Origin of the sequence: Streptomyces sp. NPDC001663 (assembly GCF_042893105.1) — a bacterium.
Classification (GTDB): Bacteria; Actinomycetota; Actinomycetes; order Streptomycetales; family Streptomycetaceae; genus Streptomyces.
This window is the reverse complement of the sequence record NZ_JBIAUR010000001.1, coordinates 1202955-1260625: the sequence shown is the minus strand read 5'-3', so window position 1 is coordinate 1260625 and position 57671 is coordinate 1202955. Positions and strand designations below refer to the sequence as shown.

Annotated in this window: 38 protein-coding genes and 7 pseudogenes (2 of these 45 cut by a window edge); 30 read left to right on the top strand and 15 right to left on the bottom strand. The window is 69.6% G+C overall.

Annotated elements, in window-relative coordinates:
- Window positions 1–391 carry the 3' portion of a response regulator gene (locus ACFY1L_RS05960; RefSeq protein ID WP_388818692.1) on the top strand. 290 nt of this gene lie to the left of the window's left edge, so only the last 391 of its 681 coding nucleotides appear in the window; the start codon falls outside the window, past its left edge; the stop codon is at window positions 389–391.
- A gap of 70 nt (window positions 392–461) precedes the next feature.
- Window positions 462–1646: a cytochrome P450 gene (locus ACFY1L_RS05955; RefSeq protein ID WP_388818690.1), complete on the top strand. Its 1185-nt coding sequence runs from the start codon at window positions 462–464 to the stop codon at window positions 1644–1646.
- A gap of 34 nt (window positions 1647–1680) precedes the next feature.
- Here the strand turns inward: ACFY1L_RS05955 and ACFY1L_RS05950 are convergent, their stop codons facing one another.
- Window positions 1681–2703, bottom strand: coding sequence for a Gfo/Idh/MocA family oxidoreductase (locus ACFY1L_RS05950; RefSeq protein ID WP_388818687.1), 1023 nt, complete (start codon window positions 2701–2703; stop codon window positions 1681–1683).
- A gap of 129 nt (window positions 2704–2832) precedes the next feature.
- On the opposite strand from ACFY1L_RS05950, the gene ACFY1L_RS05945 reads away from it, so the two are divergent.
- The 6 genes from ACFY1L_RS05945 to ACFY1L_RS05920 all read left to right on the top strand — a co-directional run bounded on the left by ACFY1L_RS05945 (window position 2833) and on the right by ACFY1L_RS05920 (window position 12845).
- Window positions 2833–3570: a GntR family transcriptional regulator gene (locus ACFY1L_RS05945; protein WP_388819003.1), complete on the top strand. Its 738-nt coding sequence runs from the start codon at window positions 2833–2835 to the stop codon at window positions 3568–3570.
- Window positions 3571–3809: 239 nt separating this feature from the next.
- Window positions 3810–4958 carry an ROK family glucokinase gene (locus tag ACFY1L_RS05940; RefSeq protein ID WP_388818684.1) on the top strand — a complete coding sequence of 383 codons (1149 nt, stop codon included), beginning with the start codon at window positions 3810–3812 and terminating at the stop codon, window positions 4956–4958.
- Complete coding sequence (locus ACFY1L_RS05935) at window positions 4955–5536, top strand: sugar kinase (RefSeq protein WP_361263922.1); 582 nt, start codon at window positions 4955–4957, stop codon at window positions 5534–5536. The genes ACFY1L_RS05940 and ACFY1L_RS05935 overlap by 4 nt, the downstream gene beginning before the upstream one ends.
- 100 nt (window positions 5537–5636) lie before the next feature.
- Window positions 5637–8468: an SNF2-related protein gene (locus tag ACFY1L_RS05930; RefSeq protein ID WP_388818680.1), complete on the top strand. Its 2832-nt coding sequence runs from the start codon at window positions 5637–5639 to the stop codon at window positions 8466–8468.
- A 638-nt stretch (window positions 8469–9106) separates the two neighbouring features.
- Window positions 9107–11107 (top strand): SWIM zinc finger family protein, encoded by a 2001-nt coding sequence (locus ACFY1L_RS05925; RefSeq protein WP_388819000.1) that lies wholly within the window; start codon window positions 9107–9109, stop codon window positions 11105–11107.
- Between the two features lie 457 nt (window positions 11108–11564).
- A complete protein-coding gene (locus ACFY1L_RS05920) occupies window positions 11565–12845 on the top strand; it encodes a sulfite oxidase (RefSeq protein ID WP_388818677.1) in 1281 nt (426 codons plus the stop codon).
- A 359-nt stretch (window positions 12846–13204) separates the two neighbouring features.
- On the opposite strand, the pseudogene ACFY1L_RS05915 reads toward ACFY1L_RS05920, so the two are convergent.
- The 6 genes and pseudogenes from ACFY1L_RS05915 to ACFY1L_RS05890 all read right to left on the bottom strand — a co-directional run.
- Window positions 13205–14405 (bottom strand): annotated as a pseudogene (locus ACFY1L_RS05915) (IS110 family transposase).
- Window positions 14406–14801: 396 nt separating this feature from the next.
- Window positions 14802–15101 (bottom strand): hypothetical protein, encoded by a 300-nt coding sequence (locus tag ACFY1L_RS05910; RefSeq protein ID WP_388818674.1) that lies wholly within the window; start codon window positions 15099–15101, stop codon window positions 14802–14804.
- Window positions 15102–15202: 101 nt separating this feature from the next.
- Window positions 15203–17464, bottom strand: coding sequence for a P-loop NTPase fold protein (locus ACFY1L_RS05905; RefSeq protein ID WP_388818671.1), 2262 nt, complete (start codon window positions 17462–17464; stop codon window positions 15203–15205).
- Window positions 17465–17654: 190 nt separating this feature from the next.
- Window positions 17655–17948, bottom strand: a pseudogene (locus ACFY1L_RS05900) (integrase core domain-containing protein); the annotation flags it as partial.
- Between the two features lie 373 nt (window positions 17949–18321).
- A pseudogene (locus ACFY1L_RS05895) lies at window positions 18322–18486 on the bottom strand (IS30 family transposase); the annotation flags it as partial.
- Between the two features lie 70 nt (window positions 18487–18556).
- A pseudogene (locus tag ACFY1L_RS05890) lies at window positions 18557–18832 on the bottom strand (DDE-type integrase/transposase/recombinase); the annotation flags it as partial.
- A gap of 1902 nt (window positions 18833–20734) precedes the next feature.
- Between ACFY1L_RS05890 and ACFY1L_RS05885 the strand changes: the two are divergent.
- The 3 genes and pseudogenes from ACFY1L_RS05885 (at window position 20735) to ACFY1L_RS05875 (ending at window position 25265) form a co-directional block, all read left to right on the top strand.
- Complete coding sequence (locus ACFY1L_RS05885; protein WP_388818668.1) at window positions 20735–22435, top strand: tannase/feruloyl esterase family alpha/beta hydrolase; 1701 nt, start codon at window positions 20735–20737, stop codon at window positions 22433–22435.
- 221 nt (window positions 22436–22656) lie between these two features.
- Window positions 22657–23271, top strand: a pseudogene (locus ACFY1L_RS05880) (zinc-binding dehydrogenase); the annotation flags it as partial.
- Between the two features lie 185 nt (window positions 23272–23456).
- Window positions 23457–25265 (top strand): annotated as a pseudogene (locus ACFY1L_RS05875) (bifunctional sugar phosphate isomerase/epimerase/4-hydroxyphenylpyruvate dioxygenase family protein).
- Window positions 25266–25584: 319 nt separating this feature from the next.
- Here the strand turns inward: ACFY1L_RS05875 and ACFY1L_RS05870 are convergent.
- Window positions 25585–25989, bottom strand: a complete 405-nt coding sequence (locus tag ACFY1L_RS05870; protein WP_388818665.1) for a cupin domain-containing protein — start codon at window positions 25987–25989, stop codon at window positions 25585–25587.
- 234 nt (window positions 25990–26223) lie between these two features.
- Here ACFY1L_RS05870 and ACFY1L_RS05865 point away from each other — a divergent pair, with 234 nt between their 5' ends.
- The 12 genes from ACFY1L_RS05865 (at window position 26224) to ACFY1L_RS05810 (ending at window position 37438) form a co-directional block, all read left to right on the top strand.
- A complete protein-coding gene (locus tag ACFY1L_RS05865) occupies window positions 26224–26781 on the top strand; it encodes a carboxymuconolactone decarboxylase family protein (protein ID WP_388818662.1) in 558 nt (185 codons plus the stop codon).
- A gap of 38 nt (window positions 26782–26819) precedes the next feature.
- Window positions 26820–28364, top strand: coding sequence for a sugar ABC transporter ATP-binding protein (locus ACFY1L_RS05860; protein WP_388818659.1), 1545 nt, complete (start codon window positions 26820–26822; stop codon window positions 28362–28364).
- Window positions 28361–29377, top strand: coding sequence for an ABC transporter permease (locus ACFY1L_RS05855; protein WP_388818656.1), 1017 nt, complete (start codon window positions 28361–28363; stop codon window positions 29375–29377). Before ACFY1L_RS05860 ends, ACFY1L_RS05855 begins: the two co-directional genes overlap by 4 nt.
- 88 nt (window positions 29378–29465) lie before the next feature.
- Window positions 29466–30428, top strand: a complete 963-nt coding sequence (locus ACFY1L_RS05850; protein WP_388818653.1) for a sugar ABC transporter substrate-binding protein — start codon at window positions 29466–29468, stop codon at window positions 30426–30428.
- A gap of 105 nt (window positions 30429–30533) precedes the next feature.
- A complete protein-coding gene (locus tag ACFY1L_RS05845; protein ID WP_388818651.1) occupies window positions 30534–31445 on the top strand; it encodes a LysR family transcriptional regulator in 912 nt (303 codons plus the stop codon).
- Window positions 31446–31543: 98 nt separating this feature from the next.
- Window positions 31544–32461, top strand: a complete 918-nt coding sequence (locus ACFY1L_RS05840; RefSeq protein ID WP_388818648.1) for a VOC family protein — start codon at window positions 31544–31546, stop codon at window positions 32459–32461.
- A gap of 80 nt (window positions 32462–32541) precedes the next feature.
- Complete coding sequence (locus ACFY1L_RS05835) at window positions 32542–33990, top strand: NAD-dependent succinate-semialdehyde dehydrogenase (protein WP_388818646.1); 1449 nt, start codon at window positions 32542–32544, stop codon at window positions 33988–33990.
- Window positions 33987–34757: a fumarylacetoacetate hydrolase family protein gene (locus ACFY1L_RS05830; RefSeq protein ID WP_388818643.1), complete on the top strand. Its 771-nt coding sequence runs from the start codon at window positions 33987–33989 to the stop codon at window positions 34755–34757. The genes ACFY1L_RS05835 and ACFY1L_RS05830 overlap by 4 nt, the downstream gene beginning before the upstream one ends.
- Window positions 34754–35125, top strand: a complete 372-nt coding sequence (locus ACFY1L_RS05825; protein ID WP_388818640.1) for a VOC family protein — start codon at window positions 34754–34756, stop codon at window positions 35123–35125. The genes ACFY1L_RS05830 and ACFY1L_RS05825 overlap by 4 nt, the downstream gene beginning before the upstream one ends.
- Window positions 35126–35150: 25 nt before the next feature.
- Window positions 35151–35939 (top strand): alpha/beta fold hydrolase, encoded by a 789-nt coding sequence (locus ACFY1L_RS05820; protein WP_388818637.1) that lies wholly within the window; start codon window positions 35151–35153, stop codon window positions 35937–35939.
- Window positions 35936–36406 (top strand): heme-binding protein, encoded by a 471-nt coding sequence (locus ACFY1L_RS05815; RefSeq protein ID WP_388818634.1) that lies wholly within the window; start codon window positions 35936–35938, stop codon window positions 36404–36406. The genes ACFY1L_RS05820 and ACFY1L_RS05815 overlap by 4 nt, the downstream gene beginning before the upstream one ends.
- A 3-nt stretch (window positions 36407–36409) precedes the next feature.
- Window positions 36410–37438: a methionine synthase II (cobalamin-independent)-like protein gene (locus ACFY1L_RS05810; RefSeq protein ID WP_388818631.1), complete on the top strand. Its 1029-nt coding sequence runs from the start codon at window positions 36410–36412 to the stop codon at window positions 37436–37438.
- A gap of 61 nt (window positions 37439–37499) precedes the next feature.
- Here ACFY1L_RS05810 and ACFY1L_RS05805 read toward each other — a convergent pair whose 3' ends face one another.
- Entirely contained in the window at window positions 37500–37787 is a 288-nt protein-coding gene (locus tag ACFY1L_RS05805; protein ID WP_388818628.1) for a putative quinol monooxygenase, read from the bottom strand.
- A 231-nt stretch (window positions 37788–38018) separates the two neighbouring features.
- On the opposite strand from ACFY1L_RS05805, the gene ACFY1L_RS05800 reads away from it, so the two are divergent.
- The 5 genes from ACFY1L_RS05800 (at window position 38019) to ACFY1L_RS05780 (ending at window position 44539) form a co-directional block, all read left to right on the top strand.
- Complete coding sequence (locus ACFY1L_RS05800; protein ID WP_388818625.1) at window positions 38019–39467, top strand: aldehyde dehydrogenase family protein; 1449 nt, start codon at window positions 38019–38021, stop codon at window positions 39465–39467.
- A 30-nt stretch (window positions 39468–39497) separates the two neighbouring features.
- The gene (gene lhgO / locus ACFY1L_RS05795; protein ID WP_388818622.1) at window positions 39498–40706 is read left to right on the top strand and encodes an L-2-hydroxyglutarate oxidase; all 1209 of its coding nucleotides are present in this window, start codon (window positions 39498–39500) and stop codon (window positions 40704–40706) included.
- Window positions 40707–40838: 132 nt separating this feature from the next.
- Window positions 40839–41699, top strand: coding sequence for an amidohydrolase family protein (locus ACFY1L_RS05790; protein WP_388818619.1), 861 nt, complete (start codon window positions 40839–40841; stop codon window positions 41697–41699).
- 12 nt (window positions 41700–41711) lie between these two features.
- The gene (locus ACFY1L_RS05785; RefSeq protein WP_388818616.1) at window positions 41712–43439 is read left to right on the top strand and encodes a thiamine pyrophosphate-dependent enzyme; all 1728 of its coding nucleotides are present in this window, start codon (window positions 41712–41714) and stop codon (window positions 43437–43439) included.
- A gap of 20 nt (window positions 43440–43459) precedes the next feature.
- Window positions 43460–44539 (top strand): Ldh family oxidoreductase, encoded by a 1080-nt coding sequence (locus ACFY1L_RS05780; RefSeq protein WP_388818614.1) that lies wholly within the window; start codon window positions 43460–43462, stop codon window positions 44537–44539.
- Window positions 44540–45814: 1275 nt separating this feature from the next.
- On the opposite strand, the pseudogene ACFY1L_RS05775 reads toward ACFY1L_RS05780, so the two are convergent.
- The 6 genes and pseudogenes from ACFY1L_RS05775 to ACFY1L_RS05750 form a co-directional block, all read right to left on the bottom strand.
- Window positions 45815–46820 (bottom strand): annotated as a pseudogene (locus ACFY1L_RS05775) (transaldolase).
- 88 nt (window positions 46821–46908) lie between these two features.
- On the bottom strand, window positions 46909–47610 hold the full coding sequence (gene araD / locus ACFY1L_RS05770) for an L-ribulose-5-phosphate 4-epimerase AraD (RefSeq protein WP_388818997.1): 702 nt from the start codon (window positions 47608–47610) through the stop codon (window positions 46909–46911).
- A 55-nt stretch (window positions 47611–47665) separates the two neighbouring features.
- The gene (gene araA, locus ACFY1L_RS05765; protein ID WP_388818611.1) at window positions 47666–49183 is read right to left on the bottom strand and encodes an L-arabinose isomerase; all 1518 of its coding nucleotides are present in this window, start codon (window positions 49181–49183) and stop codon (window positions 47666–47668) included.
- 14 nt (window positions 49184–49197) lie between these two features.
- A complete protein-coding gene (araB, locus tag ACFY1L_RS05760; protein WP_388818608.1) occupies window positions 49198–50886 on the bottom strand; it encodes a ribulokinase in 1689 nt (562 codons plus the stop codon).
- A gap of 96 nt (window positions 50887–50982) precedes the next feature.
- Entirely contained in the window at window positions 50983–51513 is a 531-nt protein-coding gene (locus ACFY1L_RS05755; RefSeq protein ID WP_388818605.1) for an HAD hydrolase-like protein, read from the bottom strand.
- Between the two features lie 331 nt (window positions 51514–51844).
- On the bottom strand, window positions 51845–54424 hold the full coding sequence (locus tag ACFY1L_RS05750) for an RICIN domain-containing protein (RefSeq protein WP_388818602.1): 2580 nt from the start codon (window positions 54422–54424) through the stop codon (window positions 51845–51847).
- Between the two features lie 1348 nt (window positions 54425–55772).
- On the opposite strand from ACFY1L_RS05750, the gene ACFY1L_RS05745 reads away from it, so the two are divergent.
- Window positions 55773–57137, top strand: coding sequence for an ABC transporter substrate-binding protein (locus ACFY1L_RS05745; protein ID WP_388818599.1), 1365 nt, complete (start codon window positions 55773–55775; stop codon window positions 57135–57137).
- Between the two features lie 86 nt (window positions 57138–57223).
- Window positions 57224–57671, top strand: the 5' portion of a protein-coding gene (locus ACFY1L_RS05740; RefSeq protein WP_388818596.1) for a carbohydrate ABC transporter permease. Its footprint extends 410 nt past the window's final position; 448 of the gene's 858 nt are visible here — the first part of the coding sequence; the start codon lies at window positions 57224–57226; the stop codon falls past the right edge of the window.

Genomic DNA, 57671 nt, shown 5'->3' with positions numbered 1-57671 from the left:
GGCGGGCGCCGCCGGGTTCGTCCTGAAGGACACCGCGCCCGCCGAGATCGTCGACGCCGTGCGGCGGGTCGCGGTGGGCGACCCCGTGCTGTCGCCCACCGTCACCCGGCAGTTGATGGAGCACGCCGTGGGCACCGGCGCCGACACGCGCCGCACACGCGCACGCGAGCGCATCGCCGCCCTCAACGACCGCGAACGCGAGGTCGCCGTCGCGGTCGGCCGCGGCCTCGCCAACGCGGAGATCGCCGCCGCCCTGTTCATGAGCGTCGCCACCGTCAAGACCCACGTCTCCCGCATCCTGGCCAAGCTCGACCTCAACAACCGTGTGCAGATCGCGTTGTTGGCCTACGACGCGGGACTTCTGGACGGATCGGAGCCGGACGGGCACTAGCGGTGCTCGCCATGCGTTCTCCGTGCACCGGGAAAGCACCCGGCGGGGGACGGGGGAGGGCAGGCGGAGCATGACGGAACTGATCGACCTGGGGGAGTTCGGCGACGGGTTCCGCACGGACCCGCATCCCGTCTACGCGCAGCTGCGCGAGCGCGGTCCGGTGCACCGGGTGCGGCTGCCCGGGGTCGACGCGCACCACGAGACCTGGCTGGTCGTCGGATACGAGGAGGCGCGCGCCGCGCTCGCCGACCCGCGCCTGGCCAAGGACGGCAGCAAGATCGGCATGCTGTTCCTCGACGAGGAGCTGATCGGCAAGTACCTGCTGGGCACCGACCCGCCCCAGCACACCCGCCTGCGCGCCCTGGTCTCACGGGCCTTCACCATGCGCCGCGTCGAGGAACTGCGGCCCAGGATCCAGGAGATCACCGACGAGCTCCTCGACGCGATGCTGTCACGCGACCGCGCCGACCTCGTGGACTCGTTCGCCTACCCGCTGCCGATCACCGTGATCTGCGAGCTGCTCGGCGTACCCGAGATGGACCGCGCCGAGTTCCGGAACATGTCCACGGAGGCGGTCGCGCCGACCAGTTCGGAGAGCGAGTACGACGCGTTCGCGCGGCTCGCCGAGTACCTGACCGAGCTGATCGAGGACAAGCGGTGTGCAGGCCCGACCGGCGACCTGCTCAGCGACCTGATCCGCACCACCGCCGAGGACGGCGACCGGCTCTCCCCGGGCGAACTGCGCGGCATGGCCTTCGTGTTGCTCATCGCCGGCCACGAGACGACGGTCAACCTGATCAGCAGCACGGTTCACTCCCTGCTCACCCACCCGGACCAACTCGCCGCCCTGCGCGCCGACTTGAGCCTGGTCGACGGCGCTGTGGAGGAGACACTGCGCTACGAGGGCCCGGTGGAGAACGCCACGTTCAGGTTCGCCGCCGAGACTCTGGAGATCGCCGGCACCAAGATCGTGCGGGGCGACGCGGTGATGATCGGCCTCACCGCCGCCGACCGCGACGCTCTGCGCTACCCCGCCCCGGACCGCTACGACATCCGCCGCGACACCCGCGGCCACCTCGCCTTCGGCCACGGCATCCACTACTGCCTGGGCGCCCCACTGGCCCGCCTCGAAGCCCGTACGGCGATACGAACCCTGCTGGAGCGCGCCCCCGACCTCACCCTCGACGGCCCGCCCGGCGAATGGCTGCCGGGGATGCTGATGCGGGGGGTGCGGAGGCTGCCGGTGCGCTGGTAGCGACGGACCGGTGGCCCTGGGCTCCGAGGGGGATTCACCTGAACGCCGACTCGACCCTCCCGGGGATCTCCACCAGGGCCACCGGTCTGCGCTCCCGCCGGGAGATCTCGCACGCCTCGGCGATCCGCAGCGCCTGCAGGGCCTCGCGGCCGTCGCACGGGTTCGCCCGCCGGCCGAGCACGACCTCGACGAAGGCGGCCAGTTCGGCCTCGTAGGCGGGCCCGAAGCGCTCCAGGAAACCGCTCCAGGGCTTGTCGGCGGCCGGCGGCCCGGTCGGCTCGGTGGACGCGATCGGCGTACGGTCGTCCAGCCCGACGACGATCTGGTCGAGCTCCCCGGCCAGCTCCATGCGCACGTCGTACCCGGCGCCGTTCATCCGCGTCGCCGTGGCCGTCGCGAGCGTGCCGTCGTCCAGCGTCAGCAGCGCCGCGCCCGTGTCGACGTCGCCCGCCTCCCGGAACATCGGGGGCCCGGCGTCCGATCCGGCCGCGTACACGTCGACGATCTCGTGCCCGGTCACCCAGCGCAGGACGTCGAAGTCGTGGATCAGCGTGTCCCGGTACAGCCCGCCGGACAACCGCAGCCACGCGGGCAGGGGTGGAGCCTGGTCGCTCGTCAGCGCCCGCACGGTGTGCAGCCGCCCGAGCCGGCCCGAGCGCACCGCCTCCCGGGCGCCCGTGTAACCGGCGTCGAAGCGCCGCTGGAACCCCATCTGCAGAATCGTCCCGGCGGCTTCGACCTCCGCGATGGCGTTGAGCGTGCCGGGCAGGTCGAGAGCGATGGGCTTCTCGCAGAACACCGGCAGCCCCGAGCGCGCTGCCCGACCGATCAGTTCGGCATGGGCGGCCGTCGCGGTCGTGATCACCACGGCGTCGACGCCCCACTTGAAGATCTCGTCCACTCCCGGCGCCGCCGTCTCCCCGAGGCGGTGCGCGAGCTCCTGCGCCCGCGTCGGATCCGCGTCCGTGAGGATCAGCGACCCCACGTCACGGTTGCGGCTGAGCGTGTTCGCATGAATGGTGCCGATCCGCCCCGTACCGATGACCCCGATGCGCATGGAAACAAAGTGGGGGTTCAGTGTGCACGCTGTCAATGCGTATGTCCGGACAATCGAACTACACAACTTCCCGTCAACAACATGTGGAGCTACGCTCGGCCCGTGCCGAAACCAGAAGTGGATCCGACCCTGTCGCTCGAGCTCAGCGTGGACCGCAGCTCTCCCGTGCCGCTGTACTTCCAGCTGTCGCAGCAGCTCGAGGCGGCCATCGAGCACGGCGCGCTCACGCCCGGCAGCCTGCTGGGCAACGAGATCGAGCTCGCCGGACGACTCGGCCTGTCCCGGCCCACCGTCCGCCAGGCCATCCAGTCGCTCGTCGACAAAGGGCTCCTGGTGCGCCGCCGAGGCGTCGGCACGCAGGTCGTGCACAGTCAGGTCAAGCGCCCACTGGAACTCAGCAGCCTCTACGACGACCTCGAGGCGGCCGGGCAGCGCCCCGCGACCAAGGTGCTGGTCAACACGATCGTCTCGGCGACCGCCGAAGTCGCCGCCGCCCTCAACGTGGCCGAGGACAGCGACGTGCACCGGGTGGAGCGCCTGCGGCTGGCCCACGGCGAGCCGATGGCGTACCTGTGCAATTTCATCCCACCGGGCCTGCTCGACCTGGACACGGCCCAGCTGGAGACGACCGGCCTGTACCGCATGATGCGCGCCGTAGGAATCACCCTCCACAGCGCCCGCCAGACGATCGGTGCCCGCGGAGCCACGGCAGCCGAGGCCGAACGCCTCGCCGAGCCGGAGGGCGCCCCGCTGCTCACCATGCAGCGAGTGACTTTCGACGACACGGGCCGCGCGGTCGAATACGGCACCCACACCTACCGCCCGACCCGCTACTCCTTCGAGTTCCAGCTGCTCGTGCGGTCATGAGCGCGAGGTTCTCATGGTCCTGACCGCTTTGCGTGCTCTCGTGTGAGTTAGTCGCAATGACAGGACAATTCGGCCGACGTGAATTGCACCATGCTCAAGGGGCGCGGGCAGTATCGGTCTGCGGCTCCGCCGCGTGGGCGCGACCAGCCACGTACGACCGTTGGACGGCACACATCGTGTTACCCCTCTTTGCTCCCCCGCTCGGCACTCAGCGTGAGCGTGCGGCACAATCGGGCCTGATGAGCACCTACGGCAACTTCACGGCCCCCATAGGCTCCCGCCGCGCCCCCGCACTGCGAACCGTCGGCACCCGGGAGCGCCGGTCACACCTGACCGCCCCCCGTGTCCCCACCGTCGGGATCGACATCGGCGGCACCAAGGTGATGGCGGGCGTCGTCGACGCCGACGGCAACATCCTGGAGAAGGTCCGCACGGAGACGCCGGACAAGTCCAAGAGCCCCAAGGTCGTCGAGGACACCATCGTCGAACTGGTCCTGGACCTGTCCGACCGCCACGACGTGCACGCGGTCGGCATCGGCGCGGCCGGCTGGGTCGACGCCGACCGCAACCGCGTCCTGTTCGCACCCCACCTCTCCTGGCGCAACGAGCCGCTGCGCGACCGCCTCGCCGGCCGCCTCGCCGTGCCGGTCCTGGTCGACAACGACGCCAACTCCGCCGCCTGGGCCGAGTGGCGCTTCGGCGCGGGCCGCGGCGAGGACCACCTGGTCATGATCACGCTCGGCACCGGCATCGGCGGCGCGATCCTGGAGGACGGCCAGGTCAAGCGCGGCAAGTACGGCGTCGCCGGCGAGTTCGGCCATATGCAGGTGGTCCCCGGCGGGCACCGCTGCCCGTGCGGCAACCGCGGCTGCTGGGAGCAGTACAGCTCCGGCAACGCACTGGTGCGCGAGGCCAAGGAGCTGGCCGCCGCGGACTCCCCGGTGGCGTACGGGATCATCGAGCACGTCAAGGGCAACATCGCCGACATCACCGGCCCGATGATCACCGAGCTGGCCCGCGAGGGCGACGCCATGTGCATCGAGCTGCTGCAGGACATCGGCCAGTGGCTCGGCGTCGGCATCGCGAACCTCGCGGCCGCCCTGGACCCGTCCTGCTTCGTGATCGGCGGCGGCGTCAGCGCGGCCGACGACCTGCTGATCGCCCCCGCGCGCGACGCCTTCAAGCGCCAGCTCACCGGCCGCGGCTACCGTCCCGAGGCCCGTATCGTCCGGGCCCAGCTCGGTCCCGAGGCCGGCATGGTGGGCGCCGCCGACCTGGCCCGTCTGGTCGCCCGCCGCTTCCGCCGCGCCAACCGCCGCCGGGTGGAGCGGCACGAGCGCTACGCGCGATACACGGAGGCCCGCCGCTCGACCCGGGACACCGCATGACGGCCTCGCTGCCGCGCCAGGCCGCGCCCCCTGACGAGCCGTCCCCGCCGGCCGAGGACCGCCGCCACAAGATCCGCCGCAGGGCCCTGACCCTGCTGATCATCGTGCTGCTCATCGGCGTCCCGGCCGGCTATCTGGTGATCTCCGCGAACCAGAGCCGCGACAGCGGCAAGGACAAGGAGGCGAAGTACGCGGCGACCGGCCTGGTCAAGGCCTGGCCGTCGAAGGTCCAGCGCCGCCTCTACCAGGTGCCCATGCCGCACCCGTCCGGCAAGGTCGCCTACTACGAGACGAACAACTGGAAGACCAGCCGTCTCTACGTCCAGTTCCAGACCCCGGTCCGCAACCTCGACGTCTTCCTCCACGACATGGGCGTCACCCGCGCCGACCTCAAGCGGGACGCCATCACCATCAGCGCCCGCGACCAGAAGATCACCGGTTGGAAGTTCACGCGATCCGGCCCCTGGTACGGCCTCGTGCACAAGCAGAAGAACCCGAAGCCGACGCAGGACGTGGTCGTGAACCTGTCCGACCCGCACAACCCGTTCTTCTACGTCGTCTCCCGCGCGGTTCCGTGACGCGACGGGCCCCGGAACGGTCGCCGGGGCCGATTGTCAGACCCCGCCCGTAGAGTCGAAGACGTCTGATCCGACACACGGGCGGGAGGTGACAGGTCGTATGGGCGACACGGCTGCGGTGGCCGAGCGGGAGCAGGGTGCGGGGGATTCCGTCCCGGTCCGGCTCGCCGCCGTCTTCCTGCCCGCACCTCTGCCGCGGGACGGCCGGATCGCCTTCTGGGATCCCGAAGGCGGGCCCCTGCCGGCTGAGGACACCGAGCTCACTGTCGTACGACCCCATGGCGCGGGAGTACGGCGCAGAACCGCCCCCGCGCTGTCCCTCACGGTCGGCGAGGCCCTGCCCCTTCTCGTCCGCGCCCGGCGCGACCCGGCCGCCCACCCCGCCACCGCCTGCTGGGGTGCGGCCGCCCTGCACGCGTTGCGGCTCGCCGCACGAGGACGCCTGCTGCCGGGCCTGACGGCCACCGGTCTCGACGCCTGGCGGGCCGGCCCGCTCGACCCGGACGACATCGCGCACCTGAGGGCGGTCGCCGCCGCCCTGCCGTACGAGGGCCATGCGGTCCCGCTGCCCGGCCCGGGCCCGCTCCGGCTGCCCGAGCCGGAAGCGCTGATGCGCTCCTTCCTGGACGCGGTCGCGGACACCCTGCCCCGCACCCCCGCCGCACCGCACGCGTCCGGGAGGCCCTTCGCGGACCGCCGCCCGCAGCGTCTGCCCGACGCCCATGACTGGGCCGCGGAGGTCGCCGCCGGCATGGACGCGGGCGTGCGCGTCTCGCTCCGGCTGGACCTCTCGGCGTACGAGCTGTTCGACGGGGAGGAGGGCGTGCGCACCGTGGGCGCCGCGATCGTCCAGGTGCACAGCCTCGCCGACCCCACGGTGATCGCCGACGCGGCGGCCCTGTGGGCGGGCGAGGCGGACGCGGCTTTCGGCCCACGCGCACGTGTGGACGCGGCCCTCGCCGTGCGGCGCGCGGCCCGGATCTGGCCACCGCTGGACCGCCTGTCCGAGCAGGACGTGCCCGACGTCCTGGCGCTGTACGACGAGGAGTTGGGCGACCTGCTCGGCGTGGCGGCGACGCGACTCGCGGCGGCCGGGGTCGCCGTGCACTGGCCCCGGGACCTGGCCCAGGACCTGAGCGCGGCCGCGGTGGTGCGGCCCGCGCCGGGCTCGGCGACCGACGGCACCGGCTTCTTCGAGAGCGAGGAACTCCTGCAGTTCCGCTGGCAGTTGGCGCTCGGCGGCGACCCGCTCAGCGAGGCCGAGATGGACGCCCTCGCCGAGGCCCACCGCCCGGTGGTGCGCCTGCGGGACCGCTGGGTCCTGGTCGACCCCGCCCTCGTGCGCAAGGCCCGTAAGCGCGAACTGGGCCTGCTCGACCCGGTGGACGCCCTCTCCGTCGCGCTCAGCGGCAGCGCGGAGGTGGACGGTGAGACGGTCGAGGCGGTACCGGTCGGCGCCCTGGCCGCCCTCCGCGACCGCCTGACAGTGGGCGTACGCCCCGCAGAACCCCCACCAGGACTGCGGGCCACCCTCCGCGACTACCAACTCCGAGGCCTGTCCTGGCTGGACCTCATGACCTCCCTCGGCCTGGGCGGCTGCCTCGCCGACGACATGGGGCTCGGCAAGACGATCACGCTCATCGCATTGCACCTGAAGCGCGCCCGCACCGAACCGACCCTGGTGGTCTGCCCGGCCTCCCTGCTGGGCAACTGGCAGCGGGAGATCACCAGGTTCGCGCCCGGCGTCCCCGTCCGCCGCTTCCACGGCCCGGACCGCACCCTGGAGGACCTGGCGGGCGGCTTCGTCCTGACGACGTACGGCACGATGCGGACGACGGCACCGCGGCTGGCCGAGCAGCACTGGGGCATGGTCGTCGCGGACGAGGCCCAGCACGTCAAGAACCCGTACTCGGCGACGGCGAAGGCCCTGCGCACGATCCCGTCCCCCGCGCGCGTGGCCCTCACGGGCACCCCGGTGGAGAACAACCTGTCGGAGCTGTGGGCCCTCCTGGACTGGACGACACCGGGACTCCTGGGCCCCTTGAAGTCCTTCCGCGCCCGGCACGCGCGTGCGGTGGAGAACGGCGAGGACGAGGAAGCGGTGCAGCGACTGGCCCGCCTGGTCCGCCCGTTCCTCCTGCGCCGCAAGAAGTCCGACCCCGGCATCGTCCCCGAGCTGCCGCCCAAGACGGAGACGGACCATCCGGTGCCGCTGACCCGCGAACAGGCCGCGCTGTATGAGGCGGTGGTACGGGAGTCGATGCTGGTCATCGAGACATCGGACGGCATCGCGCGCAGGGGCCTGGTGCTGAAACTGCTGGGCGCGCTGAAGCAGATCTGCAACCACCCGGCGCTGTACCTGAAGGAGGAGACAGCGGCAGGGTCCGACGGCCGCCTGCTGGCCCGCTCCGGCAAACTCGCCCTCCTCGACGAGCTGTTGGACACGCTGCTGGCGGAGGACGGTTCGGCGCTTGTCTTCACGCAGTACGTCGGGATGGCCCGCCTGATCACCGCCCACCTGGCCGCTCGCGCGGTCCCGGTGGACCTGCTGCACGGCGGCACGCCGGTGCCGGAGCGCGAACGCATGGTGGACCGCTTCCAGAGCGGCGCGACGCCGGTCCTGGTGCTGTCACTGAAGGCGGCGGGCACCGGCCTGAACCTCACCCGCGCAGGTCATGTCATCCACTTCGACCGCTGGTGGAACCCGGCTGTCGAGGAACAGGCCACCGACCGCGCCTATCGCATCGGCCAGACCCAGCCGGTCCAGGTCCACCGCCTGATCACCGAGGGCACGGTCGAGGACCGCATCGCCGAAATGCTGGAAGCCAAGCGGGCGTTGGCCGACGCGATCCTCGGCTCCGGCGAGTCGGCCCTCACGGAACTGACTGACCGCGAGCTGTCCGACCTGGTGAGCCTGCGGAGGCCGTCATGACACCGGGGCCGGCCGACGAGGCGCGGCGGGCGTTGCGGGAGGCTCGTGAGCGGCGTGAGCAGGGAGAGCGGCGCGAGGGGGGAGAGCAGGGGGCCGGGGAGCCGGTGGTCGGGGGATCGGTGCGGGGGAGGACTGCGGGGGAGGAGTCGGCGGCTGAGGGGGATGCGGGACAGGAATCGGGGTCGGACAGGGCTGCCGGCGAGGCGGCGGTTACCGGCTTCCGCGTGGGGGAGGTGCCGTCGTCGGGTGATGCTGTTGGGGCGGAGTCGACGTCCGAGAGGTTGGTGGAGCGGGAGTCGGTTGCGGGTGGCCCTCCGGGGGAGATGGCGCGGTCGGGAGAATCCACGGGCGAGGCGTCAGCGCCTGGTGAACTCGCGGGGCGGGAGCCGGTGCGGGACTCGGGCGCGGTGCACGAGGCAGCGCCAGGTTCGGCCGTTGGACAGGAGGGGGACTCGGAGAAGTCCCTTGCGCGGGGCCGGGGTTCGGAGGGGGCCGGCGATGTCAAAGCGCGGCCCGGTGATGCTGCGCGTGCGGCGTTGCGTCGGGCCGTTTCCGCCAGGCGTGGCGAGGGCGTCGGCGGTCTGCATACCGATGCCGAGCTCTCCGGGACTGCCGCGGACGACGGTTCCGACAATGACGTGGTGAACGACGGCTCCGGCAGTGGAGTGTCGGCCGGGGACCGGTCGGGAAGTGCCTCCGGTGCGGCAGGCGGCGCGGACAGCCGCGGTGAGGCATCGCGGGCGGCCCGGCCGTCGGAGGCGAGTGCCGAGGCGGCTCCGGAGGCGGAGGCCCGGAGCACGGAGTCCGGGAGTGCGGAGGCCGGAACTGCGGGACCCCGTCCCGCTGATGTCGCCCGCGAGGCGTTGCGCGCTGCTCGGGCGGAGTCGCGCCAGGCGCGGATGGATGCCGAGCGGGCGGCAGTCGAGGCCGGGCGTCGGCCGCGCCGCCCCGTGCCGCCGAACGACCGGACCCGTGGCGGTGCGCCGCACCAAGCCGCCGGTGTACGGGCCCGTGAACTGCGGGAGTTGCTCGCCGACAGCTTCCGTATGCCCGACTCGGCGGCCGGGTCGGAGGAGGGGCGCGACGACAACGGAACCACGCGGGACCGGAGTTCGGGGTCGCGTACGTCCACGCAGGGCGAAGGCGCGAAGACAGCTGGGCGCACCAAGTCCCGTGCCGAGGCCGACAACTCCTCTGCCGAAGCGCACGGCGCCGACACCCCCCGTACCGACGCACATCAGGCCTACACACCCCGGACCAACACCGCACTCCCCACCCTTCCCCCAGCTCCGGACGACGCCGCCACTCAGTCCACCTTGGCAGCCACCCTCCGCCCGCACTCCATGGCCGCTCCCTCCCGCGACAGCGAGTTGCGCCGCACCTTCCCCGCCTTCCCGGCGCACGCTTCCGCCGCCCCTTCAGCCGGCGCAGACCCGGACTCGGCGACTTCCTTCGCCGAGACCTGGTGGGGAAATGCCTGGGTCACGGCCTTGGAGGAGGGCGCGCTGGACGCCAAGCGGCTTGCGCGTGGGCGGAGTTACGCCGAGCAGGGGCATGTGGACGCCATCACGGTGACACCGGGGCTCGTGCTCGCGTATGTGCAGGGCAGCCGCCCGCGCCCGTACCGCGTACAGGTGCGGCTGCGGACGCTGGACGACGAAGACTGGGCGCGGTTCCTGGACGCCGCCGCCGAGCGGCCGGGGCACATCGCGGCGCTGCTCGACAAGGAGTTGCCGCACTCCCTCGCCGACTGCGGAGTGCCGTTGCTGCCGGGCCCGCGGGACCTCGACCCGCACTGCAGCTGTCCCGACCGCGGCCACCCCTGCAAACACGCGGCCGCCCTCTGCTATCAGACGGCACGCCTGCTCGACGCCGACCCCTTCGTCCTGCTCCTGCTGCGTGGCCGCGGTGAACGCGAGCTGCTGGACGCCCTCTCCCGCCTGAGCGCCGCCCGAGCGGCCCGCGCCGCCCAGGAGAAGGAACCGGCCCCGCTCCCCGGCGTCCGTGCCACCGAGGTCGTCCTCGCGAACCGTCAACTTCCGCCGCTGCCAGCGCCGTTGCCGACACCCCCGCACCCCGAGCAGCCCCCGGTCTATCCGGCGGCCCCCGGCGGCCCCGACCCCTTCGCACTGGACCAGCTGGCGACCGACGCCGCCGCGCGCGCCCACGCCCTGCTCGCCACCGGCCGCGACCCGGTGGCGGAGCTGACGCTGTGGCAGGACGCGGTCCGCCTCGCCGCCGCCCGCCCAGGCTCCGGCCTCACCGCCGGCACCCGCGCGCTGTACGCCGCGCTCGCCTCCGCCGCCGACCGCACCCCGGCGGAGCTGGCGCGCGCGGTCGCCGCCTGGCGGCAGGGCGGGCTCGAAGGGCTGGCCGTCCTCGAGGAACCCTGGGACCCACCGGCCGGCCGCTTCGACCGAGCCCGCCCCCTCCTCCTCGCCGCCGACCTCCCGGCCTTCCGCCCCTGGCGCAACCACCTCACCCACCCCCGCGCTCATGTCCAACTCCGCCTGGGCCGCGACGGCTTGTGGTACGCCTACGAATCGGAACCGGGCCACGACGACTGGTGGCCCCGCGGCACCCCCGACCTGGACCCGGTGGGCGCCCTCACCGGCCTGGGCACACCGAACGACCTCTGAGTCCACGACGGCCTGGCGCTTCGCGTCACCTGACACCGCTTCGCTGGGCACGGTCACAGCCTGAGAGCGCCCAACGACCGCTGAACCCCGGGCAGTTGACGCCCCGCGCCGCCCGACCCCGCCCTGACGGGACCGCCTCACAAGGCTCGCCGTATGCCGAAAGGTCCCTGGCCCGGGACAATCCCGCCCCGGCTCGACTCCGCAGTTTCCCCACCCCCGCCCACCACACCCTCGTACGATGGCGCCCATGATCCTCAGCCGACGTCGCCCCGCCGCTCCGCGGTACCGCGCGCTCGCGTCGTGTCGCTGTTGTTGATCCTTCGCGTGATTCCTGCCGCATAACAGCCGTTCCAGGACGGCCACTTCAGCGTTTCCCACGCTCCCCGCGCGCCCGCGCCTCCGCGTTCTTCGCGCCCCGCCCAGGCCTCGCCCACCTCCTCGTACGGAAGGCAGACCCATGCGCACCCCCCGATCCGCCGTATCCACCGCATCCGTCGAATCCACCTACGACCGCCGCAGACTCCGCCAATGGCTCGCCGGCGAAGCCCGTGCCGACGGTGTCTCCCGGCGGGACATGCTCCGGCTTCTCGCCGCAGCCGGAGCCGCCACAGCCGTGCCCCTCGCCCTCAACACCCCCGCCGCGGCCGCGACTTCGCCCGGGATCGTCAAGCCGTTGCCCGACGACTGGTTCACCGTCCGCGGTACGAACGCCGAGACCAAGTTCGCCTCCCTCGCCGGTACCGGCTACCACACCCCGGTCGACCACTTCTTCGTCCGGAACCACACCTCCACCCCCGTCCTGGACGCCGCCGACTGGACCCTCACCGTCCACGGCGACGGTCTGACCCACGACCGCACCGTCGAGTTCAGCCTCGACGACCTGAAGAAGCTCCCCGCCGTCACCCGCACCGCATTCGTGGAGTGCGCGGGCAACGGGCGCAGCTTCTTCACCGGCCAACAGGGGCAGACCGTCACCGGCACGGCCTGGACGCTCGGTGCGATCGGTACCGCCAGGTGGCGGGGCGTACGGCTCGCCGACGTGCTCCGGCGCGCGGGGCTCGGGCGACACGCCGTCGACGTCATGCCCCGCGGACTCGACCCCGACTACGTGACCGCCGACGGCACCGATCTCGGCCGGGTCCGCCGCCCCCTGCCCGTCTCCAAGGCCCTCGACGACGTGCTGCTGGCGTACGAGATGAACGGCGAGCCGCTGCCGTACGACCACGGTCACCCCGTACGCGTCCTCGTGCCGTCCTGGATCGGGATCTCCTCGATCAAGTGGGTCGGCGACATCGAGGTGTCCGCGCAGCCGCTGTACTCGCCCTGGAACACCGACTTCTACCGGCTGTTCGGGGACTCCTATCCGGAGGGCGGCAGCGCGCCCCTGGCCCGGCAGACGATCAAGAGCGCCTGGGAGCTGGCCTGGGACGCGAACCTCGACGCCGCCACCGAGCATCGGCTCACCGGCCGCTCCTGGTCCGGCCACGGCGGGATCGTCCGCGTCGACGTCAGCACCGATGGCGGTACGAGCTGGCGCCGCGCGCGGCTGCACGACGCCCCGCAGCGGAACGGATGGGTCCGATGGTCCGTCGACTGGCGGGCGCCGGCCCCGGGGGTGTACACGCTCCTCGCCCGCGCCACCGACACGACCGGCCGTACCCAGCCCGACACCACCGTCCTCAACACCCAGGGATACCTCTTCGACGCCGTGGTCCGGCATCCGGTGAAGGCGGTGTGAGGGTTCACCGGCGATACGCGGGAGTCAGGTGTGGGGACTGGGGGCCCAGCGCACGGACGGCAAGAAAGGGCGGTTAGCGTGGAGCGGTGAGTGAGACGAAGACCCCTGCCCTCCAGTACCGCTTCGACGGCCCGGAAGACGCCCCGGTCCTCATCCTCGGTCCCTCGCTCGGCACGACCTGGCACATGTCGTAGAAACCGTCCACGGGCGTCCATTTGGCCCAGGGGGAACACGTAAGTACAGGTCAGAGCCTTGTGGCATGAGTGTGTCCGCGGGGTTGGTGACACGCCTGTGATTGCTCGTGACATGTGAGGGCCCCCGTCGGCTTGCTCCGGCGGGGGGTGCCTCTATGTCTTTGGTCAAGCGAGGCGTGGGGTTCTGGGTTCGTAGAAGGTGCCGTCGCGGAGCATCGCGAAGAGCACGTTGATGCGTTGTCGGGCCAGGCGGAGAAGTGCCTGGGTGTGGGTCTTTCCGCGGGCCCGGCATCGGTCGTAGTAGGTGCGGGAGGCGGGGTCGTGCAGCGCGGCGAACGCGGACAGGAACATCGCGCGTTTCAGGACGCGGTTGCCGCCGCGGGGTGCGTGTTCGCCGTGGATCGAGGTCCCGGACGACTTCGTGGTCGGCGCGAGGCCGGCGTAGGAGGCCAGGTGGGCTGCGGTGGGGAAGCTGGTGCCGTCGCCGACGGTGACCAGCAGGGTGGCGGCGGTCCTGACGCCGACGCCGGGCAGCGACGTCAGGAGCTGGGAAAGGGTGTGCCTCCAGAAGGGCTGTGATCTGGGCTTCTGTGGCCCGGCGTTGTTCGTGGACGGCGCTGAGGGAGCGGGCCAGGGAGGGAATGACGATGTCGAGGGTGCCGGTGCCCGGGACGACGACGGTCTGCTCGTCGAGTGCCTCGAAGACGTCGTCGATCAGCCGCGTGGCCATGCGCGGGGCCTTGGGGCGGATCACCTCGACGAGTTTGCGGCGTCCAGCTTTTCGCAGGGCGGCTGGGGATCCGTAGCGTTCGAGGAGCCAGGTGACGGCCTGGTGGTCGAGCCGGGGGCCGAGGACGCGTTCCAGGGACGGGTGGAACTGGGTGAGCAGGCCGCGGATCCGGTTGCTGGTGCGGGTGGCCTCGGCGGCCAGGTCCTGGTCGAAGCCGACGAGGACCGTGAGTTCAGCGGTGATCTCGTCGGTGAGTTCCAGCGAGCGCAGGGTGTGCGGCATGGTGCGGGCCGCGTCGGCGATGACGGCCGCGTCGCGGGCGTCGGTCTTGGCCTCGCCGGGGTAGAGGTCGGCGATCCGCCGCATCGACAGGCCGGGCAGGTAGGCGACCTTGCAGCCAGCATCCCGGGCCACCGTCAGCGGCAGGGCGCCGATCGAGGCGGGCTGGTCCACGATCACCAGGACGGTGCCGAACTTGGTCTTCAGCTTCTCGAAGACGTCCCGCAGTTTCGGCTCGGTGTTCGGCAGCTGCTTGTCGAAGACCTTCTTGCCGCCCGGGGTGAGTCCGTGGCCGTGGTGGTGGCTCTTGCCGACGTCCAGGCCCAGGAAGACGCCTATCTCGTCACTGTCGTTCAAGCCGTCCTCCGATGCGGGGTTGTGCGGTGCTGGCCGGGGCGTTGGCGTCGTGCGCGCATCCACGTTATGCAGACCTGCCGCCTACGAAGGCCGGGCGTTGCGCTCGGCCGGGCGGTAGTCGGACCTCTCATCAGCGTCTCCAACGGCGCCTCTCGGGCCCGGTGGCACCACCCCCCAGGTCATGCCCTCGACAGGGGGGAACAGCCATGCCGGGCCCGGAGGCCAGCGGTCCTCTTGCAGGACCGCGGAAAACATAACGGGGGCGACCTCGCCCCCGCCGACTTGCTGCGGCGGGACGTCGTCGTGCAGTTGCTCATGACGGATTGGGGCTTGCACTGGAGGCTCTGCTGGCAGGTGGTAGGTATCCAGCGCGTCGGACCTGCCGGACGGACTGCGTCAGATTGGCTTCGTCATCTCCTCCATGATTTCCGGCAGTCTGCGCAGCCTGGATACCGTCTGGTTAAGGAGCCGCACGGTCCTATCGGCCTGCTGCCGGCCGATGGGTTGGGTGACAGACACCGCCCGGCTCTGGTCCGCGAGGTTGCCGAGGATTTCGCCGATTGATGTGCGGCGCCCTTCTCGCGACCTGGTCTCCTCGTCACCGGCCAAAAGGTTCTCAGAAGAGTCGTTTTGCAAGGTCGGCAACTGCGGGTCCGTCAGCGGTGGCGAGCAGCGCTCGGAGGTCTGCGCAGGCATCCTTATGAGCGGCGGAGCCCATGCCCGTTTTTCGCAGTGCTTTAGCCCAGCTGACATCGTCGCCGGTGTGGGGTGTGAGCATTGCTAGGCCGGGTTCGCCCTCAACTCGGGTGGTGAGGGCACCTTGCAGAGCGGGCCAGCGAGCGGTGACCTCGGCGAGGGTGATGAGGTGCATAGCGTCTTCGACAGAGAGGGCTTGTGTGGTGCCGTCTTTTGTAGGCGAGGACGCGGAGGTAGAACTGCCACACAGTCAGAAGTCTCTTGGCTTCCCGAATGGACAGGTGGCGCTGGGCGCTCAGTCTGTCCTGCAGGCGGTTACGAGTTACTGAGTGTGTTTCCAAGGCGAGCACGTGGGTTTCGAGTTCGGGCTGAGGTGCTGTCATGTCTGCTGACATCAGGTTCACTGCTGGGGGTTCGACTGCTGAGGTTGTAGGTGTAGTTGGGGCGGTGGATGTGGTGTGGAGCTCGGGAGATTCGCCGACCGGGCCCAGCAGGCTGCTCGTGGCGGCGACGAGGCTGTTGGGGGCGATGGGGGGCAGGGTGACGGGGAGTTGGATGAGTTTCCGCAGGAAGGTCCACCCCCAGGATGGGTCTTGGTGGCCTGCCTGTCCTTGCGTTGAGGCGAGATCGGAGTAGGCGCGGTCGAGGTGTGCTGCGACGACTGCGGAGTCCAGTCCGAGAACGAAGCGGCATGGCACCGCGTTCGGCTCGGCGTATCGATGTGGGGAGTGGAGGGCTCCGGACAGGAAGAGGTTGATGGCCTCGAAGACTTCCGCGGTGGCGCGGGCAGAGCAGCGGTCTAGATCGTCGATGAACACGATGAGTTCGCGGCCACTGGACCAGATCGTTTTCAGGAGGTCGCTGATGTCGTGCTGGATGAGATAGAGGTAGCCGGACCGGGCGTTGTAGTAGGGGTCGCGCAGCGCGTTGTCTGATCCGGATGCTGGAGCGGCAAAGGCACCGCTGAGCACGGGGCCATCGAGGATCTCTCCTGGCAGGAAGGAGTGCGCCCGGCCCAGAAGGAATCGAAGGACCGTGTGTACTACCCCTATGGACAGTAGAAGCAGGGGAAGGCCGATGGCCAGGAGTGCGGCGTTCACGTTGTGTCCAGACCACCTGTAGTGGGTATCTTCTTTGGCCAGTTGTGCCACGACTGGGACGACCAAGGCAAAGACGCCCACCCGCAGTAGCGGCGAGAGAAGCCGCCGACTAACGGTGCGGCGCAGGTGATGGCGGTCGAGTCGTTCTGCGTTACGGCGTAGCCAGTACGCTTCGCGGTCGCGGCCAGCGGAGCCTTGCGCCGAGCGTGAGGCTTCCACGATCTCGCGAGAGAGCCCGGCCCAGATCTGGTCGCTGGTTTGATACGCCCAGGGGTTGAAGCGAACCGTTACCACCGTGCGAGAGGTTGGCGGAGGGGAGGGCGTGCCGTGCAGCAGAGGCCACCTGCTGCGCTTGCTATTGGCGTCCGCCCGGCGTTGGCTGAGCAGGAACCTGATAGCCGAGCGCACGGGCAGGTTGCGGCGGCGCAGCCGTGGCAACCAACTGTGTGCCTCATCCTTCCAGTGCTGCCAGCGGCCGACGGAGGCCGGAAGCACGTCGTGCTGGCGGGCAATGACCTCCTTCTCAATGAGTTGCATAAGCGTGGATTTGCCTGACCCCCACGGCCCCTCGATCGCTACGACAGAGGGGCCGGTACCGTCCTCCGTAATCAGTCCATCCGCCGGCGAGGAGCCCTCCTCGGTCGGCGTGAGCAGGTCGGCCACCGCGGACACCAGGGCCATGCGATCTAGCAGGTCGCTGCTGGCCGGCCGGTCGGCGAAGCCTCTGAAGTGCACGGTGCCCTTGTGTAGGTCCGATCCGTCAGACGAGTCCCCCAGGGTGGCCTCCCGCTCCAGTTGCTCGTGTTCGAAGCGGGCCAGGAGATCGGCGGAGGGGTCGAGCAGGGCCGAGCGCAGGACATCGGGGTGTGCGTCAAGCTGCTGATCGAGCCAGTTCGCGCCCAACCAGTCACCGAGGAATGGGAAACTCCCGCGCAGTTCGTGAAACCACTGCAGATCACGTGGCGTGGGGTCCACGGCGCACACCAAGTGCCACTTGTCCGGAGGGTTCCTGGCCGCCACTCTTTCCAGAGTTTGGCGGACCTGGCGACGGCGGCTGGTGGTCATGGCCCCAGCGAAGGCTTTGATCTCGTAGGCCACACGCTCGCCGGTCTCAGTCTCCGCCACCACGTCGACGCCGACTTCGGGTCGTCCGACGCCGTCCGAAGGCACGCGTGCGCGAGGGTCCACTTGCAGCAACAGCTTGGTGACCAAGGCATGAAACTGCTGGTAGTTGGCTGTAAGGCGGTCCCATGGGTAGCTCACCGGTCAACGATACGATCATGGCGAAACCCTCGCGCTGCTTTGCCTCGAATCACCCGTCAGCATCAGCCAGGCGCTGCGCTGCGGCCAAAAAGCTGGCCAGGCCCTACCTACGGGCTGTCATCCAGCCACCCTTCGCCAACTACGTTGCCCATGGTGAGGAGTCTGGTGCAGCTTTGGGTGACAGGTTCGGTCACGCGGCCTGGAGGGCCGGTGTGGTCATGACGCTCTCGAATTCGACGGGGGTCAGCCGGCCGAGCGAAGCTTGTCTGCGGCGTCGGTGGTAGATCCTCTCGATCCATGTCACGATCGCGATCCGCAGTTCTTCGCGGGTGGCCCACGATCGACGGTCGAGGACGTTCTTCTGCAGCAGGCTGAAGAAGGACTCCATGGCCGCATTGTCGCCTGCCGCCCCGACCCTCCCTATTGAGCCGACGATCCGGTGACGATCGAGCGCCCGGACGAACTTCCGTGACCGGAACTGGGCGAGTTCAATTGGTCGTTGCAACACCGGGCTGTTGCAGCGAGCGCAGCTGCTCTTGTCGGGGTACTGGCTCACGTACACAGGTCGGTACAGGCTCAAATGCAAAGATCCAAATGCCTCAACCGAGCCACAAGCAGTGGGTGGTGGGGCCGCCCGATGAGGGAGTCTATGGGCCACTCCGAGTGGTCAAGGGCGCCTACGGCGGCGCTCCGCGCTGGGCTCCGCCCACCCTGGACAACTCGTCCCGGCCCGGAATTCGGCAGCTATCAGCCGGCCCCCAACGAGTGGCACCCGGCCTTTGTACGTGAGCTTGTACCGGCCTCTGCGCATGACCTTGTACGCCGACAGCTCTTCGAAGACCTCGGCCGGCGTCCGCCAACGACGCCTCCACCGTCGTGACCCCCGTGGCGATCAGCCGCCAGAACTGGCGCTGCACGACTCGAGACGGATCAGGCCGCCCCGGCGAACGCATCGCCGGCTGCAACGCACGATCAGCGCGCCACTGCCGACGCCGACCCTCCGGAACATCGCTGGTCTTCAAACTCCAGTCCGCCGTGGCCACGTCGCACACCTCCGAGATCAAAGTGTTGCGACGACCAGTTGAATTCACCCTGCGACCCGCGATCGCTGTGCAGAATGCACCCGTCGACGTGTCCACGCCGGGCGACAGCGTTGTTGAGGGCTGTGACGGCCAGGCGGGACTTCATCCGCGTGTCCATCGAGTAGCCGACGATCCTGTTGCTGAAGACATCCTTGACCGCGCACAGATACAACTTGCCTTCGCTGGTGGCATGTTCGGTGATGTCGGCGAGCCACAGCCGGTTCGGGCCATCCGCGGTGAAGTCACGGCGGACCAGGTCGTCGTGCACCGGCGGGCCGGCCTTCCTGGTTGCCGGGCCACCTCGGCCGCCACGGGCGGCCCACCTCGCGGCAGCCCCAGCACCACCACCTCCTGACTGCGCAGCTCCTGCAGCCCTTCGGCCAACGGCCGCCCGGCAGCCCCGCGGTCGTCGTAGCGCATACACCGGCTCCCGCGCCCATCAGGGCGGGAGCCTGTCCCGTCGGTTGGCTCTACAGGAAGAAGTCGTACCACTCGATGGTGGTGCCGATGAGGCTGGCGGCGACGATGCGGCGGAGGTTCGCGGCTGGTGGGGGAGCGGTGGTTCTGGAGGCCATGTGCGCCACTTCCTCGAGTGCGGTGGGGACGGGTATGTGTTGGCACACCGTAGAAACGTGCAGGTCAGGCGCACATGTGGTGGGGTACCATAGTTCGGGGCGTGGTTATGCGTCGGACCGCCATGCCCGCTCGCGGCGCGGCGGCTGAGAGGCTTGGAGAGCGGGGCGAAATCAGTGCTGTCCGGGAAGCGTAGTTGGGGGTGCTTTGACGGTGGCGTGCTGACTCCCGTGCTTCCCACGTCATCACCCGTGTTCGTCTCTCCCGTGCTGACTTGGTGCTGACTACGCTCCGTAGAACTCGGGCATCGGGGGCGGATCGGGTCCAGAGCTGCGTTGCGGTTCTGCGCCTTGGGGGCTGAGGGGCGAGCGAGGGTCGCTCGCGGTTGAAGCGCCCGAATGGCGGCGTGGCGGTCGCCTCCTTGTCTTCGAGGACGAGTCCGTTGTGCAGCGCTGCCGCATCGTTCTCTTCCAGCCGGACCCCGGCGGTGCCCCCATTCCTTGCCCTTCGCCTGGTGACAAGTCAGGCCGGGGACCAGTTGGTCGTGCATGTTTGTTCGAAGGTTTGACGGGCAGTCTCGGGGACCCCATGCTCCAGCCGGGCTTCTGTATTTCTCCTGTTCAACGGCCTGACTGTGGGGAGCGCAGTGGGGCTCGGCATGGGCGGGATGGTCTGGGGGCTGTCCCATCAACGTGTGCTCACGCCGCATTTGCTGACAGCGTCGGGCACGTGCCTGATGGTGACGCCTCCATCGGGACCGGTTCACCGCGTGGTCGCGGCGTGCAGGCATCGCTCCCTCCGTCACCTGGAACCACGCGGACTAGGACATGCAGCGGCACTACCACCGCCGCCAATGTCGTCCCGGAGTGGGGCGGAGTACGCACCGAGGGTGTCAAACCGCGCATCGACGTTATGCGCGATTACGTGTACGCCGACACGGCGGTCCCCGACTCCCTCATGCAACCATCGGGCCCAACGTGACAAACGGCGAGTGAGCCGCCACAGCCGGCAGTATTCCCAACCTCGGGTCCCGGGTGGCGACCGTGGGGCATTGGCGAGGCAGCCAGTTCTCCCGCGCGTAATCATTTTCATGCGGGAACTGCCCGCCGAGCCGGACGGCGCCGGCGTGCACCCGGGCTGGTTCTGTGGCATCCACGGATCCGCTCTCGGCAAGCGGACGGGAACCTTCACCAGGGCGGGACAGGGGGCTCCCGGATCGCCATCGACGACAGGCTCTATCTGTCCGTGCCTTCGAGCCCCACTGTGGCGAGTCTTCCCCACCTACTGCGACCGGCACCACGGTAGCGGCGGCGATGGCGCCTGCTGAATCCGACACACTTGTGCTCGCCTCCGACGGCGGCACTGGCCGTGTTGCCCTGCATTGTCGGACCCGAGGGCCTGGCCGGAAAGTTACGCCCTCCGCCCTAGAGTGCAGTCAAAATTGTTGACGATATTTTCAACTTCGCCCACGCTACCCGTTTGGTGGCGCCGCAGCTCGGAGCTGCGCGCCTGAGACCGAAAGGGGCAATTCATGCGTAGGTCCTCAGCCCGTGGCCTTCCTGGCTTCCCACGTCGGACGAGATCGACCGCTGTCGCCTGCGTGGCGGTCGCGGCGATGTTCGCTTCGCTCCTGGGTGCGAGTTCCGCGAGCGGCACGACGGCATCCCGCCCCGCGGTCACAGCGGACGGCCTGGCGGACCTGCCCGCCGTAACGCCTGTGATGGAGTGCGCGGATGTGGCGGGCCTCGACCTCGACGGCGTCACCGACGCCTCGGTCACGATCTCTTCAGCGAAGGTCGTGACGACGGACGTGTCCGCCCCGTACTGCGAGGTGCGCGGAGCCATCGCTCCGGCGAACACCATTGTCATTCGCCTGCCGGTCAACGGCTGGACCCAGCGTTACGTCCAGACCGGCTGTGGTGGCCTGTGCGGCAGCGCCAACATCAACTACGGCCAGGCGTCGACCTGTCCGGTTGTCGAGGACGGCACGGTCGCCAGCGCCACGACGGACATGGGCCACCAGGGGCTCAACGACGGCTCGTGGGCCTTGAACAACCCGCAAGCGCAGATCGACTTCGCCTACCGGAGCGTGCACGTCACGTCCCAGGTCGCCAAGGCGGTCATCGGTCGGTTCTATGGCATGCGCCCCGCCTACTCCTACTTCACGGGCTGCTCCGACGGCGGCCGTGAGGCCCTGATGGAGGCGCAGCGCTACCCCGACGACTTCGACGGCATATCGGCCGGTGCGCCCGCAAACAACATGGTCGTTCAGAACACCTTCCACCATGCGTGGAACGTCCTCACGAACAAGGGCGCGGACGGTGACTACATCCTCCTCGCCGACAAGCTACCCGTGATCCACCAGGCTGTGCTGGACGCCTGCGACGCGCTGGACGGCCTGAAGGACGGCTTGCTCGACGACCCGCGCCAGTGCGACTTCGACCCCAAGACGCTGGTGTGCGAGGCCAGCCAGGCCTCGTCGACCTGCCTCACCGAGGCCCAGGCAGGCGTCGTCCAGCGTCTGCATGACGGTGCCACGGACGCGAAGGGCCGCAAGCTGGAGCCGGAGATCGCCCACGAGTGGGGTTCCGAGCTGGAATGGACGCTGTTCGTCCCGGCCCGCCAGGGCCAGACGGTGGCCAGCGAGAACTTCGTGACGTCGTTCACCCGCTACCTCGCCCACACCAACGCCCCCGACCCGGACTTCCGGCTCTCCGACCTGGAGTTCACGGTGGACTCGTTCTGGAGGACGGTCCAGTCCTCCAGCTACCTCGCCGCCCTGGACCCCGACCTCAGCGCCTTCGCCAAGAGCGGCGGCAAGCTGCTCCTCTGGCACGGCTGGAACGACCAGCACATCTCACCGCAGGGGACGCTGGCGTACTACGACGCCCTGCGCGAGGCGGTGGGGGCGAAGAAGGCCGACAGCTTCGCCAAGCTCTACCTCTTCCCGGGAGTGGCGCACTGCGGCGGCGGCGAGGGCCCGAACACGTTCGACGTCCTCACCCCGGTGATGGCGTGGACGGAAACCGCGACCAGGCCGGGGAAGATCATCGCGTCGAAGATCACGAACGACACGGTGACGCGAACGCGGCCGGTTTTCCCGTACCCCCAGGTCGCCCGTTATGACGGCACGGGCAGCGTGGACGACGCGTCGAACTTCGTGGCGCACACGCCCCACACCAAGCCCGACGTGGACGCCTACGCATGGGTGGGCGAGCGGCTGTTCTCCTCCGACTACCAGACCTGGTGCAAGGTTGTGGACGGCAACCTGGTCTGTCGGCCGAAGCGGACGTGGCTGACGCAGCGGGCCGCGTAGAAGGTGCCGGGGCGGCCGACAGGATCGGCCGCCCTCGCTGATTCGCGTCCGCTGTGACGGGCCAGCTCGGAGGCCCAACTCATGCCTTCGCGAGCGCGCTGGCTCTCCAGCGAGGCGCGCCCTGTTGCGGGAACCGGAGGCGCCGGCGCTTCGACGGATACGACGGTGAAACCGGCGACGCCGATCAGGAATTCGTTGCCCATTGGGGGACCCCGTGGGTCATGGGCCATGACGGCTACGGACGGATCACCGCCGTCGGCAGCGACGTACGGGACCGCCAGGTGGGTCAGAGCGTGGTCATCGAACCCAACTACGCCTGCCTGAAGTGCGCGGATTGCCTCACCGGCTTGACCTCGGCCTGCCCGCACTGGGCCATCGTGGGCCTGAACGTCCCGGGTGTCCTCGCCGAACGCGTCGCCCTCCCCGCGCACTTCGCCCACCCCGTCCCCGACGGCCTGACCGGCGCCGACCTGGCCGCCACCGAGCCGTACACCGTGGCCCGGGCCGCCGTACGGCGCAGTGGCGTGACGGCAGCCGACCGCTGCCTGGTCGTCGGCGCCGGGGCACAGGGCCTGCTGACCTGCCTCATCCTCGCCCGCCTCGGCATCGAACCGGTCGTCACCGAACCACACCCGCAACGGCTCGCCCGTGCCGAACGGCTGGGCGCGACACCCGACGACGGCCGCACCGGATTCACATACGTCTTCGAGACGTCCGGCCACGCACCCGCCCTGCGCCCGGCCGTGGACCGCGCCGACCCCGGCGCCACCTTCGTCCTGGTCGGCCTCAACTCCCACCGACTGCCGCTCACCACCGACGACGTGGTCCGCCGCCAGCTGATGCTGCGCGGGTCGATGATCTACGACCACCCCGGCGACTTTGCCGCTGCGACAGCCGAACTTCCAGAGGCCCGGCCCGGAGTCGTCATCGAGGCCCTTCCCGCTCGACCAGGCCCAGCAAGCGTTCGCCGGCGCCGGCGAACGCGCTGGAAAGACCTGGATCAGCATCGGGAGCGACCCGGATGCGTAGGTCCATCGCCGGTCAGCCTCAGCGGCTCCCTCACCGAAAAGCTGACCGCCGCCGCGCGCGCAGGCTTCGACGGGGTCGAGATCTTCGAGAACGACCTCCTCGTCAGCCCCCTGTCCCCGGAGGAGACGCGCGCCCGCGGCGCCGACCTCGGGCTCACCATCGAGCTCTACCAGCCGATGCGAGATGTCGAGGCCATGCTTGAGGAGGCGTTCGCAGGGAATCTGCGCCGGGCGGAGCGCTAGTTCGACGTCATGCGCAGGCTGGGGGCCGACATGCTCCTGGTGTGCTCCAACGTCTCCCCGTACGCGGTGAACGTCGACGCGCTTGCCACCGAACAGCTCGCCCGACTCACCGACCTGGCCCAGGACTTCGGCATCCGCGTCGCCTACGAGGCGCTCGCCTGGGGCGGCACGTCAGCACGTACGACCACGCCTGGCGCATCGTCGAGAAGGCCGACCACCCCGCGCTCGGCGTCTGCCTGGACAGTTTCCACATCCTCTCCCGCGGCAGCGACCCCAAGGACCTCGAAGGCATTGCGGACATCCCCGGCGAGAAGGTCTTCTTCCTGCAGCTCGCCGACGCCCCGCTGATGGCGATGGACGTCCTGCAGTGGAGCCGCCACTACCGCTGCTTCCCCGGCCAGGGCGGCCTCGACGTGACCTCCCTGGTCCGCCACGTCGTCAACGCCGGGTACCGGGGCCCGCTCTCCCTGGAGGTCTTCAACGACGTGTTCCGCCAGGCGGACGCGGGCAGCACCGCCGTCTACGCGCTGCGCTCGCTGATCGCCCTGGAGGAGAGCGCGGGCATCTCCTCGCTCCCAGCCCCGGTCGTTCCGTCCGGAGTCGCCTTCGCCGAACTCGCCACCGCCGACCCTGAGCTCATGACCGGACTGCTGGCCGGACTCGGCTTCCGACGCGCTGGACGGCACACCGCAGAACCCGTGGAGCTGTGGGAACAGGGCGAAGCCCGCATCCTGCTGAACCACGGCACCGGCTCCCGCGACGACGGCACGACCCTGACGGCCATCGGCCTGGAGGCCCCTGATCCCGGCGCCGCCGCCCATCGCGCCGAGTCCCTGCTCGCCCCCGTCCTGCCCCAACGCCGTACCAGCTACGACATTCCGCTGGACGCGATCGCCGCCCCCGACGGCACTGAACTGTTCTTCTGCGCCACGCGACGCCCCGAACACCCCGACTGGACAAGCGACTTCACGGGCAGGACCCGCCCCCGACCGGCCGGCGAGGTGGCCGGGGGTATCACGGGCGTCGACCACGTGGCCCTGACTCAGCCCTGGTACCACTTCGACGAAGCCGTCCTGTTCCACCGCGCCGTCCTGGGCCTGAGCCCGCACGAGAGCGTCGACCGGGCCGACCCCTACGGTCTCTTCCGCAGCCGCGCCCTCTCCGGCGGCACGGACGGCACGTGCGGCCTTCGGCTCGTCCTCAACCTTGCGCCCAGTCCGGCCGGGGAGAGCCGGACCCGGGCTCAGCACATCGCCCTCGCCACCGACGACCTGACCGCGACTGCCCGCCGCATTCGTGCCGCAGGCGTGGAACTGCTGAAGATCCCCGCCAACTACTACGAGGATCTCGATGCCCGCCACGAGCTCGCCCCCGGCGAGCTGGACACCTACCGCGAACTTGGCGTCCTCTACGACCGCGACGAACGCGGAGGCGAGTTCCGCCACTGCTACACGGCCACCGTGGGCCGCGTCTTCTTCGAGATCGTCCAACGCACCGGCGGCTATGCCGGTTATGGCGCCGCCAACGCTCCCGTCCGCCTGGCCGCGCAGCGACGATGAGGGCCCGACGAGGGCCGCTGCCAGGCCGATGCTGAAGGCCACGACCATGGTCAGGCCACGGGCGGTGCGGTGGAGGGCGATGGCCGACCGTGTCTTGCCGACCCATCGCCGCAGACGCGTCGGAGAGCGGACCCCGCGGCACCGGCCGCGCTGCGGAGTCGGGGCTGGCGTGGGAGTCGGGCGGCTGGTGTCGGATCACGTGAGCCGATGCGCGCCGAGACCGGTCAGCCGGGCACTGCCTGCCGTCGCCGAGTCGCCCCCGGTGAGGGACCACCGGCCTGCTCGGCCCCGGCATGCTCGGAACGGGGCCTGAGAGGCCTCAGCCCATTTGGTCTTCGGCCGAGAGGTGTTCGACCGTCTTGCCGGTCTCGGTGAAGGTTCGGGTCACGTAGCCCGAGGAGTACACCCACAGGATGCGCAGCGGGGTGCTTCCGATGTTGCGGAAGAGGTGGGGAACGGGGGACGGAATGTAGGTGGTGTCGAACTGCTCCAGCTTCGTCACCTCGCCGTCGACCCAGACCTCTGCCTCGCCCTCGAGGACGGTCACGTGCTCGTCGCAATTGTGCGAGTGCGACGGTGCACCGGAACCGACCGGGTACACGCTCATCCCGCTGGTGATCCTGTTCTCCCCGCCGGCCGACGATGTGGTGATCAGCGGTGTCGTGACCACCGCTCCGCCACGGTCGAGCAGCGGTACCGACGCGACCTTGATGATCGTGGTCATCCGGGGGTTCCTCTCCATTTCACGGTGATGCGTCGACTGACGTTAGGTCCCGCGCCCGCGCATGGGTGCCCTCCGGCGTGCAGTTTTACCTTGCGTTCCGGGAGGGGTGAGCTTCGCGAACCCGGTTGTACCGTCGGCTCCCACCGCACGGCTTGTGGACCCGCGCCGGAAACGCGCCGGAAAGAAAAGGCAGGTACCGGGCAGATGAGGCTTCCCGTTCTCAGCGAAGAGGAAATGGACCCGAGGCAGCAGGAGTTGGCCGTCCGCATCGCCGGGCGTCGCGGTGCCGTTCGCGGCCCCTTCCGGGTCTGGCTGCACAGCCCGGAGATGTGCGAGCGCGCGGAGTCCCTCGGCGCGTTCGCCCGCTTCGACTGCAGTCTCCCCAAGCACCTGCGCGAGCTGACACTGCTGATAGCCGCCCGCAACTGGGACGCGCAGTACTCCTGGAACGCGCATGTGCACCAGGCGATCGAGGCGGGCATCCCCGAGGCCGCCGTGAAGGCCGTCGCCGAGAAGCGGGCCGCCGTCTTCGACAACGAGGCGGACCAGGCCTTCTATCAGTTCTGCCGGGAGGTGCTGGAAGACCACTTCGTCACCGACGAGACCTTCGCCCGCGCCCTCGGACACTTCGGGGCCAAGGGCCTGGTCGACACCATCGGAGCGCTCGGCAACTTCACCATGCTCGGCATGTGCCTGAACACCTTCCAGGTGGACCTGCAGGCCGACAAGGAGCCCCCGTTCCCCGACATCCGCGGCTACGGGCGAGTGACCCCTGACGGCGACCAGCCGTGAGCCCTCTCATGGACCCGAACACGCAGGAAGGTACCGCTGTGCCCCCCAGGACACCGGCCGGGTCCCTGGCGGACGGCGGCGCCAGTACGGCACCCCGCGGCGCGATACTGCGCGTGCGCGGCGTCACCAAGAGCTTCGGCGGGGCGGCCGCGCTGAAAGACGTCGACCTCGACCTGTACCCGGGCGAGATCCACGCGCTGATGGGCATGAACGGCGCCGGCAAGTCGACCCTGGTACAGATCCTCTCCGGAGTGCACCAGGCAGACGGCGGCACCATCGAGGTCGGCGGGCAGGACCACCCCGGGCTGACCGTCCGCAGGGCCCGCAGGCTCGGCATCGCCTGCGTGCCGCAGCGCCGTGAACTGGCGAGGGGGCTGACCGTCGCCGAGAACGTCATGCTCGGTGACCTGCCCACCCGGTGCGGTGCCGTGCGCTGGCGGGCCGTCAGGGACGAGGCGCGCAAGGCGCTGTCCGGCCTCGGCATCGCCATCGACGTGGAGCGCGTCGCAGGCACCCTCACCGTCGCCGAACAGACCATGGTCGAGGTGGCCCGCGAGGTCCGCCGCGGGGGCCGCATCCTGATCCTCGACGAGCCGACGGCCTGTCTCAGCGCCAAGGACGCCAACCAGATCCGTGCGCTGGTGCGCACCCTCCGGGACGACGGTGTCGCCGTCGTCTACATCTCGCACTACATCGACGAGGTCATGGCCGTCGCCGACCGCCTCACCGTCCTGCGCGACGGGGGAGTGGTGACCACCGCCCCTGCCGCCGAGATGAACCGTGCCTCGCTGGTGCGCAGCATGGTCGGCCGGGATGTCGTCTCGCAGCGGCCCGAGCGGCCCGCCCCGAAGGACGAGAGCGGGCTGTCCGTTCGCGGTCTGAGCCATGGCCGGGCCGTCCAGGACTTCACCGTCGAGGTACGCAAGGGCGAGATCGTCGCCGTCCTCGGCCCCGCGGGCGACGCCCAGTCGCGGCTGTTCGACCTGCTCTCCGGACGGCAGCGCCCCGACGCGGGCGAACTGCTCGTCGACGGCCGTGACGTGCCCTTCGGCCGGGTCCCGGACTCGCTCGCCAGCGGTCTGCGCTGCGTCACCGGCGACCGCCGGACCCTGGGGCTGGTCCAGGGGATGACCCTGGACGAGAACCTGATGCTGGCCGGCGACCGCTTCGCCCGCCGCCGACTGCACCGCCGTACCGAACTCGCCCGCCGCGCCGCCCCGTTGCGCAGCAGCTACGGCGTGGTCGCCCTCACCGGCAATCCGCCCGTGGGCGCGCTGTCCGGCGGCAACCAGCAGAAGGTCCTGTTGGGCAAGTGGCTGGAGACCGAGCCGGTCGCCTGCTTCCTGGAAGACCCCACCAACGGGGTCGACGTCGCGGCCATGGCCGACATCCACACCCTGGTCGACGACCTCGCCTCGCGCGGCGTGGCCGTGCTGCTCGCCTCCTCCTCCGCCGAGGAGGTCATGCGCCTGGCAGACCGGGTCGTCGTCGTCAGCGCCGGGCGCACGGTCGCCGAACACGACGTCACCGCCATCACCCGCGACGAGCTCGTCGCCACCGCACTCGGAGGTCAGCCACAGTGAGCCTCAAGACACCCTCCGCCGCCCCCGACCTCGCGGCCGGTTCACCGGAGCGCCCCGCGTCCCGCCTGTCGCCCCAGGCCGTGCTCCGCGTCCCGCACGGCGGCCTGATCGTGGTCCTCGTGATGGTGGCGCTGTTCACGGCCCTCCAGGCGGACTCCTTCACCAGTTCGCAGAACCTGCTCAACGTTCTCAGGCAGATCAGCGTGACCGCTGTGATCGCGGCCGGGCTGACCCTGCTGATGACCGCGGGCGGCATGGACTTCTCCATGGGCAGCAACGCGGCCGTCACCGTCTCGGTGGGCGCGACCCTGCTGCACGACGGCCGGCCCACCGCCGTCACCGTGGCCGTCACCCTCCTGTTGGCCACCCTGATAGGCCTGGCCAACGGTCTGGTGGTGACGTTCACCCGGGTCGCCCCCTTCGTCGCCACCCTGGCCTCCGCGATGCTGCTCGACGGCGTAGCGCTGCTGGTCCTCAACGGAGAGTCCATCACCATCGGGCAGCGCATGTGGGCCCTCGGCAACGACAAGGTGCTCGGCGTTCCCTACCTGTGCGTCGTCGCGATCCTCGTGCTCGCCGCGATCGGGCTGGCCATGCGGTTCACCACCTTCGGCCGGGACGCCTTCGCCATGGGCGGCAATGAGCACGTGGCCCGCCTCAGCGGCATCAACGTCTCCGGACGCAAACTGGCCCTGTACGCCCTCGCCGGCGCCCTCGCCGGTCTGGCAGGACTGATGCTGCTGTCCCGGCTCGGCGCCGCCGCCCCCAACACTGGCGGTCTCCAGCTCCAGTTGACCGCCGTAGCCGCGGTGGTCATCGGCGGCACCTCGCTCGCCGGCGGCCACGGCACCGTCGTGGGAACCGTCCTCGGTGTGGTGCTGCTCGGCGTCGTCGCCAACGCGCTGAACCTGCTCCAGGTCAACAGCTACTACCAGCTCGTCGTGACCGGCGGGGTGCTGCTCGTCGCGGCGATCATCAACGAGTTCCAGCGCAAGTCCACACCAGGCCATTAGCGCAGTACCCCCGCTTGTCCCGGTCCTCCGCAGCCCCCAGTGCGCCCACAACGCAACTTCTCTTCAATGACGCAGGAAAGGCCGCCCCATGAAGCCCACCACCCGCTCCCGCCGCACCACCGCGGCTTCACTCATCGGCACCGCCGCTCTGGTGCTCTCCGGCTGCGGCACGGCGAACGAAGGCTCGGGCGCCGCCGGTGACTCGGTCACCCTGGGGTTCGTCAACGGCGCCAACACCCACTTCCACCAGTGTCTGCTCAAGTCCGTCGAGCAGACGGCCAAGGCGGAGAAGGCAACCCTCTACTCCGCCAACTCCAAGCAGGACGCAGGCACCGAGCTGTCCAACATCGAGGACATGATCGCCCGAAACGTGGACGCCCTGATCGTCCAGACCGTCAACGTCGACGCCCTTGAGGGCGACGTAGCCAAGGCCAAGAGCGCCGGCATCCCGATCTTCCTCACCTCCGTCGCCACCTCGGACATGTCGGACGTCCTGGGCGTCGCCAAGGTCGACCTGAAGAAGGTCGGCGCGCTGGATGCCGGCTGGATCGAGAAGGACGCCGCCGGCGAGGACGTGAAGGTCGGCATCGTCGCCGGCGCCCCCGGTGCCGCCTCCGACCTGCTGGTGGGCGGCTTCAAGGACGCCCTGCCGGCGAACGCCGAGGTCGTCGCCAACCAGCCCGGCATGTTCAACCCGGCCAAGGCGCAGGACGTCGCGGAGAACATGATCCAGGCCCAACCCGCCTTGGATTACGCCTTCGTCGCCAACGAGGAGATGGCCTTCGCCGTCCGGAAGGCCTTCGACGCCGCCGGCGCCAAGGACGTCAAGATCGTCACCGTCAACGGCACCGAGGACGGCATCGCCGCGGTCAAGAGTGGTCAACTGTCCGCGACCGTCGCCAATTCGGCCATGACGATCGGTCAGACGGCGGTGAAGAACACCATCGGCCTCCTGGATGACAATCAAGATGTTGACAAGATTGCCAACATTCCTCTTGTCTTGGTCACCAAGGACAACGTGAGCGACGCACCCCCGTACTGCCCGAAGTAAGGGACCGTCACCGGGAAACGGTGCGTACTCCACAGTCTCCGAGCCGCATTTGCGCTCCGCCCACTCCCGGCATCCCCCGTGAGCGGGGGAGCCCCCGGAGGGAACATGGATCGCTTGCTCCTCATGCACAGCTTCGTCACCGTCGCGCAGGTCGGCAGCTTCAGTGGGGCCGCGAAGAAGCTGGGCTCTTCCGGCTCGCTGGTGTCACGGCACGTCGCCGAACTGGAACGACAGGTAGGCGTCCGCCTGGTCAATCGCACGGCCCGGTCCGTCAGCCTCACCGAACCGGGACAGCGGTACGCCGAATTCGCCGCGCGCATTCTGGACGAAATCGAGGCTGAGGACGCCGGCATAGCCCAGCTCCACGACCGTGCCGAAGGAACGCTGAGCATCATCTGCCCCAAATGGATAGGCAGTCTGGATCTCGGGGACGCCATTGCCGCGTTTTCCGCCGCTCATCCCAAAATTCAGGTCCGTTTCGAACTCGGCGGCATGTCCGACCGGACGTACGACTTCCTGGACAGCGGGTTCGACGTCGCCTTCCACACCCGGGACCTGAGGGACTCCAGCGTCCGGCTCAAGAAGATCTCCTCGCTGCCCTTTGTGCTCTGCGCGTCGGAGGAGTACATCAAACGGCACGGCTCCCTCGCCCATCCCAACGACATCGCCACCCACGACTGCCTGGTCCACGTCAACGACCCTGTGTGGCGCATCGGCCACGGCCATGCCAGCACCCTGCACAAGATCCGCAACATCGCCTTTTCGTCCAACTCCTACATCGCCTTGCAGAAAGCGGCCGTCCACGGCAGGGGAATCGCGCTGCTCCCACAGCGTCCGGCCTACGACGACCTGGTCTCCGGCGCTCTCCAGGTGCTGCTGCCCGACCTGGCCGTACCCGACCGTCCCCTGTACGCGATCTACGGCCCCGGACAGGACACCCCGCGCAAGGTCAGCGTGTTCCTCGACTTCCTCGCCGAGTGGTTCTCACAGAATCCGATGCCGACGATCCGGCCGTAATCGCAAGAAACGATTGCGCACCTTGTAGAGCTCGGGACATTGAGGCCGCCGTACCCCGAAACCTACGCTCACGAGGCGACCCGGAAACGAGGAAACCCATGGGAATCCAGAGAATCGAATCGGCCACCTACAGCGTCGACGACCTCGACGAATGCGTCCGGTTCTTCGACGACTTCGGTCTCCTCCCGGTGGAAAGGACCGATGACCACGCGGTGTTCGAGACACTGACCGGTCAGACGCTCCACCTCGACGCCTACCCGAGCCCGCGGCTGCCGCCTCCGGTGGAGCCCGGGCCCACACTGCGCGAGGTCGTGTGGGGCGTCGACACCCGGGAGGAGCTGGAGCGCCTCGTGGCCGCGGCCGCCAAGGGCCGCGCGGTCCGCGAGAGCGCCGACGGCGTCCACCACACCGTGGACGAGACCGGCTTCGGCGTCGGACTGACCCTGGCCCGGCCGAAGCAAGTGCCCGTCACTCCGCGGCCGGCCAACGCGCTCGGCAACGTCAACCGCTGGAACACCGGCCTGGAGCCGATCGACCGGGTCCGTCCGCTGCGGATGTGCCATGTGGCCCTCAACATCCCCAAGCCGGGCAAGGAGGAGGCGGTCGCCTTCTACACCGAGCACCTCGGCTTCCGGCCAACGGACGTGGTGGAGCCCATGGGCGTGTTCATGCAGGCACCGGGCGACGGCGACCAGCACACCATGCTGCTGTGCCATCGCCCCGACCGGGCCGGCGTCAACCACATCGCCTATGAGGTCCCCGGTTTCGACGACGTCGTCGAGGGCGGCAACTACATGATCCAGCGTGGTTGGCAGGAGGCACGCCGGCTCGGTCGTCACACCATCGGTTCCAACGTCTTCCGCTTCCTGCATGCCCCGTGCGGCGGCCGCGTGGAGTACGCCGCCGACATGGACCGCGTCGACGACAGCTACGAGACCCGCGTCCACGAGACGACTCCGCCCCATCACATCTGGGCTCTGCGCACCAATCGGGACCAGGACGCCCCTGCCTCCTGAGCACCCTTCCCCCAGCCTCCGGCCGGGGAACCTTTGTCTTGCTCCACTCGCCCTAGAGCCAGCCTGAGAGGCGCCCACCCATGACCACCGACCACGGCTACCCCGCCGTCCGCATGTACATCGCGGGCGAGTGGTGCCAGGGCGGCACCGGCAAAACCGCCCCGATCGTGAACCCGGCCACCGAAGAGGTGATCGGAACGGTACCGCTGGCGACAACCGCAGAACTGGACCGCGCGCTCGACGCCGCTGCCGAGGGTTTCCGCGTCTGGCGGGAGACGCCCGTCGCCCAGCGCACCGCGATCCTGCACGCCGCCGCCGACCTGATCCGCGAGCGTGCCGCCGACATCGGCCGCGTCATGACCCTGGAGCAGGGCAAACCGCTGAAGGAGAGCACCGGCGAGGCCCTCCGCACCGCCGACACCCTGCGCTGGCACGCCGACGACGCCCGCCGCGCGTACGGCCGCATCATCCCCTCCGCGCCAGGTACGGTCCTGACAGTCCGTCGGGAGCCCATCGGCCCCGTAGCTGCCTTCGTCCCCTGGAACTTCCCGGTGGGCGGTCCCAACCGGAAAATCTCCTCGGCGCTTTCGGCCGGCTGCTCGATCGTCATCAAGGGCTCGGAGGAGACCCCCGCCGCCGCGGCCGCCCTCGTCCGCTGCTACGCCGACGCCGGGCTTCCCGCCGGAGTCCTCAACCTTGTCTTCGGTGAGCCCACAGAGGTCTCCGCCCACCTCATCGCGTCCCCGATCACTCGCATCGTCGCCTTCACCGGCTCGGTCCCGGTCGGCATGCTGCTCGCCGCCGAGGCCGGCAAAGTCATGAAGCCCTCACTGATGGAGCTGGGCGGCCACGCCCCGGTGATCATCTGTGCCGACGCCGACCCCGTACAAGCGGCCCGCAAGGCCGCGCAAGCCAAGTTCGCCAACGCCGGGCAGGTGTGCACCTCACCGAGCCGCTTCCTGGTGCACGAGAGCCTGGTCGAGGACTTCACCGCCGAGTTCGTGAAGGCCACCGAGGCGGTCGTCGTCGGGGACGGGCTGGCCGAGGGCACCAGCATGGGACCCCTCGCCAACGAGCGCCGCCTGAAGGCGATGGAGCGCCTGACCGCCGACGCCGTCGCCCGCGGCGCCAAGGCCCTCACCGGCGGCGAACGGCTGGAGCGCGCCGGGTACTTCTTCGCCCCAACCGTCCTGACCGACGTACCGGCGGACGCGGAGCTGATGCGCGAGGAACCCTTCGGACCGCTCGCCCCGATCGTCCCCTTCGCCGACCTCGACGAGGCGCTCGCGACCGCGAACGGACTGCCGTACGGCCTGGCCGCCTATGGCTTCACGCAGTCCGCAGCCACTGCCGAGCGCCTCTCCGCCGGGCTGGAGGCCGGGATCCTGTCGATCAACCACTGCGGCGGCTCGGTCCACGAGGCACCCTCCGGCGGGGTGAAGGACAGCGGTTACGGCCGGGAGGGCGGACCCGAAGCCCTGGACGCCTACCTGATCACCAAGCGCGTCTCCCACCTGCTGGCGCCATGAGGTACACGCGAGTCTCGGTGGGCGGCCGGGCGGAGTGGGGCCGGGTGGGGGAGTCGCGGATCGAGCTGCTGGGCGGCTCACCGATCGAAGGCACTACGGAGGTCGTCGGCACGGTTCCCCGCTCGACCGCCGTATGGCTACCCCCTGTTGTGCCGCCCGTCTTCTACGCGGTCGGCTACAACTACCCGCGGCACGTCGCGCACGCCGGAGCCGCGACCCCGGAGCGTCCCGAGGTGGGCTACCGGGCCAACAACGCGCTCACCGGGCACGGTTCGCCCATCGTCAAGCCGGTCGAGGTCGAGGGACGGTTCGAGGCCGAGCCCGAACTCGTCGCCGTCATCGGCCGTACGGTTCGGCACGCCACCCACGAGGAGGCGCGTGAGTCCGTCTTCGGCTGGACCATCGGCAACGACATCAGCGCCCGCATCTGGCAGCACCAGGACCGCACGTTCTGGCGCAGCAAGAACAGCGACACCTTCAAGCCGATGGGGCCGTGGATCGAGACGGACGTCGACGCGCTGGCCCAGACGACCACGCTGCGGGTCAACGGCGAGGTCCATTCCCGGTTCCCCACAGGCGACATGGTCTTCGACCCCTTCGACCACATCGTCGAGATCACCCGGTACATCACCCTGCACCCCGGCGACGTGCTGTGGATGGGCGCCGAGTCCACCTGCCAGCTGGAACCGGGGGACACCGTCGAGGTCGAGATCAGCGGCATCGGTGTGCTGTCCAACCCCGTAAGACTCGAAGGGAATCGAGCATGAGCAAGGAACCGCGCTACATCCACCACGTCAACTTCCCCACCACCGACCCCGAACGGACCGCCGAGTGGTACACGAAGGTCTTCGGGATGAAGCGGATCATGCCCAAGTCCAACACCCGCGTGGTGCTGATGACCCGGGGCAACTTCGACCTCCACTTCACGCCGGTCGAGGAGATGGAGCGCATGGCGCCCTACCACTTCGCCGTCGAGGTCGACGACTGGGACGACTTCCTGGAGCACCTGGGGGAGCTGGGGATCCGGCACACCCGCCCGATCCAACGCCCCGAGAACCAGTCCAAGTTCTGCTACATCCACGACCCCGACCACACCATGATCGAACTGGTCTGGCACGGCAAGCGCCCCAACTGACCTGCTCGTACAGGAGTTCATCCTCATGCCCATTGCCGACTCCGACGGCACCTCCATCTACTACGAGCGCCACGGCAGCGGCTCGGCGATCCTGTTCGTGCACGGCAGCGGCGGCCACCACGCCGCCTGGTGGCAGCAAGTCGCCGCGCTGCGGGACGAGTTCACCGTCGTCACCGTGGACCTGCGCGGCTTCGGCAAGTCCGACTCGTCCATGACCGAGTTCGACGGCCAGGACTTCCCCGGCGACGTGGTCGCCGTACTCGACCAGGAGGACCTGGCCGACGTCATGCTCGTCGGCCAGTCCATCGGCTCCGTCGCCGCGCTGCGCGCCGGGCTGCTCCGGCCCGACCGGGTCTCCTCCGTCGTACTGGGCCACTCCCTCGGCGGTATCAGCCACCCCGAGCTGAAGGAGCTGGCCGCCGCCGACCGCGCCGAGGCCGTCAAGCTGCCCGTCATCGACCGGCTGCTGACCAAGCCGTTCCAGCGGGAGCGCGCCGACCTGACCTTCCTGTTCCAGCAGATGGGCACCTTCAACGTCGCCAAGATGCAGGACTTGCGCAACCTCGACACCAACGGGCCATCCCTGGAGGACATCCAGAGCTCGGGCGTCAAGGTCGCCTTCCTCGCGGGCGAGCGGGACGCCGTGCTCAGCGTGAAGACCGTCACCCGCGCCCACGAACTGCTACCCGGCTCGCACCTGGAGATCCTTCCGGGTGCCCCGCACTCCATGTACTGGGAGACGCCGGGCCCCTACAACGCGGCCGTCGCCCGCCTGCGCCGCACCCTCACCGAACCGAAGGACACCGCAGCATGAGCAGCCTGACTCTCGACGCCGCAGAGGAGATCGTCGCCGCAGCCCACAAGCGCGCCCAGGCGGTCGGCAAGGCGGTGAGCGTGGCCGTGGTGGACGCCGGCGGCTTCCCCGTCGCGATCCGCCGGGCCGACGGGGCGCGCCCACTGACCCCGGACATCGCACGTGCCAAGGCGTACACCGCGGCCGTGATGCAGCGGCCCGGCAAGATGCTGAAGAAGTGGCAGGAGAGCCAGCCCGTCTTCTTCGCCCAGCTCTCTCAACTCCCCGGTGCCGCCCTGCCGATCATGGCTACGGAGGGCAGCGTCACGATCAAGAAGGACGGCGAGATCATCGGCGGCCTCGGCATCGCCGGCGGCACCGCCGACGAGGACCAGCAGATCGCCGACGAGGTCCTCCAATCCCTCGGCTACGAGCTGGAGTTCGCTGCCTGGGGCGTCGTCGGCAAGCCCGCCGGAAAGGACGTGTGAGCCATGGCGGACACGTTCAACTACCGCATCGACCACCACGGCAGCCTGGTCCGGCCCGCCGAACTCCGCGCCGCCCGCGCGGCCGGCGATCCGGAGGCCCTGCGCGAGGCCGAGGTCACGGCGGTCACGGAGGCGGTGGCCTACCAGCGCAAGTTGCGCTCCACCGTCGTCACCGACGGCGACTTCCCTCGTGAGGACTTCCGCGGCGCGGTCTTCGACGCCGTGTCGGGGTTCCGCCGTACGGACGAGACCGACGCCGACGGTCTCACCCGCTGGGTGGCGGAGTCCCTTCCCAAGGCCAACAGGCCGCTGCTCGCCGATTGGGCCGCACAGCTCGCCGGCCTCACGGGGATCGCCCCGAAGGCTTCGCTGCCGTCCCCCGCGTACCTGGCCGCCACCACGTTCCAGCCCGGCCTCGGCATCTCGTCCGCGCGTGAACTGGGCGAGGCCCTCGCGGAGATCGTCCAGGCGGAGATCGCACTGCTGGTCTCCAAGGGCGTACGCCTGATCCAGCTCAACAACCCAGTCCTGCTGGGCCAGTTGGCCGCCGATCCGGCCGACCCGGGCGCGCTGTCCTTCGCGGACGCTCTCGCCGTCGAGGCGTTGGCGGTACGACTCGACGAGCGCCCCGAGAGTGTCCGCATCGGCCTCTGCCCGGGCTGGACGGCCCCCGCCGCGGTGGAGAGGGCGCGGGCCGAGCGCCTGTACGGCGAAGTCCCCGTGGACCGCTGGGTTCTGCCCTTCGACCAGGGCATGGAGGCCGAGCTCGATCTGGTCCGGGCGCTGCCGGAGGACCGGGATGTGTGCCTGGGCGTGGTGGACGCGACCGTGCCCGAGCTGGAGGACATCGACACGGTGATGGCCCGCATCGACGCCGTCGACGCGTTCAAGGACATCGAGGACGCGGCGCTGTCACCGTCGCGTGGCTTCGCCGATGTGGCGTGCCGACCACTGCTGAGCGCCGAGGAACAGCGCAAGAAGATCGTTCTGGTGGAGACGCTCGCACGGTACGTCTGGGGCAACGAGTTCTGACCCGACGACGAAGGGGGGCCGGGCAGCGACTGCCCGGCCCCTGGTCTCACAACACCCGGTCTCACAACACCTCGGCGAACGTCACCGACCGGGCGGTCAGCAGTGGCCACACCGTCTCCACGATCAGCTCCCTGAAGTGGTCCGCCGCCTTGTGCGCCTCGAAGCCGGCTTGATCGGCGTACTGCTCGTACAGCACGAAGACGCCCGGCTTGTCGGCCTCCGAGTGCACCTCGTACGCCAGGTTCGCGGGCTCGGCACGCGTGTGCTCTCGCACCTTCAGCAACGCGGCACGCACGGTGGCCTCGTCGGCGGGGTCGCAGTGGTAGCGGGCGATGACGGCGTAGGCCATGTCTGTCTCTCCTCAGCGGGTGTTCCGACTCCCGGCGGCATGTCGCACATGCCCTCCGGCCTGCAGATTCCAGCACGGATCAACCGCCCACCGACCTGCGCACGGTGCAAGCAATGCCTGCCCTCACGGGCCTGGTGGCCTGTCCCGACATGGTGTGTTGTCGCATCCGGCCCGCACGGCCGCTCTGAAGTGCAGCCCGCGTCACCGCGGCGGACGAAGGAAGTGATCTGCATGCGTACTGTGGAAGCCCTTTCCGGCGGGGAGTGGGTGGCGACCGGCGAGTGGATCGACGTGCAGAACCCGGCCGACGTCCGCGCCCCGATCGCCCGCGTCCCCGCCCTCGCCGCCAAGGACGTCACCCGCGCCTACGACCACGCCGAGCAGGCCTTCACCGTCTGGAAGCGCACCAGTCCCTTCGAGCGGGCGCGGATCCTCTCCGACGCGGCCCGGCTGATCCGCGAGCGGGTCGACGAGATCGCCGGCAACGTCACGGCCGAGAACGGCAAGACCCTCGCGGAGGCGACCGGCGAGACCCTCAAGGCCGCCGACTTCCTGGAGTACTACGCCGGTCTCGCCCGCCAGGGATACGGCACCCTCCTGCACGACGTACGGCCCAACCACCGTACCCACACCCAGCGCGAGCCCATCGGCGTGATTCTCGTGATCAGCCCGTGGAACGACCCGCTGATCACCCCGGCCCGCAAGCTCGCCCCACTGCTCGCCGCCGGCAACGTGGCCGTGTTCAAGCCGGCCACCGAGACACCGCTGGCGGGCCTGCACTTCGCCCGCGCCCTGCATGACGCCGGGCTGCCGGCTGGCGTCCTTAACGTGGTGACGGGCCGTACCGCGGAGATCGAGGAAGCCCTCCTCGACGACCCTCGGATCGTCGGTATCACCTTCACCGGCTCCAACGCCGTCGGCGCCCGTATCCGCCGCCGGCTCGCCGACCGCAACGTCCGCTTCCAGGGCGAACTCGGCGGCAAGAATGCCTCCGTCATCCTCAAGGACGCCGACCTGCCGGCCGCCGCGAAGGCCGTCGTCGCCGCCTCCTTCGGCCAGGCCGGACAGCGCTGCACCGCCACCAGCCGGGTGATCGTCGAGCAGCCGGTGTACGAGGAGTTCGCCCGGTTGCTGGTCGCCGAGGTCGAGGCGCTGAGGATCGGCCCGGGCAGTGACCCGGCGACCACCCTGTGCCCGCTGTCGAGCCCGAAGCAGCGCGACAGCGTCCTCGCCGACCTGAGCAGGGCCATCGAGCAGGGCGCCGCCGTCCTCACCGGCGGCAACGCGGATACCGAAGGCGACCGCGCGCATGGCTGCTATGTGCAGCCGACCGTCCTCGCCGACGTCACCTCCGAGACGGCGATCTGGCGGGATGAGGTCTTCGGCCCGGTCCTCGCCCTTCGCGCGGTCGACGACTTCGCCGCGGCCGTCGACGCGGTCAACGACTCCGACTTCGGACTCGCCGCGGCCGTCTTCACCCGCGACCTGGGCAACGCCCACCGCTTCGCCGACGAGGCCGAGTGCGGACAGGTCGCCGTCAACACCACGACCACCGGCTGGGACGTCCACCTGCCCTTCGGCGGGTTCCGCGACTCCGGTACGGCCTACAAGGAGCAGGGCGACGAGGTCCTCCGCTTCTCCACCCGGGTCAAGACCGTCGCTGTCAACTTCGGCGCGTGAGGCAGGGAGCAACGAGAGAGGAGGATGCCGATGGCCGACGAGACGATCGGCATCGTCGGGGCCGGCATCGTCGGCCTGGCCACGGGCCGCGAGATCACCCTCAGCCGCCCCGGCACCCGGGTCGTGGTCTTCGAGAAGGAGCAGGAGGTCTCGCTCCACCAGACCGGTCACAACTCGGGCGTCGTGCACGCCGGCATCTACTACACACCCGGCAGCCTGAAGGCCGACCTGACGGTCCGTGGCGTGTCCCTGCTGCGTGAGTACTGCCAGGACCGCGAGTTGCCGTACCGGGAGATCGGCAAACTGGTCGTGGCGGTCCGCGAGGACGAGCTGGGCCGGATGAACAACCTCTACGAGCGGGCCGGGAACAACCACGTGCCCGACCTGAGGAAGATCTCCAAGCAGGAGATCCAGGAACTCGAGCCGAACGTCGCCGGCGTGGCGGCGCTGCACTCCCCCCGCACCGCCATCACCGACTACCCGGCGATCGCCCGCTCCTTCGCCAAGGACGTCATCGATGCCGGTGGCGAGGTCAGGGTCGGCTTCCCCGTCACGAATATCACCGACGTGCCGGGTGGCATCGCTGTGGCCTCCGGGCAGGAACGTGTTCGCGTGGACCGGCTCATTCTGTGCGCGGGCCTCCAGTCCGACGCCGTGGCCAAGCTGGCCCAGGACAGGCAGGAGCCGAAGATCGTCCCGTTCCGGGGCGAGTACATGCTGCTCAAGCCGGAGAAGTCCGATCTGGTGTGCGGCCTGATCTACCCGGTGCCGGACCCGCGCTACCCGTTCCTCGGCGTCCACTTCACGCCCCGGGTGGACGGTTCCGTGGAGGTGGGACCCAACGCGGTCCTGGCGCTCGCCCGGGAGGGCTACACCCGCACCCGGATCTCCCCCAGGGACCTGCTCGGCCTCGCCGGCTACCCGGGCGCCTGGAAGATGGCCGCCCGGCACTGGCGTACCGGCATCAGGGAGTACCGCGGCTCGTTCTCGACGGCGGCCTTCATGAAGGACGCCAGGCGGTACGTGCCCGAGGTCTCGGTCAGCGACGTCGTACGCGGCGGTGCGGGCGTACGCGCCCAGGCCCTTGACCGGGACGGCACCCTCGTGGACGACTTCCGCATCCACCAGGTCGGCCGTGTCACAGCCGTCCGCAACGCGCCCTCCCCGGCCGCCACGGCCTCCATGGCGATCGCCGAACACATCGTCTCGGCGGCTTTCAAGGACCGTTCCGCAATCTGAGAATGCCCTGCGTACAGCGCACTTCCGCGCAACAAGTGCTTGCGCTCCCAGGGACTCCGCAAGGGCTCACCTCCCGCCTAGCGTTCCTTCCGCGTCACCCCGCCACCTCGTTCGAGAGAAAGAGCTGAAGACATGTTCGTCGTCGACACGCAGATCCACATCTGGCTGGAAGAGACCCCGGACCGCCCCTGGGTCCCGGGCGCGCGGGAGCGGATCCGTCTCAACGGCCACCGCGAGGAACCCTTCTCGTACGAGGAGGCCCTGGAGCTGATGGACGAGGCCGGCGTCAACCGGGCGCTGATCCTGCCGCCGTCCTGGGAGGGCGACCGCATCGACTACGCCCTTCAGGCGTGCGAGGCGCACCCGAACCGCTTCGGCATCATGGCCCGCATCCCGCAGAACAAGCCCGAAGAGGGCAAGGCCATGCTGACGGACTTCGCCCAGAACCCGCATGTGAAGGGCACCCGCCTGACGTTCCACCGGCCGATCGACCGCAACTGGATGATCGACGGCACCAACGACTGGTACTGGCCGATCGCCGAGGAGCTGCGTATCCCGACGATGGTCCACGCCCCGATCTGGAAGCGTGAGCTCGGCGAGATCGCCGCCAAGCACCCCGAGCTGAAGATCATCATCGACCACATGGGCATCATGGCCCGCTGCGTCGACGACGCGATCGGCTACTGGGTCTCGGAGACCGCCGACCTGGCCGCCCACCCCAACATCTACGTCAAGGTATCCGCGCTGCCGGGCTACTCGACGCACCCCTTCCCTAACAACAACATCCAGAAGTACGTGCGCGAGATGGTCGACAAGATGGGCCCGCAGCGCTGCTTCTACGGCACCGACATCACCCGCCTGCTCGGCCACGGCATCACCTACACCGACACCATCGAGCAGTTCACCAAGCACTGGGACTTCACGCCCGAGGAACTCGAATGGATCATGGGCCGCGGTATCTCCGAGGTCCTGAACTGGCCGATCGAGGGCTGAGGAACACCCGCGATGACGGACATCACGAACTCGCCGGGCCCCGGCGGCAGTCACGGCGGTGACGGCGGGGATGCCTTCGTCTCAGCCTTCGACGCGGCCGGAGCCGACTACCTCTTCTGCTCGTCGGGGTCCGAGTGGGCCCCGGTGTGGGAGTCCCTCGCCCGCCGCCACCGCGACGGACTGCCCTGCCCGGAGTACCTCGACCTGACCCACGAGACCGTCGCCGTCGGCATGGCCACCGGCTACGGACTCCTCAAGCGCCGACCTCAGGGCGTCCTCCTGCACGCCGCCCCCGGCCTGCTGCAGGGCTCCATGGCCGTGCACGGCGCGCTGCTCGCCGGTGTGCCCATGGTGGTCGCCTCCTCCGAGTCCGCCACCTACGGCGACGGGCCCGGCAAGGACCCGGGCGGCCAGTGGTACCGCAACCTGTCCGTCGTGGGCGGCCCGCACGGGGTCGCCGGCCCGTTCAGCAAGTGGTCCAACGAGGCCGCCAGCGTCCACACGCTGCCCACGATGATCACGCGGGCGGCGGAGCTGTCGTGGCGGGCCCCGGCGGGACCGGCGTACCTCAACATCCCCCTGGAGATCCTCCTGGAGGAGTGGGACGGCCGCGCGGCCAAGCCGATCGTCCCGCCGGGCTCCACACACAGCTCGCCCGAAGAGGTCGACCCCGTCGCCCAGATGATCCGCGAGGCGGAGAGCCCCGTCATCGTCACCGAGACGGCGGGCCGGGAAGCAGGCGGTTTCGAGGCCCTGCTCGCCTTCGCCGAGGCGTGGAACATCCCGGTGGTAGAGCCGGACTCGGCCGTGTGCGGCAACTTCCCGCGCGCGCATCCGCTGCACGCGGGCTCCGACGTCGGCCCGTGGCTGGACGAGGCGGACCTGATCCTCCTGGTCAACTGCCGCGCTCCCTTCTACCCACCCTCCCGCCGCCCGGCCAAGGCCCAGGTCGTCGTCATCGACGAGGTGCCGCAACGACCCCACGTCGTCTACCAAGTCCTGTACGCCGACCGGTACTTGGAGGGCGGCGTCACCAACACCCTGCGCCAGCTCACCAAACGCGCGAACAACCTCGAGGTGGCCGCCGTCACCGCATGCCGGGCGGCACAGGAGCAGCAGCACGCCGACGAACAGGCGTCGATCGCAGCCGCGGAAGCGAAGGCGGAAGAAGCCGAGGGCATCGACCCGGTGCTCGTGGCCGCGACGCTGCGGGGGCTCCTCGACGGACGGGACGCGATCGTTGTCGACGAGACCATCACGCACAGCCGCGTGGTCAAGCGCCATCTGCAGGTATCGGACCCCGACTCGTACTTCTACGTCCAGGGCGGCCTCGGCCAGGGCATCGCGGTCGCCCTCGGTGTCAAACTCGCCGCCCGGCAACGCCCGGTGGTGCTCACCATCGGCGACGGCGCCTTCACCTACAACCCGGTCATCCCCTCGTACGACGCGGCGAAGACGTACGAACTGCCGCTGCTGATCGTGGTGTTCAACAACCGTGTCTACAAGTCGATGAATCTCAACCACCGCCGCTTCTACCCCGAGGGCGCGGCCGCCGGGACCGGCGAGTGGCTCGGCACCGATCTGCGCCGACTGCCCCGACTGGCCGCCTTCGCCGAGCCGTTCGGCATGCACACCGAGACCGTCGACGCGCCCCACGCCCTCGCGCCCGCCCTGGAGCGCGCCCTCAAGGCCGTGGCGGACGGCACGACCGCCGTCGTCGACGTCCTCGTCACCCGCTGACCCAGGAGACTCCCGCCACCATGTCCGACACCCCAACACCCAAGCCGGCCAGCGTCGTTGTCCCCACCAGGGACCTGCGCACATTCGCCGCCGCCCTCCTGGAGAAGGCAGGTCTCAGTCCGGAGCACGCCCGCACCACCGCCGACGTCTTCGTCTGGGCCGCCGAGCGCGGCATCGACTCCCACGGCATCGCCCGCGTGCCCGCCTACCTCGAACTGCTCGCCAAGGGTGTGGCCAACGCCCGGCCCGTCATCAGGATCGAGTCCACCACACCGGCCGTCCTCGTCCTGGACGCCGACCGCGCACCCGGCCCGGTCGCCCTCACCGCCGCCGCCGAGGAGGCCGTACGGCGGGCAAGCGTGACCGGCATCGCCTCCGTGGGCGTACGCCGCACCGTCCACACCGGCGCCATCGGCCACTACGTGTCGAGGATCGCCGAGCAGGGCCTGGTCGGCATCGGCTTCGTCGCCGGCATGCCCAACATGGGCTACACCGGCGTCAAGGGCGCCGCCGTGGCCACCAGCCCGCTCGCGATCGCCGTACCCGCCCGCGAGTGCGCGCCGCTGCTCCTCGACATGGCCACCGCCACCATCGCCCTCGGCAAGATCCGCCAGGCCAAGGCCTCCGGCACCCCACTGCCGGAAGGAGCGGCCGCCACCGCGGACGGCACCCCCACCACCGACCCGGAGCAGGCGGTCATGCCCCTGCCGCTGGGCGGCGCCAAGGGCTCGGGCATGTCGCTCGCCTTCGAACTGCTCACCAGCGTGCTCGTCGGCGCCCCCATCCTCTCCGCATTCCACTCCGACGACCCCCAGGGACGCAAGCACCGCCAGAACGCCCTGCTCATCGCCATCGCCCCGGCGGCCTTCGGCGACCCGGACGCCTTCACCGAGGCCGTCGACACCACACTGAGCACCCTGAAGGGGCTGCCGGTGGCGGACGGCACCGCTGGCGTGTTCTACCCCGGTGAGCGCAGCGCCGTACTGGCCGAGGGCCGGGCGGCAGACGGGGTGCCCGTGGTGCCGAAGGTGTGGCGCGAACTGGTGGAAAGCGCCGATAAGTTGGGCATCACGCCGCCTGAAACCCACACGCCCGAATGAGAGCTCGGTGAACCCTGACCGGGAGCCGCCGTCTCTGCCGGCCGTTCGAGCAAGGACGGTCGGCGGCCCCCGCAGAGATCAGGCCGCATGGGGTATCTCCGCATATGCAGCGGGTCACGCGGCTTTCGACGGCCAGCCGCTGGTGCCGTGTGCCGTGTCGGCGGGCCGGCTGACCTGCCCTGCCTGCCCAGGCTTTCCACCACCGCGTTCCCGCCGCCAGGGTCAGTGACGTCGAGGGCGGCGACGCGCAGTCCGGCGGCGGCCAGGTCGCGCCAAACACGGAAGTCGGAGGGCATGTGGCTCTGTCGCAGCACACCGACGTCTCACCGGCAAACAGCGGGAAGAGCAGCTGCTCGACGTCGCCGAGAATCTGCCGTCGGCGAGGGCAGTGCCCGGGCCGAGGCAGTCGGCGGAACAGAGGCCGGAGCCTACCGAGCGGCGTACGGACGCGGCAGCGTTCGCCGGGAGCTGGCCGGCTGCGGGGAGGCAGGCGCGGTCATGTCGTAGATCGCGCCCCCAGAAGACACGGTCCCCGCCTGTGTCGGCTTCTGCTTCGGCCTGGCCTTGCTACCAGAGCTCGGCGCGCGGTTGCGGGCCGTGATCACTCCTCTGCCGGAGGCGATGGTCGTCGGCCTGCCTCGCGGTGCCGCCGAGGATCTTGCCCGCTTCGTCGCGCGGCTCGAGACGCTTCGCTGACCCGGTAGCTGACCGTGGCGCACCACGTCGCCCGGTGCCGAGCGCTGTGCTCAGCCGGGACGTGACCTGTGCCGTTTCGGCCCTCGTGGCACGATGTGGTCCGCCTTCATACGGGCCCCCGCTACAGGGGCTTCCGTGGGACGACGACGCCCCGCCGGGATGCTCCGGCGGGGCGTCTGCGCGCTGCGGGGCGCAGCGCCAGGTGGGGGCGTGTTGTGCTCCGGCTCACCGCTCTCGACCAGGTCGTAGCCCTTTGCCCGGGAGAATCGGCTGGGGCCCGTGCCGGAGTGGAGGTCCCTGCGCAGGTCGACCTTGTTGATAGCTCTATCAGCGCGCCATTTGCGCCGTCGACGTAGAGGCACAGTCCTGCGGGCGGTGGCGCCTCAGGTGAACGGACGCGCGTGGGCCACCAGGGCCACCACCGTCCGTTCACCTGGGCCACGAGGGCCGCGGAAGCCTCGACCGCTCGCCGGCCGCCCTCTTCGGGCCGGCCACTGTGATGCGGCCGGTGTCGTACTCGTAGTCCTTCGTGGTATGCCGCTTCAGAGGGTGCCGAAGCATGCCACACAATCACCGGCCCTATGCCTCACCAGCGAGCTCGGCCGAGGTGGAGTCCAGCAACTCGCTCCACGCCTGCTCGAACTTCTGTACACCCTCGTCCTCCAGGAGCTGGACGACGTCGTCGTAGTCGATGCCGGCCGCGGCCAGCGCGTCGAGCTCGGCCTTAGCCTGCTCGTACGTGCCGCTGATGGTGTCGCCGGTGACCGCCCCCATGGTCCTCGGTGGCGTCCAGGGTTGCTTCGGGCATGGTGTTGACGGTGCCTGGGGCGACCAGCTCGGTGACGTACATGGTGTCGGAGTAGGCCGGGTCCTTCACACAGGTGGAGGCCCACAGGGGGCGCTGCTTGTGCGCGCCACGGCTCTCCAGTGCGGCCCAGCGGTCGGAGGAGAAGACCTCCTCGTACGCCTGGTAGGCCAGCCGGGCGTTCGCGAGGGCGGCCTTGCCCTTGAGGGCCATGGCCTCCTCGTCGGTGCCGGTCTTCTCCAGGCCGGTGAGGTAGGCGTCAATGACCTCGCGGTAGCGGTCGAGGGAGAAGATCAGCGTGACGTTGACGCTGATACCCCGGCCGATGATCTCGGCGATCGCCGGAAGACCGGCCCGGGTCGCCGGGACCTCACAGTGTTGGGACGGTCGACCAGCCAGGCGAGCTGCTCGGCCTCGGCCACGGTGGCGCGGGTGTCGTTGGCCAGACGAGGGTCGACCTCGATGGAGACCCAGCCGTCCTGACCGCCCGTGGCGTCGTACACCGAGCGCAGCACGTCCGCCGCGTCGCGTACGTCGGCCGTGGTGATCATGCGGATCGCCTCGTCGACCGTGACGCGACGCGTCGGCCAGCTGCTGCTCGTAGCCGTCACGGTCGGAGATGGCCTTCTGGAAGATCGAGGGGTTGGTGGTGACACCCACGACGTGCTTCTGGCCGATCAGCTCGGCCAGGTTGCCAGAGGCGATCCGCCTGCGGGACAGGTCGTCGAGCCAGATCGCGACGCCTCCGTCGGAGAGTCGCTCGAGTGCGTCGTCTGTCATTGGGGTCGTATCAGCTCGTAGTCGTGTGCTTCGTTGGATACGGGGTCCCCGTGCGCCGGGTCCGACGCATGCGTCAACGACACGACGGTCATATGGCGGGCGCAGGGGCCGGGTTGCCGTAGTAGGCGTCGGGGCCGTGTTTGCGGGTGTAGTGGCGGTCGAGCAGGTGGGCGGGAGGCGGTGCTGTCGGGGAGAGGGCCATGGTGTGGAGGGCGATGTCGGCGACGGCTTCGCAGATGATCGCGTGTTCCAGGGACTTGCGGGCGGTGGTGCCCCAGGTGAAGGGGCCGTGGCCCGCCACCAGCGCGGCCGGGACCTCGACGGCCTTCTGGTCGTCCTCTTCGAGCAGGTCGACGATGACGCGGCCCGTGTTGTACTCGTAGTCCTTCGCGCACTGCTCGGCGGTCAGGTCGGGGGTGACCGGGATGGGGCCGTTGAAGGTGTCGGCGTGGGTGGTGCCGAGGACGGGGATGTCGCGTCGGGCCTGGGCGAAGGCGACGGCGTGGGTGGAGTGGGTGTGGGTGACGCCGCCGATGGAGGGGAAGGCGAGGTAGAGGCAGCGGTGGGTCTCGGTGTCGGTGGAGGGCCGCAGGTCGCCTCCGACGACCTCGCCGTCGGAGAGGCGGACGGTCACGAGGTGGTCGAGGGCGAGGTCCTCGTAGGGGACGCCGGAAGGCTTGATGACGAAGACCCCCGCCTCACGGTCGACGCCGCTCACATTGCCCCAAGTCAGCGTGGCCAGGCCGACCTGGGGGATGGCCAGGTTGGCGTCCAGCACCTCTTGCCGCATGCCGTCGCGGACTCGTACGGTCACAGATCGATCTCCTTGTGTGGTGAAAGGGCTGTCACAGAGCCTGGGCGAGGCGGTGGTACGCGGCGTTCCAGCGGACTTCCTTGGCGAACTGCTCGGTGCTGGTGTTCTCGTCGATGGTGAGCAGTTCGACGTCGGCCATGGCGGCGTAGTCGGTGAGGGTCTCGAGGTCGACGGCGGAGCTGAGCACGGTGTGGTGCGGGGCGCCGGCGAGCAGCCAGCTCTCCGCGGACTCGGCCAGCGACGGGCGGGGCTTCCAGACCGCGCGGGCCACGGGCAGGCGGCGCAGTGGCTCGCTGGGGGCGATGACGTCGACGGCGTTGGCGGTGAGCCGGAAGCGGTCGCCGAGGTCGGAGAGGCCGACGACGACAGCGGGACCCTCGGCCGCGTCGAAGACGAGGCGGACGGGGTCCTCGCGGCCGCCGATGGAGAGGGGGTGGATCTCGCAGCGGGGGCGGGCGGTGGCGATGGAGGGGCAGACCTCCAGCATGTGGGCGCCCAGGACACGCGGGGTACCCGGGCCGAGGTGGTAGGTGTAGTCCTCCATGAAGCTGGTGCCGCCGGGGCGTCCGAGGCCCATCACCTTCATGGTGCGCAGCAGGGCGGAGGTTTTCCAGTCGCCCTCGCCGCCGAAGCCGTAGCCGTCGGCCATCAGGCGCTGCACGGCGAGGCCGGGCAGCTGGCGCAGTCCGCCCAGGTCCTCGAAGTTGGTGGTGAAGGCGGTGAAGCCGCCCTGGGTGAGGAAGGTGCGCAGGCCGAGTTCAAGGCGGGCCGCGTAGAGCAGTGAGTCGTGGCGGATGTTGCCGGGGCGCAGCGCCGACGCGATGTCGTACGACTCGACGTATTCTTCGGCGAGTTCGGCAGCCGCCTTGTCCTCGACGGCGTCGACGACGGCGACCAGGTCGTTGACGGCGTAGGTGTTGACGGAGAAGCCGAACCGCAGCTGGGCCTCCACCTTGTCGCCCTCGGTCACGGCCACGTCGCGCATGTTGTCGCCGAAGCGGGCGAGGCGCAGGCTGCGGGAGGTGTGGCGGCCGACGGCGGCGCGGGCCCAGGCCGCGATGCGGCGGACGACTCGCGGGTCGGTCGCGTGACCGGCGACGATCTTGCGGTCGACGCCGACACGGGACTCGATGTGCCCGAACTCCCGGTCGCCGTGGGCGGCTTGATTGAGGTTCATGAAGTCCATGTCGATGCTCGGCCAGGGCAGCGACAGGTTGTACTGGGTGTGCAGATGCAGCAACGGCCGGTCCAGCGCGCTCAGTCCGGCGATCCACATCTTCGCCGGGGAGAAGGTGTGCATCCACACGATCACGCCGACGCAGGCGTCGGAGGCGCTCGCCTCCTGGCACATCCGGCGGATCGACTCGGCGTCGGTGAGGACCGGCTTCCACACGATCCTGACCGGGACTTTCCCGGGGCGGCCGAGGGTCTCGGAAATGCTTCTGGACTGGTCGGCGACCTGGCGCAGCACGTCGTCGCCGTACAGGCCCTGGCTTCCGGTGAGGAACCAGATCTGGTGGTCGGGGTAGGGCGTGGTGTTCGTTTCCATGAGGGTTTACCTGTTCAGGAGTGGGCGGATGCTTTGGCGCGCAGTCCGCGCAGGCGGTGCATGACCTCGTTCGCGCCGCGGCCGAAGTAGTCGTGCAGGAGGCGGTACTCGGCGAACAGCCGGTCGTATGCGGTGGCCCGCTCGGGGTCGGGCAGGTAGACGCCCGGACGGGCCTTGCCCATGGCCTGGGCGGCGGCCCTGATGTCCGCGTACGCGCCGGCCGCGACCGCCGCGTGCATCGCCGCGCCCAGAGCCGGGCCCTGCGCGGAGTCGATGACACCGAGCGGGAGACGGGTGACATCGGCGTAGATCTGCATCAACAGCGCGTTCTTCGTCAGGCCGCCCGCGATGATGAGCTCCTTCACGGGTACCCCGGACGTCTCGAACGCCTCGATGATGGTGCGGGTGCCGAACGCGGTCGCTTCCAGCAGCGCCCGGTACACGTCCTCGGGGCGCGTGGCCAGCGTCAGGCCCACCAGGACGCCGCTGAGGTCGTGGTCGACCAGGACGGAGCGGTTGCCGCTGTGCCAGTCGAGGGCGATCAGTCCGTGCGCGCCGATCTCCTGCTCCGCCGCCAGGGCGGTGAGGTGTTCGTGCGCGTCGCGTCCCAGGGCGGCGGCCTCCTCGGCGTACGACGCGGGGAACCCGGTGCGCACGAACCAGCCGAAGATGTCACCGACGCCGCTCTGCCCGGCCTCGTAGCCCCACAGGCCCGGCAGGATGCCGCCGTCGACGACACCGCACATGCCCGGCACCTCGGCCCACTGGTCGGAGCTCATCACATGGCAGGTGGAGGTGCCCATGATGGCCACCATCCGACCCGGCTCGACCCCGGTGGCCGCGGGCGCGGTGACATGCGCGTCGACGTTGCCGACGCAGACGGCGATGCCTTCCGGCAGGCCCGTCCACGCCGCCGCCTCGGCCGTCAACCGCCCGGCGAGGTCGCCGAGTCGGCCGATCGGCTGGTCCAGTTTCTCGGCCACGAAGTCCGCGAAACCGGGGTTGAGCGCGGCCAGGTAGTCGCGGGAAGGATAGGCGCCGTCCTGGTACTGGCCCTTGTATCCGGCGGTGCAGGCGTTGCGGACGTAGATGCCGCACAGCCGCCACACGATCCAGTCCGCCGCCTCCACCCACCGCGCGGTGCGGTGGTAGAGCTCCGGGTCCTCCTCCAGCAGCTGCAGCGCCTTCGCGAACTCCCACTCCGAGGAGATCTTGCCGCCATACCGCTTCAGCCACGGCTCCGCGCGCTCCTCGGCGAGAGCCGTGATGCGGTCGGCCTGGGCCTGGGCGGCGTGGTGGCGCCACAGCTTCACGTAGGCGTGCGGGCGGCCGCCGTACCCGGGGAGTTCGCACAGCGGCGTGCCGTCGGCCAGCGTCGGAACCATCGTGCAGGCGGTGAAGTCCGTACCGATGCCGATGACCTGCTCCGGCCGCACTCCGGCCCGGGCCAGAGCCTCGGGTACGGCGATCCGCAGGACGTCGATGTAGTCCGAGGGCACTTGCAGCGCCCAGTCAGGTGGCAGCGGTGTCCCGTCGGGCAGCGCCCGGTCGAGGACGGCGTGCGGGTAGGGGTGCTCGGCGGAAGCCACTTCGGTGCCGTCGGCGACGCGGACCACCACGGCCCGTCCGGAGAGCGTCCCGTAGTCGACTCCGATGACGTAGGTGTCGGGAGAGGTGTGTTCGCTGTGTTCGGCGTTCACCATCGGGCCGCCCTTCTGATCGAGATCTCGCGCGTTGTTCGAAACGATGGATGAGGTGGGGAGGGAAGGCCATGGCGACAGGGGCGGGCGTGGACTGGCTCAGGCTCCGCCCGGCGACGACGTCAGCCGTTGAGCCTCGCGACGGTTACCCGCGAGACCGGGGCAGGCGGTTGAGTCGCTGATGCCGGCGGCCATCCGCTGCCCCCTGGAGGGTTCGGCGCGGCTGCCGGGACCTATGTGACCGGTCACGGGTATGGGAAGATTGTGAACGGTCACATATGCGGGCGTCAAGACAGCGTCACCCGAGACCCGACCGGGCCACTCCGAGGCGCCGCGCCGCCAGCACATGGAGGGCGGGGCCGGCTTGGTGTGGGTCACGGGCCGTCGGATGACGACCACGTCGAACCTGTCGCGCAGCCCGAACTGCTGTAGGTGGGGCACCACGGAGGTCGCCCGAGAGCTGGACGCGACCGCGAGCGGCAGACCGCGCCGCTTCGCGTCCGCCACCAGCAGCCGTACGCCCGGCAGCGGTGCCCCGACGCCATCCGGTCTCGGAACACACGCTCCGCAAACGGGTCGGGATCGTGCGGCGTACAGCCGATGGACTCGGCGGCAGCGGTCGCGCGGCAACGCCTGGGAGAAGGACGTGTAGAGCTCCGTGAGCGCCGCCGCCCCACAGCACCTCGGTATCGGCGATCAACCCGTCGAAGTCGAACACGAGAGCCCGGTCCTGCCCACTCACGGCGTGGCCACCGCGTCGGAGCGGCCCCGCTGCGGAAGGAGCCGTACGTCCGCCTGGTAGGAAATGCGGCCACCGAAGGGTTCCCGGACCCGCTGCCCGGCCATTTCCCGACAGCGTCCCCCTGCGCCGCCCTGTCGGCCGGGCCGGGGCTGTGGAGGAGTTGGTTCGGCGCCGAAAGACTTCCCGGCGCCGAACCCGTGTATCGACTGATGCGACCCGCTACTGCGGGAGGATGCGGAACTGCTGGTTGGTGCTGGTGCTGCCGCTCCACTGGCCGAGGTCGGAACCGCTGCTGGTTCGGTTCATGCCGTCGGCGTACAGCCCTGTGGCGCGGTTCTTGAGGCGGACGTACGAGCCCGCCGTCACCTCCATCCAGTCCTGGGACGTGGCGCTGCTGTCGGTCGTCTGACCGGCGGTGGCACCGTTGGCGGTGGCTCCCAGGCCGTCGAGGAACAGCCCGGTGGCGTGGTTCTTGAGGCGGATGTAGCTGCCGTCGGGGACGATCGACCACTCCTGGTTCGTGGTCGATCCCAGAGGCCACTGTCCGACGGCGGAGCCGCTGGTCGTGCGCCCGCCGCCGTCGACCATCAGCCCGGTCGACCGGTTCGCCAGCTTGATGTACGAGGTGCCGCTGCCGGCGATTGCGGAGGAGACCTGGATCTTGTCGATGTTGGGGGTGTACGCGGAGCTGTTGCCGAACTTGATGGTGTTGCTGCCGGCGGTCAGGTTCACGTCGACCGTGGTGGTCCAGTAGTTGGACCAGCCGCGGGTGTTGCGGAAGTACACGCGCTGCGGGGTGCCGCCGTTGACGGTGATGTCGGCGTAGCGGTTGATGATGTTGTAGTCGTTGCCGCCGTCGCCGCGGTTGTCGGCGTTGGCGTAGGTGACGACCATGCGGTGGAGGCCGGAGGACGCCGCGGTGACGTTGTTGAACGTGAGCGTGTTGCTCGCGCCGTTGCCGAGCCAGTCGACGTACTTGCCGCCGGAGGCCGCGGAGTCGGTCTCGACGGCCGCGGTGCCGCCGAAGGTGTTGCCGGAGTCCTCCGCCTCGTAGCTCGCGGTCGTGCCGGACGTCGAGTGGATCACGTCGATGGAGTCGACGCTGATGTTGTCGCTGTTGTCAGTGGTGTAGGCGCCGTAGTTGATCCGGTTGATGCCCTGGGAGAGGTACATCGTGACCGTCTTGGTGGCGAAGGTGTTCCAGTTCGCCGTGCCCGGCAGGGCGAGGTCGGTCAGCTTGGAGCCGTTCACCGTGACGCGGGTGCTGCGGTCGGTGGGGGCGCCGGTGTGCGGACCGGCCGAGTAGCGGAGGGTGACGTCGTAGTAGCCGTTGTTGGGGGCGGAGACGACGAAGTTGGTGCTCGCGTTGCTCGAGTTCAGGTACCCGTCCACGAAGTACGTGCCGGTGTAGCCCGTGTTGGAGCCGTAGGTCACCCGGGCGCTGCCGCTGAGATCCGCGTTCTCCGCCTGGTACCGGGTCGGCACGTCCGCCGAGGAGAGGCTGGTGGCGGGAGTGATGGTCATCTGGTAGGCGGACGTCGCGCTCATGCCCGGAACGGTCACGGTGATCTTGCCGTCGGTGACCGGGAAGTCACCCTCCAGCACCACGGCGGGCCGGCCCGCCGCGTCCTCCGTGCCGGTGCTGGCCGTGGCCTGGACGACGGCGTGGACGGTGCTGCCGAAGCCCGAGGTGGCGCCGAAGCCCTGGACGGTGACGTCCGTGTCGCCCGAGGAGCCGCCGAAGATGACCCGGGACTGCTTCTTCGCGGCGTCGAGCGTCGCGATGCCCTGGAGGGCGCCGTTCTGGGTCGGCGGCGTGACGGTGACGGTCTTGCCCGTCATCTCGCCGTACCAGTTGTAGAGCCACCACGCGCCGGTCGGCTCGTTGTTGCGGGTCGTCAGGCCGTTGAGCGTGCCCTCGGTGACCCAGTACGCCAGGTCACCGCTCACCTTGGTGTTCTCCAGCCGGGTCATCCACTGGATGAGCTGCCCGGGGATGCCGAGGTCACCCGTGGCGCGGGTGTACTCGTTGATGACGATCGGGATCTTGGAGAGGCCGAGGCTGGTCTCCACACCACGCCAGTGGTTGTAGTGGTTGTAGTAGTCGGTGAAGAAGTTGTTCTGGAGCTCGTGCCAGGTGACGACGTCCGGGACGACGTTGTTCGCCTTGGCGTACGTCAGGAAGTCGGCCATCGTCTGGTTGTCGTAGACGCTGAAGCCCGGGCCGGCGATCTTGGCTGTCGGATCCGACGCGCGGATGCGGTTGTAGACCGTCTTCCAGTCGTCGAAGAACTTCGCCTTCGTCGTGGCGTTGGTGAACATCCCGCCGTACCAGATCCAGTCTGGCTCGTTGAACGGGACGTACACGTACTTGCCGTAGTTGGGGTCGGCCTTCACGGCGGCGACCATGTCGTCGACCTTGCCGAGGTAGTCCGTCAGGCCCTGGTTCTCATAGGGCCAGTACCGGTAGATGTCCTGCATGTAGATCTGGATCTCCTTGGCACCTGCGTTCAGGTACTGCGGAGCCACATCGAACACGTCGCCACTGGGGTGCTGCAGACCGCCCTGCGGCTTCTGCGCGGCCTGCTGCGGGTGCAGTGGCTGGAGCACGTTGTCGGTCGTGACGCCCGGGTTGCCCAGACCGTAGAGGAAACCCGACGCGCCGTGCCCGATGTCGCCGGTGTCCTGCGACAGGTCAACCGTCAGCTGGGCGTTGGCCGCGTAGCTCGTACTGGGGAACAGCGCTCCGCCGACCGCGAGCGCGACGGACAGTAGTCCGATGGTGATTCTGCGACTCATGCTTGTGAACCTTTCCGGCCGCTGGCTGATCGGCCGACGGAGGCCGCTCCCGAGCCGGGAACGCCGCGACGTTCGACCCTGCGGGCCCTGTTCGCCGCCGACAGGACATGGAGGATCTCCTCATGTCCGTGCCTCGCTTCTCTGGGAACCCTCACCGCCGCCTGGACCGACGATGAAGGAGCTTGCGGAGCGCCTCCCCCGGTGCTCCTCCATGAGGTGGCGCCCGGCGATGAGCCCCCGCTCCGGAAGGGCGATATGCCTGGGACACATCAGGGGGCGCCGTTGTGACCGCTCTCATGTACGGGAGGAGTGTGAGCGGTCACAACGGCGGTGCGCAAGAGTGTCGCCGAAAAACGGTCGGTAACTCGACCCGTGGGCAAGCCCGAAACGAGGAGAAGGCGCTTGCCCACCAGGGGCATCGGAGCCAGTCGCGCCGAACGGCGTTCGACTGGACGATTGAGACCGCGGACTGCAGGGTGCGCAGGGGGATGGCGTCCCGCCGAGTGGCGTAGCCAGGGTCCGTCGTGTCGTCGCAGGTCGCGCCCACGACCGGGCCGCTCCCGAGCCGTGGGCGATCGAGAGCACGGTCAACGGCGCGGACGGCCGCCCGGTGCGCTCGACAGCGTCGAGCAGACCCCGGCCGTCCGGACTGACACGGCCAGGATTCCTACACCACCCGGCGGGACGCCACCCGCAGGGGAAGGCGACGGCGGGGGCGGATCCACCGTCTGGGTCGGTGGCCTCCGCGGTCTTCGCGGCCCTTCGCATCGCGGTCTCCGAGGTCTCCGCGGCCTCGGCTTCCTGTATTCCTCACCGTCGGAGGAGGCCGTGTCTCGCCGGCAGAGGGGGCGGTTTGGGCGTCGTCGAGAGAGGCTGGAGTCGGGCGAGGCCGAGAGTGGGTGCAGTCGGGTGAATCGGGGAAACGGCGTCGGCGGCGGAGCGCCATCGCTGCTCTCCGTGGACCGCTCTTCCCGCGTCGCGGACCGCCGTCGCCGTTTCGCAACCTGAGCCAGGCGTGTACGCGCGGAGGGTCGAAGGGGCCGCCACGAGTGCCTCAACCCGACTACTGGGCAAGTCAGTTGTGCGTTTTCCAGGCCGTGACGGACAGGGGCGCCGGACATCCGGGGCAGTTGCCGCCATCGGCAGCGTTCAGAAAATCTTCACTTCTCACTTGCGTAATGACGCCGGGACTGCTCAGACTACCGGCACGTGACCGGTCACAATGTGACTGAAACAACCGCGAAACTTGTTCCCCCCTCTTGTGCGGCGGTGGAGGGGCGCTAAAACTGACCCCAGGCCTGTGACCGGTCACACCATCCAGCCAGGCAAACCGGACTAGGGAGAACTCGTGCTCAGGACCCGCTCATTCCCAGCGGCGGCGGCCACGCTGACGGCCACCGCCCTCCTGCTCACCGCCTGCGGGGGCGGCTCCACCTCGGACAGCGGTTCGTCGAGTGGATCTCCCAAGACGGTCACCCAGGCCGAGTTCGACAAGGCGATGTCCACGCCGACGAACCTCACCTTCTGGACGTGGGTGCCGGACATCGACAAGGAGATCGCCCTCTTCGAGAAGAAGTACCCGGCGATCAAGGTGAAGGCTGTCAACATCGGCTCCAGCACCGACCAGTACAAGGCGATGCGTACTTCGCTGCGTGCCGGCAAGGGCGCCCCGGACGTCGCCCAGGTGGAGTACCAGTTCCTGAGCAGCTTCACTCTGACGAAGAACCTGCTCGACCTGTCGCCCTACCACGGCATCAACGCCATGAAGAGCGAGTTCCCCTCCTGGGTCTGGAACCAGGTGAGCGCCGACGGCGCAGTCTACGCCGTACCGCAGGACACGGCCCCGATGGGCATGATCTACCGCAACGACATCCTCGCCAAGTACGGCATCAAGACGCCGACCACCTGGGACGAGTTCGCCACCGCGGCGAAGACGCTCCACGAGAAGAACCCCAAGGCCTACATCACCAACCTGCCGGGCAGTGACCCCGGCCAGTTCGTGGGTCTGCTGTGGCAGAACGGCGCCAACCCCTTCGGCTTCGACGGCAAGAAGACGGTCACCATCGATCTCGACAGCCCCGAGGTCACCCAGGTCGTGGACTACTGGCAGAAGCTGATCCAGGCGGGCGAGGTCTCCACCGACGCCGACTTCAACGACCAGTGGTACAAGGGCCTGTCCAGCGGCAAGTACGCCTCGTGGCTCGCGGCCGCGTGGGGCCGTACGTTCCTCGAGGGGGCGGCCAAGACCACCTCCGGGAAGTGGCGGACGACGGAACTGCCGCAGTGGAACGCCGGTGACCACGCGACCGGCAACTGGGGCGGCTCGACCAACGCCGTGATGAACACCACCAAGAACCCCATCGCCGCCGCCGAGCTCGCTCGATACATCAACGTCGAGGAGGAGCCCGCGAACCTGTTCGTCACGAAGCAGCAGTTCTTCCCGTCCAAGACGAGCATCCTGAACAGCAGCGAGTTCGCCGACGCGAAGTCCGACTTCTACGGTGGCCAGCAGGCCAACAAGACCTTCGTCGACGCGTCCCAGCACGTGACCACCACCTTCGGCTGGCTGCCCTTCATGGACTACGCGTACACGACCTTCAACGACACGCTCGGCAAGGCCATCGCCGACAAGGGCGACATGGAGGCCGGTCTGAAGGCATGGCAGGAAAAGCTCGTCGCCTACGCCAAGCAGCAGGGGTTGACCGTCAAGTGAGTTCTCTCCCGTCCTCCGCGGTGCCGGCGCCCAGCGCGCCGGCGCCGCGGCGAGCGCGCCGCTCCTCAGCGGCCCGGCGCCAGCACATGGCGGCCTACCTGCTCGTCGCGCCGTTCATGGTGATCTTCATCGCCATGATGGTGATCCCGCTGTGCTATGCCGCCTACCTGTCGCTCTTCCGTGAGCAGCTGATCGGCGGCACGACCTTCGTGGGCCTGGACAACTACGCGCGCGCCTTCGGCGACAGCGCCTTGGCACAGGGGCTGCTGAGGGTCCTGCTCTACCTCGTCGTCCAGGTCCCGGTCATGCTGGGGGCGGCGCTGCTGTTCGCGCTCGCCCTGGATTCCGGCAAGCTCTACCTGCAACGTCTCGTCCGCCTGTCGATCTTCCTGCCCTACGCGATTCCCGGCGTCGTCGCCACCCTCATGTGGGGATACCTGTACGGCCACGACTTCGGCCCCTTCGCCCAGATGGCACGGGCGCTGTCGCTGCCCGTGCCGCCCTTCCTGTCGCAGTCCTGGATGCTGGGTTCAA

What these genes read in the sequence shown, in the direction of transcription:
- ACFY1L_RS05935 (WP_361263922.1), top strand. Translation starts at nt 4,955, where the DNA reads ATGACGGCCTCGCTGCCGCGCCAGGCCGCGCCCCCTGACGAGCCGTCC.
- ACFY1L_RS05910 (WP_388818674.1), bottom strand. Translation starts at nt 15,101, where the DNA reads ATGCCTGCGCAGACCTCCGAGCGCTGCTCGCCACCGCTGACGGACCCG.
- ACFY1L_RS05750 (WP_388818602.1), bottom strand. Translation starts at nt 54,424, where the DNA reads ATGAGTCGCAGAATCACCATCGGACTACTGTCCGTCGCGCTCGCGGTC.
- ACFY1L_RS05825 (WP_388818640.1), top strand. Translation starts at nt 34,754, where the DNA reads ATGAGCAAGGAACCGCGCTACATCCACCACGTCAACTTCCCCACCACC.
- ACFY1L_RS05820 (WP_388818637.1), top strand. Translation starts at nt 35,151, where the DNA reads ATGCCCATTGCCGACTCCGACGGCACCTCCATCTACTACGAGCGCCAC.
- ACFY1L_RS05805 (WP_388818628.1), bottom strand. Translation starts at nt 37,787, where the DNA reads ATGGCCTACGCCGTCATCGCCCGCTACCACTGCGACCCCGCCGACGAG.
- araD (WP_388818997.1), bottom strand. Translation starts at nt 47,610, where the DNA reads ATGCGGCAAGAGGTGCTGGACGCCAACCTGGCCATCCCCCAGGTCGGC.
- ACFY1L_RS05950 (WP_388818687.1), bottom strand. Translation starts at nt 2,703, where the DNA reads ATGCGCATCGGGGTCATCGGTACGGGGCGGATCGGCACCATTCATGCG.
- araB (WP_388818608.1), bottom strand. Translation starts at nt 50,886, where the DNA reads ATGGTGAACGCCGAACACAGCGAACACACCTCTCCCGACACCTACGTC.
- ACFY1L_RS05845 (WP_388818651.1), top strand. Translation starts at nt 30,534, where the DNA reads ATGGATCGCTTGCTCCTCATGCACAGCTTCGTCACCGTCGCGCAGGTC.
- lhgO (WP_388818622.1), top strand. Translation starts at nt 39,498, where the DNA reads ATGGCCGACGAGACGATCGGCATCGTCGGGGCCGGCATCGTCGGCCTG.
- ACFY1L_RS05790 (WP_388818619.1), top strand. Translation starts at nt 40,839, where the DNA reads ATGTTCGTCGTCGACACGCAGATCCACATCTGGCTGGAAGAGACCCCG.
- araA (WP_388818611.1), bottom strand. Translation starts at nt 49,183, where the DNA reads ATGGAAACGAACACCACGCCCTACCCCGACCACCAGATCTGGTTCCTC.
- ACFY1L_RS05850 (WP_388818653.1), top strand. Translation starts at nt 29,466, where the DNA reads ATGAAGCCCACCACCCGCTCCCGCCGCACCACCGCGGCTTCACTCATC.
- ACFY1L_RS05885 (WP_388818668.1), top strand. Translation starts at nt 20,735, where the DNA reads ATGTTCGCTTCGCTCCTGGGTGCGAGTTCCGCGAGCGGCACGACGGCA.
- ACFY1L_RS05800 (WP_388818625.1), top strand. Translation starts at nt 38,019, where the DNA reads ATGCGTACTGTGGAAGCCCTTTCCGGCGGGGAGTGGGTGGCGACCGGC.
- ACFY1L_RS05840 (WP_388818648.1), top strand. Translation starts at nt 31,544, where the DNA reads ATGGGAATCCAGAGAATCGAATCGGCCACCTACAGCGTCGACGACCTC.
- ACFY1L_RS05815 (WP_388818634.1), top strand. Translation starts at nt 35,936, where the DNA reads ATGAGCAGCCTGACTCTCGACGCCGCAGAGGAGATCGTCGCCGCAGCC.
- ACFY1L_RS05785 (WP_388818616.1), top strand. Translation starts at nt 41,712, where the DNA reads ATGACGGACATCACGAACTCGCCGGGCCCCGGCGGCAGTCACGGCGGT.
- ACFY1L_RS05940 (WP_388818684.1), top strand. Translation starts at nt 3,810, where the DNA reads ATGAGCACCTACGGCAACTTCACGGCCCCCATAGGCTCCCGCCGCGCC.
- ACFY1L_RS05930 (WP_388818680.1), top strand. Translation starts at nt 5,637, where the DNA reads ATGGGCGACACGGCTGCGGTGGCCGAGCGGGAGCAGGGTGCGGGGGAT.
- ACFY1L_RS05810 (WP_388818631.1), top strand. Translation starts at nt 36,410, where the DNA reads ATGGCGGACACGTTCAACTACCGCATCGACCACCACGGCAGCCTGGTC.
- ACFY1L_RS05835 (WP_388818646.1), top strand. Translation starts at nt 32,542, where the DNA reads ATGACCACCGACCACGGCTACCCCGCCGTCCGCATGTACATCGCGGGC.
- ACFY1L_RS05920 (WP_388818677.1), top strand. Translation starts at nt 11,565, where the DNA reads ATGCGCACCCCCCGATCCGCCGTATCCACCGCATCCGTCGAATCCACC.
- ACFY1L_RS05865 (WP_388818662.1), top strand. Translation starts at nt 26,224, where the DNA reads ATGGACCCGAGGCAGCAGGAGTTGGCCGTCCGCATCGCCGGGCGTCGC.
- ACFY1L_RS05830 (WP_388818643.1), top strand. Translation starts at nt 33,987, where the DNA reads ATGAGGTACACGCGAGTCTCGGTGGGCGGCCGGGCGGAGTGGGGCCGG.
- ACFY1L_RS05870 (WP_388818665.1), bottom strand. Translation starts at nt 25,989, where the DNA reads ATGACCACGATCATCAAGGTCGCGTCGGTACCGCTGCTCGACCGTGGC.
- ACFY1L_RS05955 (WP_388818690.1), top strand. Translation starts at nt 462, where the DNA reads ATGACGGAACTGATCGACCTGGGGGAGTTCGGCGACGGGTTCCGCACG.
- ACFY1L_RS05780 (WP_388818614.1), top strand. Translation starts at nt 43,460, where the DNA reads ATGTCCGACACCCCAACACCCAAGCCGGCCAGCGTCGTTGTCCCCACC.